The organism is Nocardia sp. NPDC003269, from assembly GCF_042888005.1.
Classification (GTDB): Bacteria; Actinomycetota; Actinomycetes; order Mycobacteriales; family Mycobacteriaceae; genus Nocardia.
Window position 1 is genome coordinate 110,458 of sequence record NZ_JBIAPA010000004.1, and the last position, 54,642, is coordinate 165,099.

General features: G+C 70.2%; 57 protein-coding genes and 1 tRNA gene (2 of these 58 cut by a window edge). 24 read left to right on the plus strand and 34 right to left on the minus strand.

All coding sequences use genetic code 11. From position 1 onward, the window contains the following. Nucleotides 1–107, minus strand: partial view of a zinc ABC transporter substrate-binding protein AztC gene (aztC, locus tag ACFYWJ_RS28725; protein ID WP_355278999.1) — the 5' portion only. 802 nt of this gene lie to the left of the window's left edge; 107 of the gene's 909 nt are visible here — the first part of the coding sequence; the start codon lies at nt 105–107; its stop codon lies beyond the left edge, outside the window. Between the two features lie 227 nt (nt 108–334). Further along, a complete protein-coding gene (aztB, locus tag ACFYWJ_RS28730) occupies nt 335–2,413 on the minus strand; it encodes a zinc ABC transporter permease AztB (RefSeq protein ID WP_355278996.1) in 2,079 nt (692 codons plus the stop codon). Between aztB and aztA the strand changes: the two genes are divergently transcribed. Together aztA and ACFYWJ_RS28740 are read left to right on the plus strand one after the other, a co-directional pair. Further along, complete coding sequence (aztA, locus tag ACFYWJ_RS28735) at nt 2,405–3,079, plus strand: zinc ABC transporter ATP-binding protein AztA (RefSeq protein WP_355278993.1); 675 nt, start codon at nt 2,405–2,407, stop codon at nt 3,077–3,079. The genes aztB and aztA overlap by 9 nt on opposite strands. A gap of 48 nt (nt 3,080–3,127) precedes the next feature. Further along, a complete protein-coding gene (locus tag ACFYWJ_RS28740) occupies nt 3,128–3,484 on the plus strand; it encodes a DUF1801 domain-containing protein (protein ID WP_355278991.1) in 357 nt (118 codons plus the stop codon). Nucleotide 3,485: 1 nt separating this feature from the next. Here ACFYWJ_RS28740 and ACFYWJ_RS28745 read toward each other — a convergent pair whose 3' ends face one another. The 3 genes from ACFYWJ_RS28745 to ACFYWJ_RS28755 form a co-directional block, all read right to left on the minus strand. Continuing rightward, nucleotides 3,486–4,616, minus strand: coding sequence for an NDMA-dependent alcohol dehydrogenase (locus ACFYWJ_RS28745; RefSeq protein WP_355278989.1), 1,131 nt, complete (start codon nt 4,614–4,616; stop codon nt 3,486–3,488). A gap of 105 nt (nt 4,617–4,721) precedes the next feature. Further along, a complete protein-coding gene (locus ACFYWJ_RS28750; protein WP_355278986.1) occupies nt 4,722–5,246 on the minus strand; it encodes a DinB family protein in 525 nt (174 codons plus the stop codon). 70 nt (nt 5,247–5,316) lie between these two features. Further along, on the minus strand, nt 5,317–6,381 hold the full coding sequence (locus tag ACFYWJ_RS28755) for a phosphotransferase family protein (RefSeq protein WP_387163120.1): 1,065 nt from the start codon (nt 6,379–6,381) through the stop codon (nt 5,317–5,319). Nucleotides 6,382–6,430: 49 nt separating this feature from the next. On the opposite strand from ACFYWJ_RS28755, the gene pabB reads away from it, so the two are divergent. Continuing rightward, the gene (gene pabB, locus ACFYWJ_RS28760) at nt 6,431–8,479 is read left to right on the plus strand and encodes an aminodeoxychorismate synthase component I (protein WP_355278983.1); all 2,049 of its coding nucleotides are present in this window, start codon (nt 6,431–6,433) and stop codon (nt 8,477–8,479) included. Here pabB and ACFYWJ_RS28765 read toward each other — a convergent pair. Then, a complete protein-coding gene (locus ACFYWJ_RS28765; RefSeq protein ID WP_355278981.1) occupies nt 8,476–8,964 on the minus strand; it encodes a hypothetical protein in 489 nt (162 codons plus the stop codon). The two genes, pabB and ACFYWJ_RS28765, sit on opposite strands and share 4 nt — an antisense overlap. 146 nt (nt 8,965–9,110) lie before the next feature. Here ACFYWJ_RS28765 and ACFYWJ_RS28770 point away from each other — a divergent pair, with 146 nt between their 5' ends. Beyond that, nucleotides 9,111–10,928 (plus strand): TerD family protein, encoded by a 1,818-nt coding sequence (locus ACFYWJ_RS28770; protein ID WP_355278978.1) that lies wholly within the window; start codon nt 9,111–9,113, stop codon nt 10,926–10,928. Here the strand turns inward: ACFYWJ_RS28770 and ACFYWJ_RS28775 are convergent. Then, nucleotides 10,925–11,215, minus strand: a complete 291-nt coding sequence (locus ACFYWJ_RS28775; RefSeq protein WP_110040221.1) for a hypothetical protein — start codon at nt 11,213–11,215, stop codon at nt 10,925–10,927. The two genes, ACFYWJ_RS28770 and ACFYWJ_RS28775, sit on opposite strands and share 4 nt — an antisense overlap. A gap of 204 nt (nt 11,216–11,419) precedes the next feature. Between ACFYWJ_RS28775 and ACFYWJ_RS28780 the strand changes: the two genes are divergently transcribed. Continuing rightward, nucleotides 11,420–11,692 carry a hypothetical protein gene (locus ACFYWJ_RS28780; RefSeq protein WP_019045974.1) on the plus strand — a complete coding sequence of 91 codons (273 nt, stop codon included), beginning with the start codon at nt 11,420–11,422 and terminating at the stop codon, nt 11,690–11,692. A 166-nt stretch (nt 11,693–11,858) separates the two neighbouring features. On the opposite strand, the gene ACFYWJ_RS28785 is transcribed toward ACFYWJ_RS28780, so the two are convergent. Then, nucleotides 11,859–12,347, minus strand: coding sequence for an FBP domain-containing protein (locus ACFYWJ_RS28785; protein WP_355278975.1), 489 nt, complete (start codon nt 12,345–12,347; stop codon nt 11,859–11,861). Nucleotides 12,348–12,626: 279 nt separating this feature from the next. On the opposite strand from ACFYWJ_RS28785, the gene ACFYWJ_RS28790 reads away from it, so the two are divergent. Next, nucleotides 12,627–13,193, plus strand: a complete 567-nt coding sequence (locus ACFYWJ_RS28790; RefSeq protein ID WP_355278973.1) for a nucleoside deaminase — start codon at nt 12,627–12,629, stop codon at nt 13,191–13,193. A gap of 1 nt (nt 13,194) precedes the next feature. After that, the gene (locus ACFYWJ_RS28795) at nt 13,195–14,157 is read left to right on the plus strand and encodes an antibiotic biosynthesis monooxygenase (protein WP_355278970.1); all 963 of its coding nucleotides are present in this window, start codon (nt 13,195–13,197) and stop codon (nt 14,155–14,157) included. Between the two features lie 13 nt (nt 14,158–14,170). Here the strand turns inward: ACFYWJ_RS28795 and hpnE are convergent, their stop codons facing one another. Next, nucleotides 14,171–15,529, minus strand: a complete 1,359-nt coding sequence (hpnE, locus tag ACFYWJ_RS28800; RefSeq protein ID WP_355278967.1) for a hydroxysqualene dehydroxylase HpnE — start codon at nt 15,527–15,529, stop codon at nt 14,171–14,173. 165 nt (nt 15,530–15,694) lie between these two features. Between hpnE and ACFYWJ_RS28805 the strand changes: the two genes are divergently transcribed. Next, a complete protein-coding gene (locus tag ACFYWJ_RS28805) occupies nt 15,695–16,708 on the plus strand; it encodes a TIGR03617 family F420-dependent LLM class oxidoreductase (protein ID WP_355279269.1) in 1,014 nt (337 codons plus the stop codon). 29 nt (nt 16,709–16,737) lie between these two features. On the opposite strand, the gene ACFYWJ_RS28810 is transcribed toward ACFYWJ_RS28805, so the two are convergent. Next, nucleotides 16,738–17,265 carry a cupin domain-containing protein gene (locus tag ACFYWJ_RS28810; RefSeq protein ID WP_355278964.1) on the minus strand — a complete coding sequence of 176 codons (528 nt, stop codon included), beginning with the start codon at nt 17,263–17,265 and terminating at the stop codon, nt 16,738–16,740. A gap of 216 nt (nt 17,266–17,481) precedes the next feature. On the opposite strand from ACFYWJ_RS28810, the gene ACFYWJ_RS28815 reads away from it, so the two are divergent. Continuing rightward, nucleotides 17,482–18,327: an SDR family oxidoreductase gene (locus tag ACFYWJ_RS28815; RefSeq protein WP_355278962.1), complete on the plus strand. Its 846-nt coding sequence runs from the start codon at nt 17,482–17,484 to the stop codon at nt 18,325–18,327. A 13-nt stretch (nt 18,328–18,340) separates the two neighbouring features. On the opposite strand, the gene ACFYWJ_RS28820 is transcribed toward ACFYWJ_RS28815, so the two are convergent. The 8 genes from ACFYWJ_RS28820 to ACFYWJ_RS28855 form a co-directional block, all read right to left on the minus strand. Continuing rightward, nucleotides 18,341–19,579, minus strand: coding sequence for a VWA domain-containing protein (locus ACFYWJ_RS28820; protein WP_355278960.1), 1,239 nt, complete (start codon nt 19,577–19,579; stop codon nt 18,341–18,343). Between the two features lie 85 nt (nt 19,580–19,664). After that, nucleotides 19,665–20,657: a hypothetical protein gene (locus tag ACFYWJ_RS28825; RefSeq protein WP_355278957.1), complete on the minus strand. Its 993-nt coding sequence runs from the start codon at nt 20,655–20,657 to the stop codon at nt 19,665–19,667. A 64-nt stretch (nt 20,658–20,721) separates the two neighbouring features. Next, nucleotides 20,722–21,342, minus strand: coding sequence for a response regulator transcription factor (locus ACFYWJ_RS28830; RefSeq protein WP_355278954.1), 621 nt, complete (start codon nt 21,340–21,342; stop codon nt 20,722–20,724). Further along, nucleotides 21,339–22,481 (minus strand): histidine kinase, encoded by a 1,143-nt coding sequence (locus ACFYWJ_RS28835; protein ID WP_355278952.1) that lies wholly within the window; start codon nt 22,479–22,481, stop codon nt 21,339–21,341. Before ACFYWJ_RS28835 ends, ACFYWJ_RS28830 begins: the two co-directional genes overlap by 4 nt. After that, complete coding sequence (locus ACFYWJ_RS28840; protein ID WP_355278949.1) at nt 22,478–23,281, minus strand: ABC transporter permease; 804 nt, start codon at nt 23,279–23,281, stop codon at nt 22,478–22,480. Before ACFYWJ_RS28840 ends, ACFYWJ_RS28835 begins: the two co-directional genes overlap by 4 nt. Next, a complete protein-coding gene (locus ACFYWJ_RS28845; RefSeq protein ID WP_355278946.1) occupies nt 23,278–24,219 on the minus strand; it encodes an ABC transporter ATP-binding protein in 942 nt (313 codons plus the stop codon). The genes ACFYWJ_RS28840 and ACFYWJ_RS28845 overlap by 4 nt, the downstream gene beginning before the upstream one ends. A gap of 109 nt (nt 24,220–24,328) precedes the next feature. After that, entirely contained in the window at nt 24,329–24,820 is a 492-nt protein-coding gene (locus tag ACFYWJ_RS28850) for a hypothetical protein (RefSeq protein ID WP_355278944.1), read from the minus strand. An 11-nt stretch (nt 24,821–24,831) separates the two neighbouring features. Then, nucleotides 24,832–25,851, minus strand: coding sequence for an aldo/keto reductase (locus ACFYWJ_RS28855; RefSeq protein WP_355278941.1), 1,020 nt, complete (start codon nt 25,849–25,851; stop codon nt 24,832–24,834). Nucleotides 25,852–25,984: 133 nt separating this feature from the next. Between ACFYWJ_RS28855 and ACFYWJ_RS28860 the strand changes: the two genes are divergently transcribed. The 3 genes from ACFYWJ_RS28860 to ACFYWJ_RS28870 all read left to right on the plus strand — a co-directional run bounded on the left by ACFYWJ_RS28860 (nt 25,985) and on the right by ACFYWJ_RS28870 (nt 28,823). Continuing rightward, on the plus strand, nt 25,985–26,563 hold the full coding sequence (locus ACFYWJ_RS28860; RefSeq protein ID WP_355278939.1) for a TetR/AcrR family transcriptional regulator: 579 nt from the start codon (nt 25,985–25,987) through the stop codon (nt 26,561–26,563). Between the two features lie 51 nt (nt 26,564–26,614). Next, a complete protein-coding gene (locus tag ACFYWJ_RS28865; RefSeq protein ID WP_355278936.1) occupies nt 26,615–27,373 on the plus strand; it encodes an ATP-grasp domain-containing protein in 759 nt (252 codons plus the stop codon). 244 nt (nt 27,374–27,617) lie between these two features. After that, nucleotides 27,618–28,823 carry an FAD-dependent oxidoreductase gene (locus ACFYWJ_RS28870; protein WP_355278934.1) on the plus strand — a complete coding sequence of 402 codons (1,206 nt, stop codon included), beginning with the start codon at nt 27,618–27,620 and terminating at the stop codon, nt 28,821–28,823. 87 nt (nt 28,824–28,910) lie between these two features. Here the strand turns inward: ACFYWJ_RS28870 and ACFYWJ_RS28875 are convergent, their stop codons facing one another. Then, the gene (locus ACFYWJ_RS28875) at nt 28,911–30,620 is read right to left on the minus strand and encodes an ABC transporter ATP-binding protein (RefSeq protein ID WP_355278932.1); all 1,710 of its coding nucleotides are present in this window, start codon (nt 30,618–30,620) and stop codon (nt 28,911–28,913) included. Beyond that, nucleotides 30,617–32,404 (minus strand): ABC transporter ATP-binding protein, encoded by a 1,788-nt coding sequence (locus ACFYWJ_RS28880; protein WP_355278929.1) that lies wholly within the window; start codon nt 32,402–32,404, stop codon nt 30,617–30,619. Before ACFYWJ_RS28880 ends, ACFYWJ_RS28875 begins: the two co-directional genes overlap by 4 nt. A 181-nt stretch (nt 32,405–32,585) precedes the next feature. On the opposite strand from ACFYWJ_RS28880, the gene ACFYWJ_RS28885 reads away from it, so the two are divergent. Then, nucleotides 32,586–33,188, plus strand: coding sequence for a helix-turn-helix domain-containing protein (locus ACFYWJ_RS28885; protein ID WP_355278926.1), 603 nt, complete (start codon nt 32,586–32,588; stop codon nt 33,186–33,188). Here the strand turns inward: ACFYWJ_RS28885 and ACFYWJ_RS28890 are convergent. Further along, entirely contained in the window at nt 33,125–33,994 is an 870-nt protein-coding gene (locus ACFYWJ_RS28890) for an alpha/beta hydrolase (protein WP_355278923.1), read from the minus strand. The genes ACFYWJ_RS28885 and ACFYWJ_RS28890 overlap by 64 nt on opposite strands. Before the next feature lie 86 nt (nt 33,995–34,080). On the opposite strand from ACFYWJ_RS28890, the gene ACFYWJ_RS28895 reads away from it, so the two are divergent. Further along, complete coding sequence (locus tag ACFYWJ_RS28895) at nt 34,081–34,674, plus strand: TetR-like C-terminal domain-containing protein (RefSeq protein WP_355278921.1); 594 nt, start codon at nt 34,081–34,083, stop codon at nt 34,672–34,674. On the opposite strand, the gene ACFYWJ_RS28900 is transcribed toward ACFYWJ_RS28895, so the two are convergent. Then, on the minus strand, nt 34,671–35,531 hold the full coding sequence (locus tag ACFYWJ_RS28900) for an alpha/beta hydrolase (RefSeq protein ID WP_355278918.1): 861 nt from the start codon (nt 35,529–35,531) through the stop codon (nt 34,671–34,673). The genes ACFYWJ_RS28895 and ACFYWJ_RS28900 overlap by 4 nt on opposite strands. Nucleotides 35,532–35,585: 54 nt before the next feature. Beyond that, nucleotides 35,586–35,978 (minus strand): PPOX class F420-dependent oxidoreductase, encoded by a 393-nt coding sequence (locus tag ACFYWJ_RS28905; protein ID WP_355278915.1) that lies wholly within the window; start codon nt 35,976–35,978, stop codon nt 35,586–35,588. 81 nt (nt 35,979–36,059) lie between these two features. Here ACFYWJ_RS28905 and ACFYWJ_RS28910 point away from each other — a divergent pair, with 81 nt between their 5' ends. After that, nucleotides 36,060–36,563: a hypothetical protein gene (locus ACFYWJ_RS28910; protein WP_355278912.1), complete on the plus strand. Its 504-nt coding sequence runs from the start codon at nt 36,060–36,062 to the stop codon at nt 36,561–36,563. Nucleotides 36,564–36,618: 55 nt separating this feature from the next. After that, complete coding sequence (locus ACFYWJ_RS28915; protein ID WP_355278910.1) at nt 36,619–37,170, plus strand: TetR family transcriptional regulator; 552 nt, start codon at nt 36,619–36,621, stop codon at nt 37,168–37,170. Between the two features lie 188 nt (nt 37,171–37,358). On the opposite strand, the gene ACFYWJ_RS28920 is transcribed toward ACFYWJ_RS28915, so the two are convergent. Continuing rightward, a tRNA-Ile gene (locus ACFYWJ_RS28920) sits at nt 37,359–37,432 on the minus strand. 106 nt (nt 37,433–37,538) lie between these two features. Between ACFYWJ_RS28920 and ACFYWJ_RS28925 the strand changes: the two genes are divergently transcribed. Continuing rightward, nucleotides 37,539–37,979, plus strand: a complete 441-nt coding sequence (locus tag ACFYWJ_RS28925) for a nitroreductase family deazaflavin-dependent oxidoreductase (RefSeq protein WP_355279266.1) — start codon at nt 37,539–37,541, stop codon at nt 37,977–37,979. 190 nt (nt 37,980–38,169) lie between these two features. Here ACFYWJ_RS28925 and ACFYWJ_RS28930 read toward each other — a convergent pair whose 3' ends face one another. Both ACFYWJ_RS28930 and ACFYWJ_RS28935 read right to left on the minus strand, forming a co-directional pair. Then, nucleotides 38,170–39,174 carry a zinc-binding dehydrogenase gene (locus ACFYWJ_RS28930; protein WP_355278908.1) on the minus strand — a complete coding sequence of 335 codons (1,005 nt, stop codon included), beginning with the start codon at nt 39,172–39,174 and terminating at the stop codon, nt 38,170–38,172. An 89-nt stretch (nt 39,175–39,263) separates the two neighbouring features. Continuing rightward, nucleotides 39,264–39,641 (minus strand): hypothetical protein, encoded by a 378-nt coding sequence (locus tag ACFYWJ_RS28935; protein ID WP_355278907.1) that lies wholly within the window; start codon nt 39,639–39,641, stop codon nt 39,264–39,266. Between the two features lie 74 nt (nt 39,642–39,715). Here ACFYWJ_RS28935 and ACFYWJ_RS28940 point away from each other — a divergent pair, with 74 nt between their 5' ends. Further along, entirely contained in the window at nt 39,716–40,219 is a 504-nt protein-coding gene (locus ACFYWJ_RS28940) for a hypothetical protein (protein ID WP_355278904.1), read from the plus strand. A gap of 7 nt (nt 40,220–40,226) precedes the next feature. Here the strand turns inward: ACFYWJ_RS28940 and ACFYWJ_RS28945 are convergent, their stop codons facing one another. From ACFYWJ_RS28945 to ACFYWJ_RS28960, 4 genes are all read right to left on the minus strand, one after another. Further along, nucleotides 40,227–41,999: an SDR family oxidoreductase gene (locus tag ACFYWJ_RS28945; protein WP_355278903.1), complete on the minus strand. Its 1,773-nt coding sequence runs from the start codon at nt 41,997–41,999 to the stop codon at nt 40,227–40,229. 32 nt (nt 42,000–42,031) lie between these two features. Continuing rightward, nucleotides 42,032–43,138: a PDR/VanB family oxidoreductase gene (locus tag ACFYWJ_RS28950; RefSeq protein ID WP_355278900.1), complete on the minus strand. Its 1,107-nt coding sequence runs from the start codon at nt 43,136–43,138 to the stop codon at nt 42,032–42,034. Continuing rightward, a complete protein-coding gene (locus ACFYWJ_RS28955; RefSeq protein ID WP_355278897.1) occupies nt 43,135–44,037 on the minus strand; it encodes a metal-dependent hydrolase in 903 nt (300 codons plus the stop codon). Before ACFYWJ_RS28955 ends, ACFYWJ_RS28950 begins: the two co-directional genes overlap by 4 nt. Before the next feature lie 157 nt (nt 44,038–44,194). Beyond that, on the minus strand, nt 44,195–44,881 hold the full coding sequence (locus ACFYWJ_RS28960; protein ID WP_355278895.1) for a rhomboid-like protein: 687 nt from the start codon (nt 44,879–44,881) through the stop codon (nt 44,195–44,197). 91 nt (nt 44,882–44,972) lie between these two features. Here ACFYWJ_RS28960 and ACFYWJ_RS28965 point away from each other — a divergent pair, with 91 nt between their 5' ends. Continuing rightward, nucleotides 44,973–45,725, plus strand: coding sequence for a DUF72 domain-containing protein (locus tag ACFYWJ_RS28965; protein WP_355279263.1), 753 nt, complete (start codon nt 44,973–44,975; stop codon nt 45,723–45,725). 54 nt (nt 45,726–45,779) lie between these two features. Here ACFYWJ_RS28965 and ACFYWJ_RS28970 read toward each other — a convergent pair whose 3' ends face one another. After that, entirely contained in the window at nt 45,780–47,813 is a 2,034-nt protein-coding gene (locus ACFYWJ_RS28970; RefSeq protein WP_355278892.1) for a CocE/NonD family hydrolase, read from the minus strand. Nucleotides 47,814–47,975: 162 nt separating this feature from the next. On the opposite strand from ACFYWJ_RS28970, the gene ACFYWJ_RS28975 reads away from it, so the two are divergent. Next, entirely contained in the window at nt 47,976–48,629 is a 654-nt protein-coding gene (locus tag ACFYWJ_RS28975) for a TetR/AcrR family transcriptional regulator (RefSeq protein WP_355278890.1), read from the plus strand. 7 nt (nt 48,630–48,636) lie between these two features. Here ACFYWJ_RS28975 and ACFYWJ_RS28980 read toward each other — a convergent pair whose 3' ends face one another. Continuing rightward, a complete protein-coding gene (locus ACFYWJ_RS28980; RefSeq protein WP_355278888.1) occupies nt 48,637–49,311 on the minus strand; it encodes a TetR/AcrR family transcriptional regulator C-terminal domain-containing protein in 675 nt (224 codons plus the stop codon). A 116-nt stretch (nt 49,312–49,427) separates the two neighbouring features. Between ACFYWJ_RS28980 and ACFYWJ_RS28985 the strand changes: the two genes are divergently transcribed. Then, entirely contained in the window at nt 49,428–49,946 is a 519-nt protein-coding gene (locus ACFYWJ_RS28985) for a hypothetical protein (RefSeq protein ID WP_355278885.1), read from the plus strand. Nucleotides 49,947–50,046: 100 nt separating this feature from the next. On the opposite strand, the gene ACFYWJ_RS28990 is transcribed toward ACFYWJ_RS28985, so the two are convergent. Next, nucleotides 50,047–50,967 carry an alpha/beta hydrolase gene (locus tag ACFYWJ_RS28990; protein ID WP_355278884.1) on the minus strand — a complete coding sequence of 307 codons (921 nt, stop codon included), beginning with the start codon at nt 50,965–50,967 and terminating at the stop codon, nt 50,047–50,049. A 65-nt stretch (nt 50,968–51,032) separates the two neighbouring features. Next, complete coding sequence (locus ACFYWJ_RS28995) at nt 51,033–51,800, minus strand: ankyrin repeat domain-containing protein (RefSeq protein WP_355278881.1); 768 nt, start codon at nt 51,798–51,800, stop codon at nt 51,033–51,035. Nucleotides 51,801–52,047: 247 nt separating this feature from the next. Between ACFYWJ_RS28995 and ACFYWJ_RS29000 the strand changes: the two genes are divergently transcribed. The 3 genes in view from ACFYWJ_RS29000 to ACFYWJ_RS29010 are tightly spaced (at most 53 nt apart) and all read left to right on the plus strand, a layout consistent with a single transcriptional unit that may run on beyond the window. After that, nucleotides 52,048–52,926: a hypothetical protein gene (locus tag ACFYWJ_RS29000; RefSeq protein WP_355278878.1), complete on the plus strand. Its 879-nt coding sequence runs from the start codon at nt 52,048–52,050 to the stop codon at nt 52,924–52,926. Nucleotides 52,927–52,979: 53 nt separating this feature from the next. Further along, nucleotides 52,980–54,065, plus strand: a complete 1,086-nt coding sequence (locus tag ACFYWJ_RS29005; protein ID WP_355278876.1) for an S-(hydroxymethyl)mycothiol dehydrogenase — start codon at nt 52,980–52,982, stop codon at nt 54,063–54,065. Beyond that, nucleotides 54,062–54,642, plus strand: the 5' portion of a protein-coding gene (locus tag ACFYWJ_RS29010) for an MBL fold metallo-hydrolase (protein WP_355278873.1). It continues 46 nt past the right edge of the window; only the first 581 of its 627 coding nucleotides appear in the window; its start codon is at nt 54,062–54,064; the stop codon falls past the right edge of the window. The genes ACFYWJ_RS29005 and ACFYWJ_RS29010 overlap by 4 nt, the downstream gene beginning before the upstream one ends.

A 54,642-nucleotide genomic window follows, 5' to 3' on the forward strand; every position in this document is an offset into this window, starting at 1 on the left:
AGATCGCCGAGGATATTGGTCGTCACGACGATCCCGGAGCGATCGCTGTCGGCCGAACAGGCGCTGATCAGCGACATCAGCACGGCCACGCTCAGCGCGGAGATCATCGCGGCGGGCCACGACCTCCGCCTGTGTCGGCGACGGCTCCGAGCCGACATCAGGATCCTCGGCCACCGGGAAGGAACGACGTCGCGCGCCGGCGGTGGCGCCGAGTGGGCGAAACCGTCGTTCCTGCCGAAGGCCAAGACGTTGTCGCGGCCCGAGCCGAGACAGCGGTTCGGGCTGCGGTCCACAGCCCGGTAGGGCGCTCCCGCACGTCTGCGTGTTGTCGCGTTCACAGTCCGGTCTCCACGATCAGCGTCGGCACGATATCCAGCGGAAAGTCCCGCGCCACACGAAGGTTGTCGTTGTAGGCGATCTCATGGATGGCACGTGTGCGAATGTCGTTGACGTAGGCGCGATCCGGATCGACGTGGATCGCGGCGGTCTCGACCGGTCCGCCGACGAGGCCGAGACGTGCTGTCTCCGCTCCGGTTACCGGATCGAGGCCGTGCAGGACGCCATCACGGGTGAGGACCAACAGCGACGACCCCTCGCCCGCGGTGTTGACCGCCACCGCGTCGACGATCGGCGTCGAGGTCCAGGTCTTCGCCCTGATGTCGAGCGTCCACACCCCGGTGCGCCCAGCGAGCGCGGTCAGCGTGGTGCTTCCCGGCCGATGGGTGAAGGCGGTCGCGCGCTCGGCGGACGACGCCGGGTACGGAATCTTCTCGCTGACGAAACCGCCATCGCGCTGCGCGACGACGAGAGCGCCGTCGGCACAACCGAAGACGACCCCACGCCTGGTCACCGCCTGCCCGCGCGTCTCAGCGCACGTCACCGGCTGCGCTTCCCCCGCCGCGCCGTCGCGCCCGCGCACCTCCACCCGCCCCGCACGATCGACGACGATCAACCGCTCCGCGTACGGCACCGCCACACCATCGATCTGCCGCGGCTCCCCCACCGTCCCTTCGCCCAGCGCGGCCCGATCGAACAGCATCGTCTCGCCACCCTCCGAAACGACCGCCGTGACAACGGGATCACTGTGGGCCGTGATCGAGCCCGGCTGCGCCGCCGGGAAATCGGTCGACCCGACCATCCGAATCGGTGCGCTGTAGTAGTGCCGATGATCGCCGTGATCGACCGTCCACGCGCCACTGTCCACGATCGTCAGACGGCCGCCGACAGCGAGGAAGCCGAAGCGGCCGTCGCCGGCCAACCGCACGGCAGCGCCATCTGGACTCGGCGAATGCGCCTGCTGGGAAACAGTTTCCGATGCATCGAGAGTGGTCACCTGCTCGGTGAGCAGATCGACGACCCGCACCTCCCCCGTCCCCACATCCGTAACGATCAACCGCGTCTGCGGCTCGGCCATCTCCTCGGCCCCCGCGACGAAACCGTGCGGCGCCTCCTCGACCATCGGCGGCTCCCCCGACCCACACCCGACCAGCGACACGGTAGCGAGCGCGGCCACCGACGCGGCACCGAGCCGACGCGCGCCGAAGCGGTCGCGCAGCGCGGCGAGGATCGCCGACAGGAAGAACGCGCCGACCGCGACGGCGGCGATCGTCGCGCCCGCCGCGGTTTCCGCGTGCCACGAGACGAGCAGGCCGACGGCGGTCGACGCACCGCCGAGCAGCGCCGCGATCACCATCACGACCGGAATCCGGTCCGACCAGTACAGCGCCGCGGCCGGCGGCGCGATGAGCAGGCCGAACACCAGCAGCGTGCCGACGACGTGGAACGACGCGACGATGGCCAGCGTCACCAGTCCGATCAGCGCCACCTGGGCGAGCTTCGGCCGCAGCCCGAGCGTGTGGGCCTTGCGCGGATCGAAGGTCGAGGCGACGAACGCCCGATGCCCCAGCACCGTCACCACGAGCGCGACCACCAGCGCCACACCGAGATACCCCAGATCCCGCGACCGCACCGCGAGCACGTCACCGAACAAGAACCCGGTCAGGTCGACGGCGAACGACTGCGAACGCGACACGATGATCACCCCGGCCGCGAGCATGCCGACGAACAGCAGCCCGATCGCGGTATCGGGCGCGAACCGCTTGCTCCGGCCCAGCGCCGTCACCCCGAAAGCCATGGCGGCGCAACTGATCGCGGCACCGAGCAGCAGATTCCCGCCGAGCAGCGCCGCGACCGCGACGCCGGGCAGCATCCCGTGCGACATCGCGTCGCCGAGAAAGGCCATGCCGCGCACCACGACCCAGGTCCCGGCGAGGGCGCACACGCACGACACGAGCAGCCCACCCCACAGCGCGCGTTGCACGAAGGCCACCTCGAACGGGGCGAACAGCCAATCCATAGCGCGAGACGATATACTGAAAATGATTATCGTTTCAATTGAGGTGAGATGCAGCACACAGAGGACAGCGCGATCACGATCGAGCGCTTGACGGCGGGCTACGGCGCGACGCCGGTGCTCACCGAGGTGTCGGCGACGATTCCGCGCGGACGGGTGACGGCGATCGTCGGCCCCAACGGTTCGGGGAAATCGACCCTGCTCGGGGTCCTGGCGGGCACGGTGCCGATCCAGGCGGGCAGGATGACCCGCGACACCACCCGCCGACCGGCGATCGTGGTGCAGCACACGGCGATTCCACCGACCCTGCCGTTGACCGTGCGCGACACGGTGGCCATGGGACGATGGGCGCGGCGCGGACCGTGGCGCCGCCTCACCCGCGCGGACAAGGCGATCACGCACGCCTGCCTGGAGCGGATGGATCTCACCGCACTGGCGACGCGGCGGCTCGACACCCTCTCGGGTGGACAACGCCAGCGTGCCCTGCTCGCCCAGGCCCTGGCCCAGGAGTCCGATCTGCTGCTACTCGACGAACCGGCGACCGGCCTGGACGCGGACTCGCAGGCCGCGATCGCCCAGGTGCTGACCGAGGTCGGCGCGGCCGGGGTCACCGTCGTGCAGGCCACCCACGATCCGGCCGAGGCGGCCAGGGCCGATCATCTGCTGACGCTGGCCGAGGGGCGGATCGCCGCGGGTCGGCCCGGCGAGGTGGGTGCACGGTCGTAGAATCGCGGGGCATCCGCTCCACCCGCTCGCCGCGCAGCAGGAGGAATCATGGCCGCGACACCGATCTCCGTGGACGCCTATCTGGCCGATCAACCGGACGCCCAGCGCGCCGCGCTCCAGCGGATCCGCGAGACGATTCATCGCGTGCTGCCGGAGACGGGCGAGAAGATCAGTTACGCCATCCCGGCCGTCACCCTCGACGGCCGGGCGTTCATGTCCTTCGCCGGGTGGAAGGAACATGTGAGCGTGTACCCCGTCCCGGACGGGGACGAGGCGTTCGAACGTGCCGTCGCGCCCTACGTCGCGGGCCGTGGCACCCTGAAATTCCCGCTCGGAGAACCGATTCCGTACGACCTGATCGCGCAGGTCGCGGTCCGGCTCGCCGAGCGGGAACGCGCTCGCTGACTTACCAGTCGGCTTCGGTGAAGCGGATGATGCCGCGGATGTTCTTGCCGTCGAGCATGTCCTTGTAGCCCTGGTTGATCTCCTCCAGCGAGTAGCTGCGGGTGACCATGTCGTCCAGGTTGAGCTGGCCCGACTTGTAGAGCGACAGCAGGCGCGGCGCGTCCTGACGGGCGTTGCCGCCGCCGAAGATGCAGCCCTTCACCGTCTTCTGCAGCATGGACAGCAGGAAGCTGTTCATCTTGACGTCGCCGGCGTCCATGCGGCCCATCGAGGTGACGACCAGGGTGCCCGCCTTGCCGGTGAGGATCAGGCCCTCTTCGATGTAGTCGCCGTGCATCTCACCCATGGTGAGGATGACCTTCTCGGCCATCCGGCCCTCGGTGGCGTCGATCATCGGCATGATCGCGGCGGCCATGCTCTCGTAGGTGTGGGTGGCGCCGAACTTCTGCGCCTGCTCGCGCTTCCACGGGTTCGGGTCGATGGCGATGACCTTCGACGCGCCGGAGAGCACCGCGCCCTGCAGCGCGCTCATGCCGACGCCGCCGATGCCGGCGATCACCACGGTCTCGCCCGGCTTCACCTCGGCGACATGGGTCGAGGAGCCGAAGCCGGTCGGCACGCCACAGCCGACGAGGCACGCGACCTCGAACGGGATGGTCGGGTCGATCTTCACGACCGAGGTGTGGTGCACCGTCATGTACGGGGCGAAGGTGCCGAGCAGGCACATCGGGATGACGTTCTCGCCGCGCGCCTGGATGCGGTAGGTGCCGTCCGAGATCGCCTGGCCCATCAGCAGGCCAGCGCCCAGGTCGCACAGCGCCATGTTGCCCGCGACGCAGGCGGGACAGCGGCCGCAGGCCGGGATGAACGACAGGATGACGTGGTCGCCAACGGCCAGGTCACTGGGGCAGTTCGGGCCGAGCTTGGTGATCACACCAGCGCCCTCGTGGCCACCCATCACGGGGTAGCCCGGCATCGGCGTCGCGCCGGTGACGATGTGATGGTCGGAGTGGCACATGCCCGCCGTTTCCATCCGGATCTGCACTTCACCGGCGACGGGATCGCCGACCTCGATCTCCTCCACCGACCATTCCTGATCGATGCCCCACAGGATCGCGCCCTTCGTCTTCATGTCCGGTCGACCTCTCGCCAAGCTTGTGCCACGTTGTGATTGCACTCACCCTAACGAAGAATCGGCCAATTCTGAAACACGTTCTAGAAATTGTCCGAGAAAAATCTATCCGCGCACGTCATGGACATGATGGACGAGGTCGTGGAGGAAGTATCGGGACAGCGAGGTGACCGTGAACAGCGATCCGTCGCTGCGCGCGCCCCGCGCGCCGAGCCGATCCGCCGGCACCGCGGCGAAGGCGGCGGCGACCCGATCGGCGGCGGCCGCGAGTTCGGTCGCCACCACCGCCGGGTCCTGCCGGTCGTAGCGGTCGGCGACGGCGGTGGCGTCCTGGTCCCAGTTCTCGAAGCGCGGCGGCTCGACGCCGTCGTCGGCCAGCATCAGGGCCAGCCGGGCGTCGAAGATCCGGCACACGTCGCGCACGTGGGCGCCGTATTCGAGCACCGACCAGGTCGCGTCGTCCGGACGGACCCGCGCGTCGTCGCGCTCGAGCGCGGCGCCGATCCGCGCGGCGCTGTCGAGGGTCCGCTCGGGCACCGCCGCGTAGGCGGTCGCCTCGGCGTCGAATCCGCAGTCGGGACAGGCGCGTTCGAGGACCCAGGTCCAGTTCTTGGTGTCGGGAACGATCATGTCCCCAGCCTAGGATGTCCGAATCTTGCGATCCATCGATATTCCGCCAACCATCGGCGAGATCCGGGCATCACGCGGTCAGCTGACGGGCCTTCTCGAACAGTTCCAGGGTCACCGCGTGCAGGAAGTCACCGACCGGCTTGGGCGCCTTGCCCGCGAAGGCACGGGCGTGCGTGCCCTCGAGCACGATGCCGAGCTTGAAGCAGGCGAGCACCTCGTACCAGGTCACCGCGCTCAGATCGCGGTCGGAGAACCGGCCGTAATGCTCGATCATCTCCGCGGGCGTCGGCAGGCCGCCGACCGTGCCGAGGGTGCCCATCAGGCCGGCGCCGACGGTGCCGGGCACCGGCCGGGTGGCCAGCTGCCAGCCCAGGTCGAGCAGCGGATCGCCGATGGTCGACATCTCCCAGTCGACCATCGCGGCCACCTGCGGGCCGTCGTAGTCGAACATCATGTTGGCCAGGTGACAGTCGCCGTGCATGATGCCCGGTGTCCAGGTGGCGGGCCGGTTGCGCTCGAGCCAGTCACCGACCTGCTCGACCCCCGGAATCCGCGGACCGGGGTAGCCCTCGTTGGCGGTGTAGGAGTCGAGTTCGCGCAACCAGCGCGGGACCTGGCGTTCCAGGAAGCCCTCGGGCTTGCCGTAGTCGTCCAGGCCGAGCGACTGATAGTCGAGCGCGCCGAGCCGCGCGATCGCCTCGACCGCGGACAGGCCCATCTGCCTGCGGATCTCGGGATCGCTCGCGTGCAGCTCGGGTAGTTCGGTCTGCGGGTTGAAGCCGTGGATCGGCTCCATCAGATAGAAGACCGCACCGATCACGGTCTCGTCGTCGCAGGCGGCGATCACCCGGGGCGAGCGCACCTCGGTGCCGTCGAGCGCGCCGAGCAACCGCGATTCGCGGCGGATCACGTCGTTGCTCTTGGCGCGCAGATGCTTGGGTCCGCGCCGCAGCACGTACTCGCGATCACCACGGCGGAACCGCAACATGATGTTCTGCGTGCCACCACCGATCGCGCTGACCGGGCCGAGCTCGCCGACGGGCAAGCCACGCTCGTCCATCCATCGGCCGATCGCCGCGAAATCCGCGATCGCCGGGTCCACGTCGACCGGTTGCGAAACAGACATGGCGATCATTGTGCCCGAGGCGGGTCGTCCGTGGGCCCGGCGTAGGGTTTCTGCCACGATGCGGACGCTCTTGATCGACAACTACGACTCGTTCACCTACAACCTCTATCAGCTGATCAGCGAGGTCAACGGGAGCGAGCCGATCGTCGTGCGCAATGACGAGGCCGACGGGCTCGCGCTGGCCGATTTCGACAATGTGGTGATCTCGCCCGGCCCCGGCCGTCCCGATCGCGCGCGCGACATGGGGGTGTCGACGGCGGTGATCGCGGAGTCGACCCTGCCGCTGCTCGGTGTCTGCCTCGGGCACCAGGGCATCGTGATCGGCGCGGGCGGCACGGTGGGCCGGGCACCCGAGGCCCGGCACGGCTACCTCGATCGGGTCGCCCACGACGACCGGGATCTGTTCGCCGGGCTGCCGCAGGATTTCACCGTCGTCCGATACCACTCGCTGGCCGCGCGAGAGCCGCTGCCGCCGGTGCTCGAGGTGACCGCGTCGACGAGCGACGGTGTGATCATGGGGGTGCGGCATCGCGAACGGCCGCAGTGGGGTGTGCAGTTCCATCCCGAGTCGGTATCGAGCGAGTTCGGCGCGGCACTGCTGCGCAACTTCGCCGACCTCACCAAGGCGCGCACGCGAGACGGCGCGCCGATCATCGTGCGCGGACCACGCGAAGAGCCGCGCCGGACGGCACCGGAGCGGCGATTCCGGCTGCGGCACAGCGTGATCGAGCGGGCCATCGACACCGAGGCGATCTTCCTGCGCCGCTACGCCGCGTCGCCGACCGCGTTCTGGCTCGACAGCGAACACGTCGAGCCGGGGCTGGACCGGTTCTCCTTCCTCGGCGACGCGTCGGGCCCGCACGCGGAGATCGTCGGCTACCGGGTCGGCGAGGGAGCCGTCACGGTGACGGACGGCGAGGGCGTCCGGTCCGTCCCCGGCACCGTCCTGGACTATCTCGACCGCGAATTGCGGCACCGGCACTGCGACACTCCCGACCTGCCGTTCGATTTCGCGGGCGGGTATGTCGGCTATCTCGGCTACGAGGTGAAGGCCGACTGCGGCGCGAGCGCGGTCCACCGCTCCCCCACCCCGGACGCCCAGTGGATCTTCGCCGACCGGCTGATCGTCGTCGATCACGAAGCGGGCCACACGCATCTGCTCGCGCTGACCGAGCACGACCTCGCCGCGGCGGATCGCTGGCTGGCCGAGACCGCCGCGGCCCTGGCCGATCTGCCGACCTGGGTCAATCCGGCCGACCTGCCCGTGCCCGCCGATCCGGATGCCGTGCAGGCGCATCTGGTGCGCGGTCGCGACCGCTATCTGGCCGATATCGCGGTCTGCCAGGAGCGGCTGCACGCGGGCGAGTCCTACGAGATCTGTCTGACCGACGCCGTGGCGGTCGCCGCGACGCCGGACGACGGGCTCGCCTTCTACCGGCGGTTGCGCCGCTGCAATCCGGCGCCGTACGCGGCGTATCTGCGGTTCGACGGGCTCGATGTCGCCTGTTCGTCGCCGGAGCGATTCCTCAAGATCGACCGCGACCGGGTGGTGGAGAGCAAGCCGATCAAGGGCACCGCGCCGCGCGGGCGGACCGTCGCCGAAGACGAGCATCTGCGACTGTCGCTGGCCGACGATCCGAAGACCAGGGCCGAGAACCTGATGATCGTCGACCTGCTGCGCAATGATCTGGGCCGGGTCTGCGAGGTCGGCTCGGTGCACGTGCCGGAGCTGATGGCCACCGAGACCTATTCCACCCTGCACCAGCTGGTGTCGACGGTGCGCGGGACGCTACGGCCCGAGGCCGGGGTGATCGACTGCCTGCGGGCCTGTTTCCCGGGCGGCTCGATGACCGGCGCGCCGAAGCTGCGCACCATGGAGATCCTCGACGAGCTGGAAACGCAGGCGCGCGGGGTCTATTCGGGCACGATCGGCTTCCTCGGGCTCGGCGGTACCGCCGACCTGAACATCGTCATCCGCACGGCCGTCCGGTACGACGACGAGTGGCGGATCGGCGCGGGCGGCGCGATCGTCCTCGACTCCGACGCCGAGGACGAGTACGCGGAGATGGTGCTCAAGGCCGCCGCGACCTTCCGGGCCCTGCGCTAGCGGCGCTTGCCCTTGCCCTTGCCGGTGTCCGGTGGTGGCTCCTCGCCGGCGCGGCCGGTGATCCGGCCGAGCAACCCGACACCCGGCAGCTTCGCCAGCGCGCCGAAGAGGTCCTCACCCAGCGAGATCATCGCCTCGAGCCGGGGCAGCAGCCGGTCGTAGGTGGCGAAGACCGGGTCGGCCAGCGCCAGGGTGCGGTCGAGCCGGTCGATGGTGCTGTTGAGCCGGTCGACCGCGATCGACAGGTTCTCCACCAGATCCGGCAGCTGCGCGGCCAATTGCGCCGACGCCGGTGGCAGCCGCACCGCCGCGTCGAAGGCATAGCCCGCCGTCTGCTGCGCGGCATCGATGGCCTGCCCCGCCGCCGTCTGCGCGGCTCCCACCGCGGCCTGCGCCGCGGACAGCAGATCGGCCCCCGGCACCTTGCGCCCCTGCGGCTCCGGCGGGGGCTCCGCGGCGCGTCCCCGCTTCTTCGGGTTCGTCATGCCACCACTGTGCCGCACCGAACACCAAGACGCAGGGATGCCCCCACCGTGTCCTGGGACAACGGTGCCTGATCGAAGGGGCCGCGTTTCGAGGGCGCCAGCGCTCCATGAACACTGTCGGTGCGGCGTGGCATCATGCGAGGACCATGGAACTCCGTAAGGGCGCGCACGCGCCGGTCCCGACATCGCTTCTCGCCGTGGTTCTTTCATGGCGGTCGGCGCATGCCGTCGACGCGCACGCGCTGCTGGTCACCGAGTCGGGGCTGGTGCGTGGAGATCGGGATTTCGTGTTCTTCAACGCCCCCCGGCACGCCTCGCAGGCGGTGACGCTGGATCAGGAGCCCGCGCCCGGCACGGCGCGGTTGAGTGTGTCGCTGCCGCGGACCGAGGCGGAGGTGGCGCGCATCGTCGTCAGCGCCTCGCTCGACGAGGGCACCTTCGATCAGCTCACCGAGCTGACGCTCACCGTGCACGCCGCCGACGGGCCGGTGGCCACGTTCGCGCTGGACGCCATCGAGGACGTGCAGGCGATGATGTTCGGCGAGTTCTATCGGCGTGACGGGCAGTGGCGGTTCCGGGCGATCGGGCAGGGCTGGTCCGGTGGGCTGGCCGGGCTGGCCACCGAATTCGGCGTCACCGTGGACGAACCCGGCCGGGGGCAACCGGGCCGGGCCGCCGCGGATCGATCCGGAGTACCCGCGCGGCCCGCTCCGGCGATGTCCGCTCGCGTCGCCGATCGCGCGGAGGTCGCCCTCGGTCCGCACGGTGATGCCTCGGTCGCCGCCGGGTACGCGGACACCGCGACCGACGATCCGGTCGACCCCGCGCTCTCCGGACGCGCCCTGCCGCGCCCGCCCGCGCTCACCCGCCGCGTCATCGACGTCCCGCCACCACCGCCGCCGGATCCGGAACTCGCCGACTGGCATCCCGACCCGCAGGTCCCCGATCAGCTGCGCTGGTGGGACGGCGACGAGTGGACGACCAGCACCCGCACGCACGTGCGGGACAATCGCGCCCGCTGTCCCCGCTGCGACAACCCGCTGCGCCGCAAACTCTTCGGCGGGCACGGCCCGTGCCGGGCGTGCGCGGGCGAGATCGAGGAGTTCCTCACCCACTGGCGCACCCACGCCCGCCGGGTGCTCACCGGCCCCGGCACCCTGTCCGAGGACTGGATCGAGGTGTGGGCGGCCCTGCGCTACCAGCGCATCGACGAAGAACGCGGCCGCGCGGTGCTACGCGAGGCCGGACTGACCCAGGTGGAGCGGATGGTCGCGTTCGCCTTCGCCGACGGCGAGGTCTTCGCCGACGAGCTCGACGCGTTCGAGCACGTGGTCAGCGAGCTGGCCCTGTCGGGCCCGATGGTCGAGGACCTGCGGCGCCGGATGCACCGCGGCCGCACCCTGTCCCGGCTCCGCGCGGGCGAACTGCCCACCATCGATACCCCGGGCCTGCACCTGGATCCCGAGGAACGCGTGCACCTGGATCTGCCCGCCGTGCACATCAGGATGCTCGCGCGCGGCCCGCGCAATACCGAGGGCCGGTTGATCGGCAGCTCCAAGAAGCTGCGTTTCGTCGGCGACGGCACCGGCATCGAGCTGCCGTGGAACCGCGTCGTCTCGGTACATCCCGAGCACGGCACCGTGGTGCTCGCCGCCACCTCGGCGCGCGGCGGCGCCACCTTCGGCGTCACCGATCCCGACTACGTGGCCGCCGCGCTGGAAGGTGCGCTGCGCGTGGCGAAACGCCTGGTCCTGACGCCGGGCCAGCGGGACAGCCGCAGCATCCCGCAGGACGTGAAGGCCCAGGTGTGGCAACGCGACGGTGGTCGCTGCGTCGAGTGCGGCGACGGCCACTACCTGGAGTTCGATCACATCATCCCGCTGAGCCGCGGTGGTGCGACGAGCGCGGCGAACCTGCAGATCCTGTGCCGAGCCTGCAACCGCGCCAAGGGCGCTCGGATCTAGCCGAGAATCGCGTTCATGATGGTGCCACCGCTGGTGGCCACCACGCCGCCGATCATGGCGCCGGCGATCATCTTGGGCGACTCCATGGCGCTGCCGTTCCACTTCTCCCAGGCGAACTTTCCGCCCGCGACGGTGATCGCCAGCACACCCGACAAGATCATGAACCAGGTCAGGTACTGGACCATCTGCATGATCTTGTCCGACAGCGGCGGCGCCTCGGGCGTAGGGTTGCCGACCTGCGCGAACGTCGTGACAGTCTCGGCCATCGACGTCAGAATGATGCTCATAGCCTGCTCCCCTTTTCGCGTGATGCGAACTGCGTTCCAGCACTGCCGTATTCGAACGAGTCCAGGATACGGGCGCGCACCCCCGGCACACCAACAAAACCGATCGGTCCGCTCCGGGTGGGCGGCTGCGGCACCCGATTCGACCGGATAACATCAGCGACAGCAGTGCATCGCCGTTCCCCCGAGTACCGAGTGAGAGCAAACATGATTCTGGCCGCCGTCACCGATACCCTGGCGCAGATCGGCAATCCGACTCCCGAAGCACCCCCGATGTCGGACAAGATCTTGCAGCTGGTGCGTTACTTCACCTGGTTCATCCTGCTGTCGGGCGTCATCGCCATCACCTACGCGGGCGGCAGGTTCGCCTGGGAGAAGTGGACCGGCGGCGGACTCGAGTCGCCGAAGATGATCGCGGGCGCGATGATCGGCGGCGCGGTCGCCACCAGCGCGGGCACGATCATGAACGCCATGCTCTGATCCCCGTCCGCTCGGCGCGGTCCGGACAACTCCGGGCCACCTCGACCGGCAAGGCATCGCGACCCGAGTGCTCTTGTTCGGCAAGAGAACTCGGGTCGTCTGGCGTGCGGGGTCTCGAGTGTCGGCCCATGGCAGCAACCTCCTTACGTGTGGTGGGGCGGGTCGGCTAGGTGTACAGGCGGTCCAGGAAGGCGAACAGGTTCTCGCGGACCCGCTGCGCCTTCTCCTCCGGCGTCAGGTCCTCGCGATATCGGCTGCCCAGCGCCGGCCGCTTCTTGTTGCGGGCATACAGCGAGCAGGCCAGGTCGGTGCAGAGATAGCTGCCGACCGTGTTGCCGCGCCGACCAGACTCACCGGCCTTGTTCGCGGTCATCAGCGAGACGCCGCCGCCGGTGTGGGTGGTCAGGCAGAACGCGCACATCTGCGTCTTGCCCGAGCCACCGGTCTCGTGCCGCAGGGCGACGCTCACCAGTTCGCCGTCGCGCGGGACCGCGAGATAGCAGCGGCCCGGGTACGACGGATCGGTCCAGCCGAGGAAGTCGAGATCGTCCCAGGGACGGTCGTCGAGGTCGCGCGGCACGGACAGCCGTTTGGCGTCGCCCTTCGAGCAGTTGACGAACGACGACCTGATGTCGCGTTCGGTGACGGGTTCCATCGGAATGTCCTTTCGGTGTGGTGGTCACAAACGGTAGACAGGCTAACGATGCCGCTCGTGGTCGACAACCGATTTTCCGCCCCCGACCTGGGCACCGGAACCGCCGCTATTCCGCGCGAACCGGCCCGGAGGTAGATTCGAGAGGCGGCGGATTCGATCGGTCACCGCCGCCATTACGGCACACAGCTGCCGTCGACAGGACACCGGCGATCTTTCCGGATGTCCATGAAAATACGCCCACACTCAGCCGTGGCACCGACACTGCGAGGGACGATTTCGATGACACCCGATGAACTCATGGAAGAGGCATGCAGGCTGGCCAAGGAGTCGGTCGACAACAATTGGGGCGGACCGTTCGGCGCCGTCATCGCGAAGGACGGCGAGATCATCGCACGAGGTCAGAACCGGGTGCTGCTCACCGGCGACGTCACCGCGCACGCCGAGATCGAGACCATCCGGAAGGCGGCCCAGGTCCTCAACGGGGAAGCGCCGTCCATTTCCCGGGAACACCAGAACGAATCGACCCTGACATTGGTCCCGCGCCCGGAGGGATCCGCCGACAAGCTGCCCGAACGCGCGAAAATGTTGATGGGAATGGAGATCTACATCAGCGGCGCGCCCTGCCCCATGTGCATGAGCGCCATTTATTGGGCGCGCCTCGACGCCGTGCATTTCGCGAGCGACCTGGCCGACACCAGCGAGATCGGATTCGACGACGCGTTCCAATACGAGGACTTCACGCGGCCGCTGTCCGAGCGGCGGGTGCGCATCGAACAGTTCCGCCGCGATCTGGGCGCCGTCGCGTACAAGGCGTGGGCCGAGAAGCCCGACAAGCACCCGTACTGACATGCCGGCCGCGAAGGCCGTGCCGCCCGCCGCGGCGACGGTGATCATCACCCAGCGGTTGCGCGCGGGCCGCGAGGCCGAGTTCCGGCGGTGGCAGGCGGCGGTCAACGACGCCGCGGCCGGTTTCCCCGGGTTCCTCGGCGCCGATGTCACCCCGCCGGGCGACACCGGGGCTGAGTGGTCGGTGCTGTACCGGTTCGACGGCATCGACCATCTGAAACGCTGGCTGGACAGCGAGACGCGGCGGGACCTGCTCGCGCGCGGAACCGGGTTCTTCGAGCGGCCGTCGACCCAGCACGTCCTGGTCGACGAGCCGGACGGCGAGGTGGCGACCGTCGTCGTCTCGCATCCCGTGCCCGCCGACCGCGAGGCGGAATTCGTCGCCTGGCAGGCCCGCGTGACCGAAGCCGAGCGGACCTTCCGCGGCTTCCGCGGGTCCGCGTTGCACCGGCCGATTCCCGGCGTGCAGGACGAGTGGACGATCGTCTATTCCTACGCCTCGGTCGAGGATCTCAACGGCTGGCTGGAGTCCCCCGAGCGCAAGGCGCTGCTGGCCGAGGCCCCTGACTTCCGCGACTTCGAGGTCCATCGCATCGCCAACCCCTACGGGTCGTGGTTTCCGCCGACCACCGGGCCCGACGACGGTCCCGCCTCGTGGAAGACGGCCCTGTCGGTGCTGGTCGGCCTGTATCCGACGGTGGTGATCCTCACCCTGGCGATCGATGAGCTCTGGCCGAGCGCCCAGCTGTGGCTGAGTCTGCTGATCGGCAACATCCTGTCGGTCAGTCTGCTGACCTGGGTGGTGATGCCGATCGTCACCCGCGCGCTGGGTTTCTGGATGCGCCCCGGCCCCGACCGCGACCCGCGCACCGACGTGCTCGGCCTGGTCTGCTCGATCGGTTTCCTGACCCTGGCCGCGCTGTTCTTCTATCTGGTGACGAGGGTGTTCTGGACCCTGCCGTGAGTGCGGTCCGGCGCTACCGGTCGAGGAGCGCCGCGACGGCGCGTTCGGCGCTCTGGACGGCGCTTTCCATCGTCGCCGACCAGTCGGTGCGGGTCCAGTCCCCGGCCAGCATGAGGTTCGGGACCGAGGTGCGCTGGTCGGGGCGCAGGTTGTCGGTGCCGAGGACCTGGGAGAAGGTCGCTTTGGGCATCTTCACCACGTGGCCGGTCACGACCTTCGCGTCGGCGGCTTCCGGGTAGTAGCGGCGGATGAGGTCGATCTGCTCGGCGACGATCTGCTCGTTGCTCTTGTGGATCTGCTCGTAGGCGCCGCTGGTGGTCAGGCAGTACAGCCAGGTGCCGTCGGGGGTGCGGCCGTGCATGCGCTGCCGGTCGAAGACCTGATCGATCACCCCGGTGCCGCCGATCAGCGCCTCCATGGCCGACGCGGTCTTCAGCGGCCGGTCGAGATACAGGTTCGTGCTCACGATCGGGGTGACGTTCAGTTTGTCGGCGGCGGCGTAGATTTCGGCATGCTCGGGCAGGTCGTCGAGGAGGCCGCCGATATTGGAGTTCGGGACCGCGCAGATCACGGCGTCGGCCTCGAGCACCGTGCCGTCGGCCAGCTGCACACCGGTCGCCCTGCCCTCGGTGACGACGATCTTGCGGGCCACCGCCCGGTACCGCACGTCCACGCCGTGGCGTTCGAAGATCCGCTCGGCTCCAGCGATGTAGAGGGTGTCCAGGTCCACGGTGGGGTAGCCGATCGTGACGGCCGCCCGGTCCCGCATGCCGATCCGGACCCCGGTGGCAAGCACGTCGGCGAACACCTTCGCCGACTCCCGGTCCACCGGTTCCGCCGCGATCCCGAGCGCGAGCCAATCCCACAGGGCTTCCCTGGCTTTCGCCGGCATGCCGACACGCTGGAACCACTGCGCGGTGGTGAGGTCGGCGAGGTCGCGAGGCTGCCACAGCGCCTGCCGGACCAGCGTCAGCGCGGAGCGCAGCGCACGCAACCGCTCCAGCGGGCCCGCGTCCGGGTGCGCGCCCATCAGCGTACGCACCGCGCCGAAACCCTTGGTGTACAACATGACCGCGCGCCCGCCCGGCCAGCGCAGGCTCCCGGCACCGGGGAACTCCACGTACTGCCGGGTGCCGACGCTGTCCAGATACCGCCACAGGCTGTGATACCCGCTGGCCACCACGTGCTGGCCGTTGTCCGCGAGGTCGTCCACCTCGGCGACGCGCATCGCCTGCGTGCGACCGCCCAGCCGAGCCCGCCGCTCCAGCAATGTCACCTGTTTCCCGGCCTCCGCCAGCCACACCGCGGCGGCCAACCCGGCCAGACCACCCCCGATGACGACGAACCGGCGCGAATCGCGTGCACCCTCCATTGAGACAATGTAATTCAATTGCTCTCTTTATATCGCCAGAACTGAGGTGAAGAGACGACTGCGCGGATCGTCATTGTGGTTGTCACCCGCTGACCGAGACATCCCGCCGGTAGCGCGGACACCGGGCCCACGCGCCACGAGAATGCGGTGATGACGCGAGGACCTCTGCGGGTGGATCTCCAGCTGGACGGCCGCCCGGACAACGCCGCGGCCCGCGCGGCGCAGCTGGTCGCCTGTGGCGCCGACGGCTTGTTCACCTTCGAAGGCCCGCACGATGTCTTCCTGCCGTTGACACTGGCCGCCGGCACCGCCCCGGTCGACCTGATGACCAATGTCGCCATCGCGCTGCCGCGCAGTCCCCTGCACCTGGCCCACGCCGCCTACGATCTACAGCTGCTCAGCCACGGCCGGTTCCGGCTCGGGCTCGGTTCGCAGATCCGTCCGCATATCGAGAAGCGCTACGGCGGAACGTGGTCGCGGCCCGCCGCCCACATGCGCGAGACCGTCCTGGCGGTCAAGGCGATCCTCTCCGCCTGGCAACATCGCACGCCGCTGCGATTCGAAGGGGAATTCACCCGGCACACCCTGATGGCGCCCACCTTCGATCCCGGTCCCAATCCCTATGGGATGCCCGAAGTCTGCCTCGGCGCCCTCGGTCCGATCATGACCAGGGTCGCCGCCGAAGTCGCCGACGGTCTCCTGATCATGCCCTTCAACAGCGCCCGTCATCTGGCCGAACGCACCTGGCCCGCGATCGAGGACGGGCTCGACCGCGCCGGGCGGCAACGCGCCGACCTGGCGGTGTATCCACAGGTGATCGTCGCGATGGGCCGGACCGCCGCCGAGCTGGACGCGGCCTCGGTGGGCGCACGCCGCCTGCTCGCCTTCTACGGATCGACGCCCGCCTATCGCCCGGTGCTCGAGGTGGAGGGCTGGTCCGACCTCCAGCCCGAGCTCAACGCGTTGTCCAAGCGCGGCGCGATCGCGGCCATGACCGATCTGGTCGACGACCGGATGCTCGGCACGCTCGCCGTCCACGGCACACCGGAGCAGTGCGCCGCCGCCATCCGGGCGCGCTTCGGCGGCTTCGCCGACCGGATCTGCTGCTATTTCCCGGGTTACGCCGTCGCCGACGCCCATATCCGCGACCTGATCGCCGCCCTGCGGAACGGCGCGTAGGCTCCGCGGCGACCAGGGCGACTATCCGCTCAGCGCTTGGCGGGCAGCATCACCGCGACCATCGTCACCGGCTTGTCGGTCCGGTTGCTCCAGGCGTGCTTGATCCCGCGATTGATCACGGTGTCGCCCGCGCGCAGCAGGGTCTCGCCGGTCTCGTAGATCGCGTAGATCTCGCCGTCGATGATGGTGGCGATGTCGACGGTCTCGGTGGCGTGCAGACCGACGATCGCGTCGTCCTCGGCCTTGGCATCCTCGCCGTGCAGGTTGCCGATCGACTCCGCGTACACCGCCGGATCGATCTCGGCATCCGGCGGGAAGGTCGCCAGCCGAACCACCACGCCCGCCGCGGGCGGATCCAGTTCGACGTCGGCGGCCAGGGTGTCACCATCGGCCATGGCCGCGGGCAGCGCGTCGACCCGCCAGACGTCGTTCACCGTGAACGCGGGCAGCGCGACCCGCGTCGCGGTGTTCTCGTCGACCGCGATGGTCGACTTGCCGTCCGCGTCGAGCCCCGCGATCACGCGCCGCGCGACCTTGGCCAGATGCTCACCACTCATGACATCACCCTTCGATCCGGTGCCGACCACTCGACCCTCATCTCATAGATAATATATTCAATATCACACTAGATGATCGCGCAAGCACTTGCGAAGAACCGGGTCGTTGGCCCGCCATGTGGCGGGCGATCGGTCGGGAACAACTGGTCGTCGGCGGGTTCTGGCGGGGGATCGATCGCGGAGATAGTTGTCCGCAGACCGAGGCTGGAGGAATCGTTGGGTATCTACGCTGTCACCGGATCAGCGTCCGGAATGGGCAAGGCGGCCGCGGACCGGCTGCGTGCCGCCGGGCACACCGTCATCGGAGTGGACATCAGGGACACGGACACGATCGCCGACTTGTCGACCGCGCAGGGTCGTCGCGACGCCATCGAGCAGGTCTCGGCCGCCGCGGGCGGGAGACTCGACGGGGCGGTCTTGGCTGCGGGAGTGGGCCCGGGACCCGGGCGTGAGAGCGTGATCCCGCGGGTCAACTACCTCGGCGTGGTCGAGCTCCTGCAAGCCTGGCGACCGGCGCTGGCCGCGTCCGGCAACGCCAAGGTGGTGGTTTTCTCCAGTGCCGGTACCACCACCACCCCGCTGGTGCCGCGCCGGACGGTGAAGGCGGTGCGCGCCGGTGACCTGGACAAAGCGGTGCGCAGTGTCCGGCTGCTGGGTCGCCGCGCCGCGCCGCCGGTGATCTACGCGGCGACGAAGATCGCGCTCAGCTGGTGGGTGCGGGAGCAGGCGGTCGGGCCGGAATGGGCAGGCGCGGGTATCCGGCTCAATGCGATCGCCCCCGGCGGGATCCATACCCCGATGCTCGAGCGGCAGCTGGCGAGCCCCGAGGAGGCGAAGCTGCTCGCGGCGTTTCCGGTACCGATCGGAGGCTTCGGCGACGCCGCGCACATCGGCGACTGGGTCGTGTTCATGCTCTCCGACGCCGCCGACTTCCTCGTCGGCAGTGTCGTCTTCGTCGATGGTGGCTCCGACGCCTACTTCCGGCCCGAAGCCTGGCCCAACATGGTGCCGCTGCGCGGTCTTCCGCGGTACATCCACCGCATCCGCGAGTTCGCCCGCTGATATCCGCGGGCCGCTACCGGAGGATGCCCGCGGTGCGGGCGGCGCGGAGCCAGTCGGGGAATTCGCCGAGGAGGCGGCGGTAGAGTTCGGCGTCGTCGACGCGGTCGATGTCGTCGATGGCGAAGAAGCCCGCGTTGTCGACCACGCGGCCGTCGAGTTCGTCGAGGGTGCGCAGGACGCCGAAGTTGGCCTTGCCGAGGCCGATGAACTGCCAGAAGGCGGGCAGGGCCGCGGCTTCGCGCATGAGAGCGGCGATTTCGCGTTTCTTGGCGAAGCCGCCGTCGGTGAAGAACAGGACCAGGGTGGGGGCGGCGCCCGCGGTGAGGGTGTCGATGACGGCGCGCATCACCGGGAGTTCGTCGTTGCGGCCGCCGATGCTGTCGTAGTCGATGCCGTCGTGGGTGCCGGTCAGGTGGAGGTAGGTCTGGGCCCACTGCTCGCCGCCCGCGACGGTGATGTCGGGCAGTTTGGCGAAGGTCAGCGCGTAGAGGTAGGCCTCGAGGGTGCCGTCGTCGTCGAGCTGGGTGGCGACGGGGATCATCCGTTCCACCACGCGGTGCACGGTGCCGCCGCGATACAGCTTCTGCATGCTGCCGGTCTTGTCGATCACCAGCACGACCCGCGCCCTGGTGCCGAACGCGCTCTTGTCGAGGAGGACCTTCGCGACCTCGCGCTTGCGCAAGTCCAGCTTCTCGCGCTTCTCGAACGACAGGGCCGCTTCGCCGGGGACGGTCCGCACCTCGGGCTGGGTCGCCACCGCGGGCTCGTCGTCGACGCTCACCCCGTGATCGGTGACCAGATCGGCGAACCCGCCGGCATACCCCTGCCCGACGGCCCGCACCTTCCACTGCTCACCCCGCCGGTACAGTTCGAGCGCGATCACCACCGACTCCCGGTCGAGCCCGTCGATCACGTACTCGTACAACGGATTCCCCGCGGCGTCGGCCACCGCGGCCACCGGTGCGACGGCACCGCCGAACGTCGTCCCTTCGGCCGCGACGGTGATCACCGCGCGAATCTGCTCGATGTCGGCGGGCACGGCCGCGAACGTCACCGCGAGCGCCGTCCCGTCGAGCCGAACACCTGGCGCCTCGGGCTGGTTGAAGAACACGAAATCGGCGTCGGAGCGCACTTTCCCGGCCCCGGTCACCAGCAGCGCCGACAGATCGGCCGGCACACCGCCCCGCACGGTCAGCACCACCTCCGGCTGCGCCAACCCCGCGTTCTGCCCCTTCACCAGCTCAGCAGCCACTGTCACTCCTCCATCGGCCGTCCTGCCCACACCCTAAGCGCCGCGACGCAGGCGGGCAGCGCGATCCCGCGACCAGATGCCGCTGTCAGCAGCGTTCGTACCGGCGCGCGAAATCTGTCGACTCGGGCGAGACCTCCCGCTCGGATCCGGGACAGCCGCCCACCAGCACACCGAAACCGAGATCGGGACCATCGCGCCGGACGATCTGGTAGTCGACCACGGCACCGAGCCGGGCGAGGTGTGGAAGATGCCATTCGGCGAGCTGCCGCGTCTGTTCGGCGCTGAATTTCTCCGTATCGGGCGGGAACACCATGACTTTCATGGCGCGTCCCGCGGTGTCGGGCGGGTCGATGACCGATATCTCGACGATCGCTCGGGTGGGTGGATCGGTCAGCAGCCGCTCCCACAGATCGAGTTCACTGTCGGAGGGGAAGCGGCGGGGGCGGCTCCCGTAACCCAGACTGGGCTCCAGTGACGAATGCCCGCTGGTCGACCACTTCGCATGATCCGAGGACACCGCCCAAAAGTTTGCTGCCAGTTCGGGAAATCCGGCGATGATCCGGCGCATCGCCGCCGTCGCGCGGTGGGGTTCGGTCGCCGAGCCGGCGCTGACTTCGATGGTGCTGGACCAGCGGATCTTCGCACCGGTCCGGGCCGCCGACAGCCGGGACCAATCGGATACCGCGTTCGCTTCCACGTCCACGTTCCGCCCGAACAGCCAACTTCCGTAGTAGGAGTCCGACCCACGGTCGATATCGAGCAGGGTCGATTCGCCGTGATACTGCGGCGGGAGTTGCTGGGCGGCCATGGTCCGGACGACAGCCGCCGCCTCGGCCGGGGCGGCCTCGTCGTCGAGCCGCACATCGAGCTTGGAGGTGTAGTACGAGTTGTGGCCGTACGGGTGGTAGTCGAACGAGTGTGCCGCGTCGGCCACTCCGGGAAGGTCCTCGACCGCCGACTCGATCGCCCGCGACCAGCGGTCGCGCTCGGCTTGATCCGGCCCCTGCGGAAACAGGGAGCATCCGGTCAGCAGGATCGCCGCCAGCGCCGACACGAGGGCGAGCACAGTGAAACGCACGACATTCATCCTGCCAGCGGCCGGCACGGGTGTCGGGTCGAGCACCGATGACCTTGGGCGCGTACTAGATCCAGCCCTTCTCCCTGGCCTTGAGGGCGGCCTCGTAGCGGTTGGAGACGCCGAGTTTGCTCATCGCCGAGGACAGGTAGTTGCGGGTGGTGCCCGGGGACAGGTGGGCGCGGCGGGCGATGTCGTCGACGGAGGCGCCGTCGGCGGCGAATTCGAGGACGTCGGCCTCGCGCGCGGTGAGGACGGTGTCGCCCGCGCTGATGGCCTCGGCCGCCAGCTCCGGGTCGACATAGCGGCCACCCCGGTGGACGGTGCGGATCACCTCGGCCAGGGTCGCCGCCGAGGTCGTCTTGGGCAGGAAGCCGCGCACCCCGGCGGCGAGCGCGCGTTTGAGATAGCCGGGCCTGCCGTGGCTGGTGACGATCAGCGTGCCCGCGCCCGGGGTGATCCGCTGCAGCTCGACGGCGGTATCGATGCCGTCGATCCCCGGCATCTGCAGGTCGATGACGGCCACCGCCATCGGCTCGTCCGTGTCGGCGCGACGCCGCCACAGGTCGACGAGTTCGGTGCCCGACCCCACGTGCGCGACGACCGTCAGATCGGCCTCGAGCCCGAGCATCGTCGCGAGCGCGGCTCGGATGAGCGTCTCGTCGTCGGCGAGGTAGATCGGAATCACATCGTCTCCCAGTGGATTTCGAGGGTGAACTCGTCGGCGATCGCGTCGACGTCGAGAGTCGCGCCGACGGCGGTGAGCCGCTCGGCCAGGCCGCGCAGCCCGGAGCGCGCGCCGATCGCGGCATGCGGGCGGTCGTTGCGCAGCGACATCCCGGCGCCGCCGAGTGCCAGCGTCGCGGTGGTCGCGGCGGAGTGCTCGACGATATTGGTCGTCCCCTCGCGCACCACCCAGGCCGCCACCTCGTGGAATCGCGGCGGCACGGCGGCCGCGTCGCCTTCGACGACGAGCTCGCAGCCGACCGCCGAGAGCAGCGACCTGGCCCCGGCGACTTCGCCCCGCAGGTCGATATCGCGGTAGCCACGGACCAGCGCGCGCATGGCACCCATCGACTCGACGGCGAGCATCCGCACCGCCTCCATCTCCGACTCCGCGTCGACGTGCTGACCCGACCGGGACAGTGCCACGGCCAGTTCACTTTTCACCGCGATCGCGGAGAATCCCCGCCCGACGACATCGTGCAGATCGCGCGCGAAGCGCAAGCGTTCCTCGGCGACCTGCAACTCGGCTTCGACGAGTTTCGCGCGGTCGAGTTCGTCGATGATGCCCAGTCCCCACACGGTGAGCAGCGTGACCCCGACGGCGAAGAAGCCGGTGCCGAGGAACACCGCCGCGGCCTGCGGCGCGGCTCCCTGCGGGAGCCCGAAGACCAGCGCCGTGGCCAGGGCGAGTCCGATCAGCAGCCACCACCTGTGCCGGACGAACGGCACGATGGCGAACATCGCGAACATCGTCGCGAATCCGCCGGCCGCCCGCGCGGTGTCGACGATCCGCTCGTCGATGGCCAGCAGGGACACCACCGCGCCGATCCCCCACAGCCCGGCCAGCGTGGCCGTGGCCACCGGCAGCAGCCACGGCCGCGCCACGACTCCGCGCCTGGTGGCGAGATCGGGCTGCGCTTCCACCGCCGCGACGGCCGCGATCCCGCCGAGGACGATCACCGGGATCGACAGGCGCGAGGAGGCGGACAGGGCCATCGCGGCCACCACGGTGACGATGGCCGCCTGGAGGGTGAGCCGCGAGTACAACCGGAACTTCGCCGCGCTCGACAGCTCGTGCCACCAGGCGGTCCAGCGCCTCATCCCCGATCGTCCCAGCGGAAGCTCTTGCGGGTCAGCGCGAGTGCCAGGACCGTCCATATCGCCAGTGTCGCAAACGCGGGGCCCGACGCGGTGACGGTCCCGACCGGGCTCAGCACCGGATCGGTCGCCGCGGCCGTGGCCGTCTTGCCGGACGCACCGAGGAACACCAGGTCGGAGACGGCGGCGAACGGCGTCCAGTCGGCGAGCACGGCCAGCCGGTCGGGCAGGACGGTGCGGATCGAGGCGAGCCCGAGCATGGCCAGCAGCATCACCGGCAGCGAGGTGATCTGGGCGGCCTCGGCGTTCTTGGTGACCGCGCTGGTCGCCAGCGCGAGTAGCGCGAACACACCGATCCCGCCGATGAGGGCTGCAATCATCAATACCGGATTGACCGGTGCGGGCGCTCCGCTGCCGTAGACGACGGCGGTGACAGCGACCGCGCACGCCAAGGTCACCAGGACGCCCGGAACCGCCGGCGCGGCCTGGATCTGCCAGTCGGCGGCCTCGCCGGTGCGCAACCGTTTGAGCACGCCCTCGCTGCGGCGGGTCGTCACCATCGACAGCACCGAGTAGTACTGCACGAACACCAATGCCATGAGCGCGAGCATCTCCACGGCCGCCGCGGCCATGGCGGCCGTCGGCGCGGTGTCCTTGCGGGCGATGAAGTAGGTGGCCAGCGGAATCCCGACCGGGAACAGCGTCGCCAGGTAGACGAGAGTCTTGTTGCGCCGGAACTGCAGCCACTCGGCCGCGGCGAGGGCGGCGAGCGGACGGCGGCGGGGCGCGGTGGCGGTGGTCATCGTCGGGCTCCGATCAGTTCGGTGGCGGGCGCGGGGGCGTCGTGGTCGCCCGCGATATCGAGGAAGACCGATTCGAGGGAGGCGGCGCGGGCGTCGAGCCCGGCCAGCCGGACGCCGGCCTCGCGCGCCCAGTCGAGCAGGGCGAACAGGTGTCCCTGCAGGTCGTCGGTGCTGATGGTGACGCGCTCGCGCGCCTCGATCCGCGCGCCGCGCAGGGGCGGCACCGGCAGTCCGGGATGGTCGAAGACGATCCGCGACGGATGACCGTCGACGATCTCGCGCAGGGTCCCGTGCCGCGCCACCGCGCCCTTGTCCATGATCACGATGCGGTCGGCGAGCGACTCGGCCTCGTCGAGGTAATGCGTGGTGAGCACCATCGTCACCCCGGCCGCCTTCAGGTCGGCGAGTAATCGCCAGGTCGCGCGGCGGCTTTCGGGGTCGAGACCGGTCGTCGGCTCGTCCAGGAACAGCAGGCGCGGCTGACCGAGCAGCGCACAGGCCAGGTCGACACGGCGTTGCTCACCGCCCGAGAGCGAGCCGACCCGCACCGTCGCGCGGTCGGCCAGGCCGACCTGGGCGAGCACGGTGTCGACGGTGGTCGGCGTGCTGCACGTCCCGCGCCACATCGCCAGTGTCTCGGCGACGGTGAGCTCGGCGGGCAGTCCCCCGGACTGCAGCATGATCCCGACCCGCGGACGCACCTGATCGCGATGCCGGATCGGGTCGAGGCCGAACACCTCGACCCGGCCCGCCGACGGCGCGGCCAGCCCCTCCAGCATGTCCAGCGTCGAGGTCTTGCCCGCGCCGTTGGTCCCCAGCAGCGCGAACACCTCCCCCTCGACGACGTCCAGATCCACCCCTGCGACGGCTTCGAAGGCCCCCGCACCGCGACCATAGGTGCGGCGCAGCCCACGCGCGGCGATGACGATGTCGTTCATCGTGTGCCCCTTTCTCACACCTTCCACGGTCGTCGACGCGGGCTCTGCCCAGTAGTAAGCGCGATCACCGATCAGCGATGAATCCCGCACGGGCAGCCGATGACAAAAGTCATGCGGGCTCGGCGACCGACGAATTCCGCAGCAGCGCAATCCCGTACACCGCGAACCAGATCGTCCACAGCAGCCAGCCGGACAGGCCGACCAGCCCGAGCGGCCCCTTTTCGTCGATGACCACCGGCGCGAGGGTCGCCGCCGTGAATTGCAGTGCGGCGGCCAGGAATCCGAGCACCGCGTGCCAGCGCGGAACGAGCCCGGCGAGTCGTCCGGCCAGCGTCAGGCCGACGAGCGCCAGGGCCAGAAAGGTGCCGTTGAGCGCGAGCAGCGCATCGTGAAACACCCACAGCGCCCCGGTCTCGGGTGCGAGACCCAGGGCGTAGCGGATCGCGACGATCACCGTGAAAGTGGCGTTCTGCAACAGCAATCCGGCGAAGCCGACGAGCGACCACCCGGTGCCCGCCGCGCGTTCGGCCCGCCGCACCGCCGTCAGCACACCGGCGCCGAACACCACCGCGCAGAACCACGCCAGCGGTGTCGGCGCCATGGCCGCGGAGGTCAGCGGCGGCGCAGGGCGGGGTCGAGGAGCGACGGTGGGGCGTCGTTCTTCTCGGCGGGGGCGAGGTCGGTGCCGGGGGCGACGATGGCATCGATGGCGTCGAGGACATCGGCGGACAGGCGGGTGTCGGCGGCCGCGAGTTGCGCGTGCAGGTGCGCCGGGGTGCGCGGGCCGATGATGGCGCTGGTGACGCCGGGGTGGGCGGTGACGAAACCGAGGGCGAGCTGGATCATGGTCAGCCCGGCCTGGTCGGCGACCTCGGCCAGCTGTTCGACGGCGGCCAGCTTGGCCCGATTGGCCGGGACCGTGGTGTCGAAGCGGTGGGGCATGAACGCCGAACGGCTGGTGGCGATCTCACGATCGGCGCGAATGGCGCCCGAGAGCCAGCCCGAGGCGAGCGGACTCCAGGCCAGCACGCCGAGCCCGTACTCCTGGGTGACCGGCAGGACGTGGGTCTCGATGCCGCGCTGCAGGATCGAATAGCTCGGCTGCTCGGTGACGTAGCGGCCCAGGTGGTGTTCCCGCGCCGCCCACTGCGCCTGCACCACGCGGTAGGCGGGAAACGTCGACGAGCCGAAGTAGCGGATCTTGCCCGCCTGCCGCAGGTCGGTCAGCGCCGACAGCGTCTCCTCGTCGCTCACGCTCGGGTCCCACCGGTGGATCTGAAAGAGGTCGACGTGATCGACCCCGAGTCGGCGCAGGCTGTCGTCGAGCGCGGTGACCAGCCAGCGACGCGAACCGCCGCGATGGTTGCGCTCCTCCCCCATCGGCAGGCTCGCCTTGGTGGCCAGCAGGAGATCGTCGCGACGCCCCGCGACGGCCTTGCCGACCAGTTCCTCCGACTCGCCACGGCCGTAGACATCGGCGGTGTCGACGAGGTTGACCCCACCCTCGACGGCGGCGTCGATCATGGCGGTGACCTCGTCCTGGGTGGACCTGCCCAGCGCGCCGAAGTTCATCGCGCCGAGCACGAGACTGCTGACCTGGACACCGGTGCGACCGAGGCTGCGGTACTGCATGGGTTGCTCCTCCGTGAGCTGTGCGACTTGGTTCAGGGCGCCGGATCTGACATCCTGAACAAACGGAACAGCGTTCCGCTAATCAACATACGGAACATGGTTCCGTTTGCCAACCCTCGGAGGTGACAGCACGGTGGCCGACCACGACAGCGCACCCGCGGCGCCGCGTCAGCGCGCCGATGCCCGGCGCAATCAGCAGACCCTGCTCGACGCGGCGGCGGCGGCTTTCGTCGCCGCGGGCGTCGACGTCCCGGTCCGCGAGATCGCCGCCGCGGCGGGCGTCGGCGTCGGCACGATCTATCGCCACTTCCCCACCCGCGCCGACCTGATCGTCGCCGTCTACCGGCACCAGGTCGACGCCTGCGCCGCGGCGGGCCCCACCCTGCTCGCGACCGACGACTCACCGCACGCCGCGCTCGCCGCGTGGATCGAGCTGTTCGTCGACTTCCTCGTCACCAAACACGGTCTCGCCGAGGCACTCCAGTCCGACGACACCGCCTTCGACACCCTGCACACCTACTTCCTCGACCGGCTGCTCCCCGTCTGCGCCGAGCTGCTCGACGCCGCCGCGGCGGCGGGCGAGATCGGTCCCGGCACCGATCCCTACGAATTCCTGCGCGCCGTCGGCAATCTCTGCATCGGCGCGGGGAACAACCCCCGCTACCAGCCGCGCCGCGTGGTCGCCCTGCTCGTCCGGGGGTTGCGGACCTAGGAATCCGTGATCACCGAGCGAATCATCCTGCGGTGGAGGATGATCGGAAGGATGAGGTTCGATGTCGCGTTTCTGCAATACGCCGGCTCGGGTCCGATGCGGCACGAGGAGCGGCTACTCTCCGAAGGCCTGGCACGGCGCGGCATCCCCGTCCGCTACTACAGCTGGAAGCGGATCCACCACCGGCAGCTGCCACTGGGGCCGACCACCTTCATCGCCGGCGACACCGACGCCATGCACGGCGCCATGCGCCAGCTGCGCATTCCGGTGCCCGAACCCGACGACTACCCCGAGGCGCTGCGCGACTATCTCGGGCGCAGGGTGTGGACATCGACCCTGGGCGAGGTCGAGAGCGCGCTCGACACCGGTACGGCGACACCGGTCTTCGTGAAACCGGCCGACCGCCGCAAGCGCTTCACCGGCACCGTCTGCTACTCCGAACGCGACGCCACCGCGTGGCACAGCACCAGCAGGCGCCGCCGGGTCCGATGTTCGGAGGTGGTGGCCTGGCGCACCGAATACCGCGTCTACGTGATCGACGGCCGCATCGTGACCGTCGACCACTACGACGGCGACCGCGCCGTCACCCTGGACATGGCCGTGGTCGAGTCCGCCGTCGCCGCCTACCACCGGACCGACACCGCGCCGATCGCCTACGGCATCGACTTCGGCGTCCTGGCCGACGGCCGCACCGCCCTGGTCGAAGCGAACGACGGCTATTCCCTCGGCGCCTACGACATCACCGCCGACGACTACACCGAACTCGTCCTCCGCCGCTGGACCGAACTCCTCACCACCTCCGGCGCCTGAGTCCGCATCCGCGCGCCGGAGCTCCTGACCGGAATCGTCTACCTCTCGGCCTGGTGCTGTGTCGAGTTGCCCAGCGCTCCGCTGATCCCACCCAGCTGGCCGCGCTGAAGCAGGGCCTGATGGCCGACGCGACCGACGGTCACACCTCGATGAACTGAACTCTCGGTGACCTGTGTCACGTCCTGTCACAGCGCATGGCCCGGCGGCGTCTCATGCCCGAAGCCCTCGAGTGAAGGAGAGACCGATGAGCGAGAAGATCCAGGTCGTCGTGGTCGGTGGCGGGTACGCGGGTGTGATGGCGGCCAATCGGCTGACCCAGCGCGACGATGTGGCGGTGACGGTGGTCAATCCGCGGGCGCGGTTCGTCGAGCGGATTCGGCTGCATCAGCTGGTGGGCGGGACCGATGACGCGGTGGCCGAGTACGGCGATGTGCTGGCGACCGGGGTGCGGCTGGTGGTCGACACGGTGACCGGGATCGACGCGGCCGGGCGCACCGTCGCGCTGGGCGGCGGCGACACGATCGGCTACGACTACCTGATCTACGCGGTGGGCAGCGGCAGTGCGGCGCCGCGCGTGCCGGGAGCGGGCGAATTCGCCTATCCCATCGCGAGTCTGGAGGAGGCGCAGCGGCTGGGCCCGGTGCTCGACGCCGCGGCGGCGACGGCCGCGGTGACGGTGGTCGGCGCGGGGCCGACCGGGATCGAGACCGCCGCCGAACTGGCGGAACGGGGTCGCGCCGTGACGCTCGTCTGCGGCGACGTGCTCGGCCCGTACCTGCATGCCCGCGGCAGGCGCGCGGTCACCAAGCGGCTGACCGCCCTCGGCGTGACGATCTTGGACGGCCCCGACGCGAAGGTCGTCGAGGTGACCGCGGAGTCCGTGCGGCTCAGCGGCGGTCATGTCCTGCGCAGCGCCGTCACCATCTGGACCGCCGGTTTCGGCGTCCCCGATCTGGCCACCCGCAGCGGCCTGCGCACCGACGCCGTCGGCCGCCTGCTCACCGACGAGACCCTGACCAGCATCGACGACGACCGGATCGTCGCCGCGGGCGATTCGGCGGCACCGTCGAACCTGCCGTTCCGGATGAGCTGCCAGGCCGCGGGCCCACTGGGCGCGCACGCCGCCGACACGATCCTGCGCCGGATCGCCGACGAGCGCCCCGACCCGATCGATCTGGGCTTCGCCGGTCAGTGCATCAGCCTCGGCCGCCACGCGGGCGTCTTCCAGTTCGCCGACAAGGACGACGCCGCCAAGTGGTTCCACCTCGGCGGCCGCCCCGGCGCGAAGGTGAAGGAGTTCGTGTGCGGCCACACCATCAAGCAGCTGGCGACCGAGGCGCGCAAGCCGGGCACGCACACCTGGGCCAAGGGCGACCAGCGCGCGCAACTGCTGCGGGACCGGGCCGACACCGACCCGGCAGGCGCGGCCGCGACCGCCGGGCACCGGTGACCGATCGGCCCCGACGACCGCGGCAGGTCATCGGGGCCACCGGCTCGGGCGCACGCTGCCTAACAGCAGTGAAAAGGACGGCGCTACTCAGGCATTCGGCGTCGCGGTGATGCTCCAGAAGTCGGCGTAGCGGCCACCCAGCTCCAAGAGCTCACGATGGGTGCCCTCCTCGACGATGCGCCCCCGGTCGACGAAGACGACGCGGTCGGCCGTCGCCACGGTCCGCATCCGGTGCGCCACCAGCACGACGGTGCGCCCCGCCATCAACCGCTCGATGCCCTGGTGCACGGCGGCCTCGTTCACGGGGTCGAGGGCGGAGGTGACTTCGTCCAGCAGGACGATGGGCGCGTCCTTCAGCAGCGCGCGGGCGATCGAAACCCGTTGACGCTCACCGCCGGAGAGCAGCGCGCCGCCCTCGCCCACGTCGGCGGACCAGCCGCCGGGCAGTCGCTCGATCACCTCGTCCAGGCCGGCGGCCGTCGCCGCGGCGCGGACCTCGGTGTCGGTGGCGTCGGGGCGGCCGAGCCGGATGTTGTCCTCGATGGTGCCGTCGAAGAGATAGACATGCTGGAAGACGATGGCGATGCGCGACATCAGGGTCGTGGTGTCGATCTCGCGCACGTCGACGCCGCCGATCCGGACGGCGCCCGCGCCCACGTCGTGGAAACGCGCGAGCAGCTGGAGCAGGGTGCTCTTGCCCGCGCCCGAGGGACCGACGATCGCGAACCGCTGTCCCGAGGGCACGGTCAGTGACAGGTCGTCGACGACGGTTCGGTCGCCGTGTGCGAAGCCGACGGCGTCGAACTCGAGGTCGTGCCGGTCCGGTGCGATCGGGTGGTCGGGTTCGGGCAGCGGCGCCAGCTGGAGCAGGTCGTCCAGGCGGGTCAGTTGTGCTCGCGCACTGCGCAATCGGCCACCGATCTCGGCCAGCGACAGCAGCGGTTCGGCGCAGCGGGCCACCAGGACGAGGATCGCCAGCAGTTCGGCCGCGCCGACCTGCCCACCCAGCGCGAGGTAGGCGCCGAGGGCGAGCAGCACGGTGAACACGACCTGCACGGCCAGCGTCAGGCCGACGATGCCGGGCAGGGCCGACAGCGCCGATCGGCGGGCGGCGCGCTGGAGTCCGCGCAGGGCGTCGTCGAGCAGGCCGAAGCGCTCGGTGGAGCGGCCACCGGCGCGCAGCACCGGCTGGGCCTGCAGGTACTCGATGACCCGGCCGGCAGCCTGGTGATCGCGGTCGTGGCGTTCGGCGTCGGCGGCGGCCATCGCCCGGCCCGTCCAGCCCTGGATCGCGGCCACCAGCGGAACGGCGACCAGCGCCGCCAGCCCCAGCTGCCAGTTGAACGCGAGCAGCACGACCACGATCGTCAGCGGCGTCACCACCGCGCCGACGAACGGCGCGAGCAGGTGCGCGATCACGCTCATCGCCTCCAGCACACCGCGACTCGCGAGCACCGACACCTCGCCGACCCGGTCGGGTCCATACCAGCCGAGCGGCAGCCTGGCGAGGTGATCACCGAGCCGGTGATAGGTCCCGCGCAGCAAGGTGGTGCCCGCGCGGAAACCGGCCAGGTCGCTGAGATAGCGCAGGGCGCCGTAGAGGGCGACCGCGATCCCGAACGCGAGCAGCCACGGCTCGGCGCCGTTCGGGTCGTCCCCGAACAATTCTCGGAGCACCGGCACGAGCAGGGCATAGGACAGGCCTTCGAGGACCGCCGTGGCCGTCATCAGCGCGACGGTGCGGCGCACCGGTCCGGCGTACTGATGGCCGAGCACGCGCAACAGGGTCCGGATCATGATGCGTCTCCTCCGTGGGATCGCCGGAACGCGGCAAAGGTGCTGTGGCCCGCCAAGAGCCGCGCGGGCGCGCCGCGCTCGACGATCACGCCGTCTGCCAACACGACGACGGTGTCGGCGTCGGCGATGGTCTCCGGCCGGTGCGCGATGACCAGGATCGTGCGGTTCTTCCGCAGGCTCGACAGCGCTTGCCGCACAGCCTGTTCGGTCCGCGGGTCCGCGAAGGCGGTGGCTTCGTCGAGCACCAGGATCGGGGTGTCGGCCAGCAGGGCGCGGGCCAGGGCGAGGCGTTGCGCCTCACCACCGGACAGCCCGGCCTCCACGCCGAGCACGGTGTCGTATCCGCGCGGGAGTTCGGTGATCCGGTCGTGGATACCGGCCAGCCGCGCCGCGCGGACCACCCGCGCGTGATCGGCGTCCGGCACGGCCAGCGCGATATTGTCGGCCACCGACGCGCGCAGCAGGCGCACGTCCTGGAAGACGAACGACACCTCGCGATAGAGCCGGTCGCTGCCGATCTCGCGCAGGTCGACGCCGCCGAGCGTGATCGCGCCGTGGGTGGGGTCGAAAAATCTCGGAAGCAGCTGCACGAGTGTGGATTTGCCGCTGCCGGACGGTCCGACGAGGGCGGTGACCGTGCCCGGTTCGAGGACCAGGTCGATTCCGCGCAGCACCTCGCGCCCGGCGTCGTAGCCGAACCGGATGCCGCGCAGTTCCACGCGATGCCCGCGGGGCGCGATCGGTTCGACCGGCTCGGGCAGCGGTGCGACGTCGAGGACGTCTTTGATCCGGCCCACCGCGCGGCCCGCCGCTTGCAGATCGTCGAAACCGTGGCCCAGGGCCGCGACCGGGGCGGTGAGCCCGAGGCCGAGCAGCAGGAACGGCAGGAGATCGACGGGTGCCAGCCCGCCCCTCGTGATCAGCCAGGCGCCGCCCACCAGGACGACCAGCAGCACGAACGGCGGCGACAGCGCCAGCTGCATCCCGGCGGCGATCGGCGAGAGCCCGCGCGCCCAGCGCAGGAAGGTGTCGGCGAAATCGTCCACCGCCGAACGGAATCGGCGGTGCGCGCGGTCGCCGCCACCGAATGCCTTGACCTCGGCGATGCCCTGCACGAACTCCACGACCGCATCGGCGATCCGGCTCATCGCCGCGTCGAACTCGGTCTGCTCGCGCTGTCTGGCCGGCGTCACCATGAGCGGGACCAGCGCGATCGCCAGCAGCACCGGGATCAGCGTGATCAGGGTCAGCCGCCAGTCGACGGCTACCAGATAGACCAGCGACACCAGCGGCACCACGAACGCCGACACCAATTCGCCGGGCGCGTGGGCGAGGAACGGATGCACCGCGCTCACATCCTCGCCGACCACCTTGGCCAGTTCGCCGGTGCCGCGCCGGGAGAACCACCCGATCGGCACCCGCCCCAGATGGGCGGCCAGCTGCCGCCGCAACGACAGCTGCACCGCGCCGTCGACGAGGTGCCCGAGCCCGGCGGACGCGGCGGTGAACACCAGCCGGACGAACAGTCCCGCCGTCCCGAGGACGACCACCAGCCACACATGACCGCGATCGATCGGCCCCGACGACAGCAGGGTGCGCCCAAGCTCGACCACGGCCAGCAGCGGGGCCAGGCCCGCGACGGCGCCGATGATCTGCAGGACGATCACGGCCGCGAATCCCCCGAGATGCGGGCGCAGCAGCGCGGCGAGGCTCGGCCCCGTGGGTCCGGCGTCCGGTGGTGCGGCGGAAGTCTCCGCTACCTCGACGAGGTCGGTGGTGGTCATCGGTTTCCCCTTCTCCTCGCGTGACCGCGGCATCGGCACTGGTCGGCGACCTGACGCCGAGCCTCGCGTCGTTCGAGAAAGTCACTGTCTCTAGCAAGTGACTGTAGGTAAGTCGATTCAGACAGTCAATGTCTATAGCGTGTTACTTTCTGTAACGAGTAGCTCTTGCTAATCTGCTCGCATGACCGGACTTCGCGAGCGGTGGCGGCTCAAGGCCATGCACACCATCCAGGAACGCGCCCTGGATCTCTTCGACGAGAAGGGGTTCGGCGCCGTCACGATCGAGGAGATCGCGGCCGCCGCCGAGGTGTCACCGTCGACGGTCTATCGCCTGTTCGGCACGAAGGAAGGCATCATCGTCGCCGACGAGTTCGACACCATGAGCGAGGCGGAGATCGCCGCCATGGTCGACCCCCACGATCCCGTCGAGAGCCTGCTGCGCTCGGTCCGCGCCGACGAATCCGCCCCCGCCGGTGCCGAATCCGCCCCGGCCGACCAGGGCCCGTGGCGCCGGGTCCGCTACCACTTCACCGAGCCCTCGGTCCGGATGGCCGCCTGCGCGTCCGCCGACCGCACCAGCCGGCGACTACTGCCCCTGATCGCGTCGACCGGCAAGTTCACCGACACCCAGGCCCGAGTCGCCACCAATGCCCTGACCTTCGGCTATTTCGCCGCCCTCGAACAGTGGTACCTCGACGGCGGCGAACGGCCCATCGCCGACTACGTCGAGGAGGGCCTGCGCCCCTTGCGCGCGCTCTGGCCGTCCGACGACCGACTCGCCTGAATCCAGAACTCCGCCACCGCCCGGACGAACTCGTCCGGGCGCTCGAGCGGGAGGAGGTAGGCGGCGCCGTCGATGACGGCCGCCGACCCCGACGTCAGGGTCGTCGCGGCGGCCCGCGCCTGCTCGCCCGTCCAGTCGGAATGCTCGCTGCCGGTGAGGAACAGCGTCGGCGCGTGAATCGCGGGCAGGTCCGGGGTGAGGTCGCGGCGCCGCAGCGAGATCGAGACGATCGCGTTGGCCATCGCCCTCCGGTCCGCCGCCCGGAATTCCTCGCCCACCATCGCGACGGCCTCCGGATCGCTCGCCGCCGTGCGCGGCGAGAGCAGGACCTGACTCAGGATGTCGACCAGGAAACGGGCCGGGCCGAGCACACGGTAGAGCGCGAGCAGCAGTCGCGTGCGCTGACGCCCCTTCCACGTGTACGCGCGGACCGGCGTGCCCGCGGTGACGAGCGTGCGCACGAGGTCGGGGTGCCGGGCGGCCAGCAGGATGCCCACGTGACCACCCCAGGCGTTCCCGATCCAGTCGACGGGCCCCTCGATACCGAGCCGCCCGAGCACCTGGCTCGCGGCCTCGGCACACTCCGCCATCGTGTAGCGGCGGCCGGGATCGCCGCTGGCCCCGTGCCCGGGACCGGTCACCAGAACGAGCCGCCGCTCGCGCGCCAGCGCGGGTTCGACCCGCGCCCAGCTGCGGCTGTCGACGAAGAGGCTGTGCCAGAGGACGGCGGTCGGGAGCGTGCCGTCCCGGCCCGTGTCGCGTACGACCAGCGGGCCGACGATTGTCTCGATGATCTGCTCGGACATCGCTGCCATCCCTTCGATTGACAGTGTCAACCTGGGATCAGTATCGTCCCGTGGATTGACACTGTCAACCATGGTGGGAGGTGCTCGTGCCTGCGAAGACGACGCTGCGCGACCGGCTCATCGCGGCCGCGCTCGACCTGCTCCGCGACGAACCCGCGGAGACCTTGAGCATCCGCAAGGTGGCACACACGCTGGGCACCAGCCACCAGGCCCCGTACGTGCATTTCGGCGATCGTCGCCGTTTTCTCGCGGCCGTCGCGGGTGCGGGACTCGCGGACGCCGCGGCCGAAGCGGAAGTCGCCGTCACCGCCGCGGGCGCCGACCCCGAGGACCGGTTACGCGCGCTGGTGCGCTCCTACGTCCACTTCGTCGATACGCGTCCCCACGTGCACGCGCTCGCGTTCGGCCCCCTCGTCGCCATGAACGACGACCCCGTCCTGCAAGCCGCCGCGACCCGCTACTGGACCGTGCTGTCCTCCACCGTCGCCGCCAACCAGCCGGCCGGAGTGGACGACGCCGACGTCGCTCGGCGCACCGCGATGGTCTGGGGAACCGTGCACGGCATCGCCGGGCTGACCGCGGCGGGCAAGATCCCGAGCGGTGTGCCCGCCGATCGAATCACCCTGTTGGACAATGCTGTTCACGCGATGCTGGCGGGCTGGCGCGCCGGAGCACGCTAGTCGAGAACACCCCGGAGGACGCGGGCGAAAGCCTCCGGCTGCCCCGGGTAGCCGGACTCTTCACCGGCGAACCCGCCGTGATGGCTGGGGAACACGACCGGCTTGTCCCCGAGCTGCTCCGCGAGCGCCGAGGAGGTGCGCTCGGTGACCGTGCCCGCCGACTCCTCGCCGTAGCCGAGGACGATCCGGGTGGGTGCCGCGGTGAGCGCAGCGATGTCGGCGCGGTAATCGAGGACCGGCCTCGACCGCTCCGCCAGCAGCGGGTGGTCGCGCGCGCCGTCGTCCTCGACCGGCAGGCCGAACATCGCGGGATCCACGGTGGGCGCGGCGAAATAGTCGTCGGTGAATTCGCCCTGCCAGGACGTCATCGCGATGAAAGTGGCCATGCCGGCGCCGAAGCCCTTCGCCGCGTAGGCGTCGCGATACCCGGCCGCCGCGCGCTGGGCCGCCGCCGCGTCGGGAAGCGCGGACAGCAGCGGCGGTTCGTGCGCGACCAGGGTGCTCACGTCCTCAGGGTGGGCGGCCACGAGCGCGAACGCGACGATGGCTCCCCCACTGCTGGCGAACATCTCGACCGGGCCCGCGCCGAGGGCCTCGATGACGGCATGCACGTCCTCGGCATGCATCGCGGGGACGTTGTCGACCTCACCGTCGGTGCGGACGCTGCGACCGAGTCCGCGCGGGTCGTAGGTGACGACCGTGCGATCGGGGAAATGCGCGGCGAGCGCGGTGAACCCACCGGCGTCCATCGGGAGTCCGGTCATGAGCAGCGGCGGCCGCCCGTCGGCGGTCGGGAGCGGGCCGTGGACGTCGTAGGCGAGAGTCGCGCCGGAGGTTTCGAGCTCGTGTGTCGTCATGCTGGTACCGACGTGTCGGCAGGCGAGAACTCATCGGCAGGTGCCGAACCGTTCCTACTCGTCGAGCCGGATCCGAATGCCCGCCATGCGCTCAGGCCCTCCACGCAGCGCACTGCCCAGCAGCCCGACCCGAGCGGCCAGCCCGTACTTGCGCTTCATCAGGCCGGGGAAGTGCGCGCTCGCGTCCGGCGCCAGCACCTCGGCGAATCCGGGTATCGCGGCGCCGAGCGGCCTGCCGCGCCAGTCGCAGGCTGCGACCGTCACCCGGCCCCCGTTGCGAATCCGCTTCACCTTCCCGGTGTCCGCCGCGCTCCACACCGCCAGCGACCGGCCGTCGCGCATCACCCAGACCGGGGTGGGGACCGCCCGGCCGTCCCGGCGGAACGTGGTGAGGGGCAGATACTTGCCGGCCGCCAACTCGCTCAGCACCGTGTCGATGTGTTCCATGGGGAAAGACTAACCAGTTAGTTATATTCGTGTCGTTGGAGCCGCTCGACGGTGCGCACGAGGCAGTCGGAAGGAACCCGGATGGGGCGATTCGTTTGGACTCTGCTCGCGGGCTTCGTGCTCGGCACCCCCGCGGTCCCGCTCGGCCTCTCGCTCTCCCTGCCCGGCCCGATCACGCTGGTCGCGGTGCTGCTGGGGGCGGCGTGCGGTGTCGTCTTCGCGGTGTTCGTCATGGAACGTGTTCGCCTGCACTGGCAGTCCTGGCGGGCGCGCCGGAATCCGGCTGCGGCATCAGCGGGTTCAGCGAACGGCGCGAGCGTCGGCGGCGCGGCGCCCGCCGATAACGCTCGCCTCTCGGGCGGCGCGGGACGACGGGCACGGCGCGTCCTCGACCGGTACGGCGTCGCAGGCTTCGGTATCGCGGGCCCCGCCCTCTTCGGCACCTGGGGCTCCGCCATGCTCGGCGCCGCGCTGGGCATCCCCCGCTGGCGGCTGATCCGGTGGCTTACGACCGGGATCGCCCTGTGGTGCACCGTGCTGCTGTTCGCCTCGGACGCGGCGTTCGCCGTCTTCGGGATCGGCTGACGCAACGGGGTGCGCAGAGGCAACTAACCAGTTAGTCCGAATTACGATGGCCGATATGTCCCGCGCCGACGCCACCAAGGCCCGCATCCTCCAGGCCGCCACCGACGAGTTCGCCACCTATGGCATCGCCGGAGCCCGGGTGGACCGCATCGCCAAGGCGGCGGCAGCCAACAAGAACCTCATCTACGTCTACTTCTGCAACAAAGAGCAACTCTTCGACGCGGTCCTCGACGCCAACGTCACCCACGGACTCGACTCGGTCCCCTTCACCCCCGACGACCTCCCCGAATACGCGGGACAGATCTTCGACTACTGCCAGCAGCACCCCGAGGTCATCCGCCTCGCCACCTGGCACCGACTGGAGCGCGGCGACCAGGACCCGGCAGGCATGTCGCCTGCGCGCGAGGCCAAGCTGGCCGCACTCGCCGCAGCCCGAAAGAACAGCGGCACAGGCTCCAACTTCTCCCCCACCGCGCTACTGACCTTCGTCCTGAGCCTCGCGCTGGCCTGGACCCCGGGCAACGTCGCGAACATGGCCACCTCCCCGACCGAGAGCACCGCCGACCGCCGCCGCGCGATCGTCGACGCCGTGCGCCACCTGCTGTGAGCACGCCCGGGCAACCCAGCGAAAATGGTTGGCCGACAAAAGTATTCGTCCGCGCCAGCGGCTGCTCGATATCGCCACCGCCGCCCTTACGGGATCTCCGGGCAGGTCGAGAATCCATTGGTGCGGATGCACCGCACTCGATCAACCGGTCGCAGCCCGCCAAGATATTCGCTGGCCAGAGGGGAAAGTGGGGCGGGTGGGGCTCGAACCCACGACCAGCGGATTATGAGTCCGCGGCTCTAACCGACTGAGCTACCGCCCCTGGCCGCGGGTGTCCGCGGGCGAGTCGCATGGTACCCGGTGGGTGCGATGTTGACCACTCGGCGAGCCGGGTGGCGGGGGTCGGCGGGGCGGGCGAGGATGGGGGTATGGCCGATCTTTTCGTGCGGGTACTGCGGGGGCATCAGTGGGTGTACGAGCACAGCGGTGGGCTGGTGGGGCACCGGTTGCTGTTCGGGAATCCGACGCTGTTGCTGCGGACGGTCGGGCGCAAGAGCGGGCAGGCGCGCACCTCGGCGTTGACCTACGCGAAGGACGGGGCGGATTTTCTGGTGACCGCATCGAACGGTGGGTCGCCGCGGCCGCCGGGGTGGCTGGCGAATGTGAAAGCGCGACCGGACTGCGAGATCCAGGTGGGGACCCGCACGATCGCGGTGACAGCGCGGCCTACCTACCCGGACGATCCCGACTACGCCCGGCGTTGGGAACTGGTGAACGCAGTCAACGGCGACCGGTACCGCGGCTATCAGACGAAGACGCGGCGACCGATCGCCGTGGTGGTGTTGAACCCGAGAACCGAACCCAGCTAAGCCTTTTCGGCCTTCTGCCGCTGCACACGTGCCCGCTCCTCGCGGTCGCGACGTTCGATCTTGCCCCCGGGGTTGCTCGCTAGCTTGATCACGCCGACAACCAACAGGAGCACCGCAACTATCACTGCTATAACAATTATTCCCTGCACAGTATGAACTTATAGCGTATTCCGTTGCGGCGCAGACTAAGTTACAATGACGCGCCGATCGTCAAGAGGGTCCGGCCGAGCGCCGATCGGCTCTCGATGACCGCGTGCGCGCGCTCGACTTCCTCGATCGGGAACGTCTGACCGATCACCACCTCCAGCCTGCCTGCGGCGACCTCGGTTTGTGCGCGCCGGGCGATGGAATTCCAGTCGATCTCGCCGGCGACGACATCGAACAAACCGACGACGGTGACCCCGCGGGCGGCGGCCGAATCGGCATCGACGTGAGCGAAATCACCTGCGGCAGACCCGTATCCGAGGAACGATCCGTTGTCCGCCGCGGCGGTCAGCGCCTGGCCGCCGATCGCGCCGCCCGCGCCGTCGAAGACGACATCGGCGCCCCCGCCGGTGATCTCCCGCACCCGCGCCTCCCAGCCGTCGACCGTGTAGTCGACGACCGCGTGCGCGCCGAGCCGCTGGGCGAGGGCGAGTTTGTCGGCACCGCGCGCGGCGGCCACCACCTTGGCGCCCGCCGCCACCGACAGCTGGATGAGCAGGGTGCCGAGTCCGCCGGCGGCCGCGGTGATCAGCACCCATGAATCCGGTGCGACGGCGGCACTGTCGAAGACGGCGAGCGCGGTGCGGCCGTCGTGGGCGAGGGCGACGGCCTGCTGGGTGCTCAGCCCGTCGGCGATCTCCACCAGTGTCTCGGCCTTGGCCAGGGCGTGTTCGGCGTAGCCGCCGGTGGGGACGCCGCCGCCGACCCCGCTCGCCGCGGTCTGGGTGACGACGCGCTTGCCCAGCCAGCCGGGGTCGACCTCGGCGCCCACCGCGGAGACGACGCCGCCGACCGCGCCGCCGGGCACGTACGGCAGGCTCAGCGCGAAGAAGTCGCCGCCCCAGCCGCTGCGCAGTCTGGTGTCGAGGAACATCACGTCGGCGACCTCGACGTCGACGACCACCTCGGCCGGACCCGGCTGCGGCACAGGGACTTCCCGCACCTCGAGCACTTCCGGACCGCCGAATTCCTTGACCTGCACCGCACGCATCGCGCCTCCTTCGTGGTATTCACGGACGCGTCCAGCTTGGAACCTGAAGTCGAGTTCAGGTCAAGGGGTGTGCGAGGTGGATCACACGATCACGAACCGCCGCCGCAACTCGAACCACCACCACCGCAGCTGCTGCTCGACCCGCCGCCACAGCTGCTGCTCGAGCCGCCGCCACAGCTACTGCTGCTCGAGCCGCCACCGCACCCGCTGTTGCTTCCGCCGGAGCACCCGGTCCCAGCACAGCCGCCGCTCGAACCACCGCCACAGCTCGATCCCGAACCGTGCGGCCCCGGCGACCCGTCGAAGAATCCGTAACTCCCCGCCGACCCGGCCAGCCAGCTCTGGTCGACGAACCCCTGGGGCCCGCGCGGCGGGCTCAGCTTGCGCACCAGCACCACGACCGCCGTGACCAGCACCGCGATGCCGACCACCACGAACGCGAGCACGATCAACAGCATGACAACCATGTCTGCAGGCTAACCGCCGGATCGGTCGCCGGCAGCGCCTACGGACGACCACCCAGGGGGCTTACAGTGAATTCGTGGCGCTCTCGTTCCTTCGACGCGGACCGCGACCGATCGACCTCACCGCGGTCGATCGCACGGTCGCCGACCTGCGGTTCCCCGACGCGATCTTCAAGACCTGTCCCTGGCAGCCGCGGGAACTGGTGGAAACCGGTCTGCGCCAATGGTTGCGCTGTTGCGGCGCGGCGATGCGCGACGACCAGGTGATCGGCATGCCCTCGCACGCGGTCGACGAGGCCTGGCACGGCTTCATCCTGTGCACCCAGCAGTACGCGCGATTCTGCGCCGAGGCCTACGGCCGCTTCCTGCACCATTTCCCCGACGGCGCGGGCGACAGCGCGCCCGACCACGGGTCGATGCTCGACCAGCTCGGCCGCACCGTGGTGGCCTGGTCGCTGGTGGCCGGCCCGGACGAGCGGTGCGTGCTGTGGGACCTCGACCGGCAGGTCGGCGTGGAGCAGCCGTGGGGCGTGGACGCCCGGCACGTCGCCGCCGTACAGGAGCGACTGCGCCGGACGTGACCGCGCGTCAGACCAGCTTCATCCGGCGGGCCGCGAAACGCACCGCGCCGGGCGCGAGCCGGTTGATCCGGTACTGCACCCACGATTCCGGCGTCACCGGCACGATGTCGCGGCCGCCGCGCACCGCCTTGACGATCTGCGCCGCGACCTTGTCGGGGGTGTAGCCGCGGCGCTCGTAGAGCTTGTCGAACTTGCGCTGGGTGGCCGCCTCGTCCTCGGCGGAGACACCCGAAATGCGGGTGGTGGCCACGATATTGGTGTGCACGATGCCGGGGCACACGGTCGAGACCGAGATCCCGCGTTCGGCCAGCTCGGCGCGCAGGCAGTCGGAGAACATGAACACCGCCGACTTGCTGGTGGCATAGGCGGCCATGTCACGCTGCGGGCTGTAGGCGGCCATGCTGGACAGGTTCACGATGTGCCCGCCGAGGCCGCGCTCGGCCATCGCCGCGCCGAAGGCCCGGCAGCCGTTGACCACGCCGCCCAGATTGATCCGCAGGACCCGGTCGAATTCCGCGGACGGGGTGTCGAGGAAGCCGCCCGCCTGGCCGACGCCCGCGTTGTTGATCAGGATGTCGGGCACGCCGTGCGCGGCGATCACGTCGGCGGCGTGTTCGCGCACCGCGGCCTCGTCGGAGACGTCCAGCGGATAGGCGTGCGCGACACCGCCTTCGGCGCCGACGAGCTCGGCGGTCTCCTTGGCTGCGTGCTCGTTCACGTCGGAGAGCACCACCTCGGCGCCGAGCCGGGCGAAGGCCAGCGCGGTCTCGCGGCCGATACCACTGCCGCCACCGGTGATCACCACCAGCTTGTGGTCGAATTCCTTCCGGGTGCGGCCCACTTCGGCGCGCGCGAGGCCGCGCGGCACATCGCCGCCGGCGAGCGCGTCGATCAGTTCCGTGGTGGCCGTGGCCAGCAGTTCGGGGTGCGAGAACGGCATCCAGTGCCCGGCGGGCACGTCGCGACGCCACAGGCGCGCGGTCCACTTGCGGGAATCGTCGTAGCCGGCGGGGCGCACGGCCACGTCGCGACCGGCCACGATCAGCTGCACGGGCACCTCGGTGCGGCGCTCGCGCGGGGACAGCATGCGCTGCACGATGTTCGCGCGGTAGATGAGCAGGCCGTCGACCATGTCGCGGCGGAACGTGGGGCCGAGCACGACATTGCCGGGGGCGGTGTCGTTCATCAGCGCGACGGCGCGCTGCCACACCTTCTCGGTGCCGATCGCGGTGAAGGTGGCGCGCGGCAGCACGGGGGTCATGAAGAACGCGGTGTAGGCCGAGGACAGCGCCTGGGTCACCGGCTGCCAGATATTGCGCGGGGTCGGCCGGGAGAGGCGGTCGCGCACCCAGGCGGCCAGGTGGTCGAGGTTCGGGCCCGACACCGAGGTGAACGAGGCGATCCGCTCGGTCGCCTGCGGCTCGCACACGGCCTCCCAGACCTGCACCGAACCCCAGTCGTGGGCGAGCACGTGCACCGGGCGGTCGGGGCTGACCGCGTCGATGACGGTGTAGAAGTCGCGGGAGAGTTCGTCGAGGCGGAAGTCGGCGGTGCGCTGGGTGCGGGTGGACTCGCCGTGGCCGCGGGTGTCGTAGGCGACGACGTGGAAGCGCTGCGCCAGCCGCGGAATCACCTTGTCCCACAGGTGGTGGGTGTCGGGCCAGCCGTGCACGAGCACGACGGTGTCGGCCGCGGGGTCGCCGTATTCGAACACGGCCAGGTCGAACTCGCCGTTGCGGACGGTGCGCCGGTTGGCGGCCTGCGTGGTGTCGACAGACATATCTCTTCGGACTCCTTGTCCTGGAATCGAACTCACAGGTCGAGCACCAATCGCTCACCGTGCGAACGGGATACGCAGGCGAGCATGTCGCCCGCGGCGTGGTCGGCATCGGAGAGGGTGTTCTCCCGATGATCGGGCTCGCCCGCGAGCACCCGGACCACACAGGTGCGGCAGAAACCCTGCCGGCACGAGTAGGGCTGGTCGGGGCGGGTCGCGAGGATGGCGTCGAGGGCGCTGCGGTCGGCGGGGACCTCGATCACCGCGCCGGTGGAGGCGAGTTCGATCTCGAAGGCGGTGCCGTCGACGATCGGCGGTGGCGAGAACCGCTCGAAGTGCAGTTCCACCTCGGGCATGGTGCGCACGGCGGCGACGATCGCCGAGGTCATCGGGGTCGGGCCGCAGGCGTAGACCGCCGTGCCCGCGCCGACCTCGGGCAGCAGGGCGGCCGCGTCGGGCAGGCCGTGCTCGTCGTCGGTGCGCACGATCACGTGCTCGCCGAAGCTCTCCAGTTCCGCCAGGAACGGGATGGTGTCGCGGGAACGCCCGGTGTAGACCATCGTCCACGGCACGCCGAGCCGGTGCGCGAGCCGCGCCATCGGCAGGATCGGGGTGATGCCGATGCCGCCGGCGACGAAGTGCAGGCGCTGGGCGGGCGAGCCGTGGCCGGGGACCGCGAACGGGAAGGCGTTGCGCGGGCCGCGCACCACGAAGCGGCTGCCCACCGGCAGCTCGTCGTGCACCTCGCGCGAACCACCGCCGCCGTCGGGGATGCGGCGCACCGCGATCCGGTAGGCGCGTTCGTCGGCGGGGTCACCGCACAGCGAGTACTGGCGCAGCAGGCCGGAGGGCAGTTCGAGATCCAGGTGCGCGCCCGGGCGCCACGCCGGCAGCACCCGGCCGTCGGGCGCTTCCAGGCGCAGGCTCACCACGTCCTGGTCGTGCGCGACGATCCGGCGCTCGGTGACCACCACCGGGAACCGGCGATCGTCGACGCGCGGACGCGGATCACGGCGATTGACCAGGGCGCTCCAGCGCAGCCGGGCGGTCGCGATGGCGTCGAGCACCCGGGTGCCGGGGTCGTGGCGATGCTTGCCGTAGAGGTCGCCGGGCAGCGCCTGCGGCACGTCGCGCACGGTCACGAGGCCGCCGCCCGCGCCGCGGGCGACTGCGCCAGGTAGGCGACGGCCTGCGCGGTCGAGCCGACGGTCTCCGGGCTGTAGCCGGGCTGGAAGGTCGACAGCGCGCTGATCAGCAGCGACGGGATGCCCGGCAACGCGCCCCGCCACATCGCGCCCAGGATCGAGGTGATCACCCGCGGATACCCGTGGTCGGGCAGCTGCGGATCCTGCTGCACCAGGAACTTCGCGCCACGCACCACCAGCGCGATGAAGATCGGGAACACCAGCATCATCGAGGCGCAGCGGCGCACGTAGCCGACGCCGAAGTACTCGGCGACATCGTGGGCGACGTTGCGGTGCTCGACCTCCTCGGCGCCGTGCCAGCGGAACAGGTCGGCCATGCGCGGGTCGGCGCCGAACTTCTCCAGGTCGGCGTTGATCACCCAGTCGCCGAGCCAGGCGAAGAAGTGCTCGAGGCAGGCGATGAACGCGAGGCGTTCGATCAGCATCTGCCGTCCGGCGCGGTCGTCACCGCCGCGCGGGCCCAGGGTCTTGCGGAACAGGTATTCCATCTGCCGCACGTAGGGGCCGGCGTCGATGCCGTTGGCGGTGAGCACGTCCTGCAGGACCTTCTCGTGGGTCTCCGCGTGCATCGATTCCTGCCCGATGAAGCCGAGCATGTCCTCGCGCAGCTTCTCGTCCTTCACCAGGGCCAGTGCCTCGCGGTAGGTCACGATGAACATGCGCTCACCCTCGGGCAGCAGCATGTTCAGCGCGCTGATCAGGTGTGACGCGTACGGCTCTGCCGACATCCACTGCAGGTCGACATCCGACCAGTCGAAGGTCACGTTGCGAGCGTGCAGGGCGACCTTGCCGGGATCTACCTCCGGTCGCCGTGCGGCCCGGCGAAGTAGCTTCATCGGTACTCCTCGTCCTACCGCGCGTTGCTCGGTCGAGCGCCGGGCGCCACGGTGCGCCGGTCGTGCGGTAAGGAAATGATACATGTACGTAGTATTTGAGGTAACACCTATTTTGCAGCGATTTCCCCGAAATCCGGCCGCGAGCGGGTGCCGACGGTCACCCGGCCGAGGTGCGACGCCGGAACCGGCGCACGAGGACACCCGGGTTCCAGGTGCCGCCGCGTCCCCTCGTGAGCGGGTAGCAGGCGAAGCCGATGGCCGCCGCGCTCGCGTGCCCGACATCGGTGAACGTGCGATTCACGAAGACCGGCGGCAGCACGACCGCGAGCACGCCGACGATGTAGAGCCATCGCCACGGCCTCACCAGCCGATAGGCCAGCACCGCAGCCACACCGGCCAGCGCGTAGCTGACGCCCACGTCGAGGGTGTACATCGCCCGCGCCGGCGCGTCGTCGTTGCGGATCGCCCACAGCAGCACGCCTTCGCTGAGGTAGGTGGCGCCCACATGGGCGACCACGGCCACCGCGAGCCAGCGCAGCGTGCCGAGCCAGCGTTCGGTGTTGGCGTGGAAGAGGGTGAACAGCACCGCGTAGGCGAACCAGCTGCCCCCGCCGGTCCAGAACGCGCTGCCGATCAGCACCCGGACGGGGTCCTCGGCCAGATGGTGCAGATTGGTCGACCGGTGGCCCAGCCACTGGCGCGCCTCGTCGTCCGGCAGTCGCCGGATGATCACCGTGGTCACCGCCAGCGCGGCGAGCCACAGATAGGTGCCCGGCGCGCTGCGCACCCACCGCCACACCGCTACCGCGCCTCGTCGAGCCCGCCCGCTGCCAGCTGCGCTCACCACCCCAGTCTGCCGGATCCGCCCGGGACCACAATGGAAGGCACGACGACCCTTCCCGATCGACCGCGCTAGCGAGAGGCAGGTGGGTGCGGTGATCCGCGTCGGCACCTCCGGCTGGCAGTACCGCGACTGGCGCGGCGTGCTGTACCCGGACGGCCTCCCGACGCGGCGGTGGCTCGAGCGCTACGCCGAGGCGTTCGCCACGGTCGAATCGAACTCCGCGTTCTACCGGCTGCCGAGCCGCGAGACCTTCGCCGCCTGGCGGGACCGCACACCCGCCGACTTCCTGGTCGCGGTGAAGGCGAGCCGCTATCTCACCCACCTCCGGCGGCTGCGCGACCCGGCGGAACCGGTCGCGCGGCTGCTCGACCGCGCGGCGGGACTCGGCGATCGGCTCGGCCCGATCCTGCTGCAACTACCGCCGACCCTGCGCGCGGACGCCGCCCTGCTCGACGACTGCCTTGACTGTTTCCCCGCCACCGCGCGGGTCGCGGTGGAACCACGCCACGACTCCTGGTGGACCGACGAGATCCGGGCCGTGCTCGAATCCCGCGACGCGGCCCTGGCCTGGGCCGATCGCGACTCCCGGCCGGTCACCCCGCGCTGGCGGACCACCGGCTGGGCCTACCTGCGCCTGCACGCCGGACGTGCCTCTCCCCCACCGCATTACGGTCGACGTGCGCTGGCGAGCTGGGTCGATCGTCTGACCGGCACCTGGCCGGACGACGCCGAGATGTTCGTCTACTTCGACAACGACCACGGCGGCGCCGCGGTCGAGGACGCCGTCACCTTCGCCCGCCTCGCCGACGCGGCGGGCGCGCGGGTCACCAGGGTGCCCTGGTAGCGACAGCACAGCACCCCCGCCTCGGCATCGAGACGGGGGTGCGCGCGGCGGACATCACCAGCCGGGATCGGTGTCCAGCGGGACGTTGATCCAGCTCGGGCGAGCGGGGTCGAGTTCGAGGTGCTGGGTGCGCAGGCCGCTCTCGTTCAGCAACGGCCGCAGCGGGATTCCGCTGGGGAAGTTGCTCGCGAACACGTCGATCCGCAGGCGGTGGCCCGGCAGCAGCACGCCGTCGGTGGCGCGGATGCCGATCTCGATCGTGGTCGGCTCGCCGGGGACGACCGGCTGACGGGTGTCCAGGGTGAGGATCGGGTACGGGTCGGTGTAGTCGCCGTTGGGCGAGCGGGTCGACTTGGCGTCGTCGATCGCACGCAGCGAGGCCACCAGCTGACCCTGCGACCAGACCGTCGACCGGCCGTCGGGCGCGACATCGTTCACCGTCACCGTCCAGTACCCGTCGGTCGCGTCGAGCACCGTGTTCAGGTGCGCGGCGATCGCGCCGGAGATCCGGGTCGGCTGGGTGACCGGCGCGGTGGTGAAGGTCAGCGCCGCGCCCTCACTGATCCGCGCGTCCTTGGCGCACACATCCGGCAGCGGGATCAGCCCCGCCGTGCCCTGCGCGGCGTCCCGCGAGCAGATGGTGGTCAGGCTCGGATCGACCGAGACCCGCTGTGCCGCACCGGGCGCGCCGAGGAGGCTGCCGTCGAAGCGGGCGCCCGGCGCCGAGCCGGACGACGCGGGGTCGAGATACATCCGCCGGTACTGCATGCCGGGGCGCGGGAAGGCGACGTCGGTGGTCCACTGCTCGCTGCCCTGCTGCCACAGGGTGACCGGCTCGTAGCGGTCGACGCCGTTGTCGATGCCCTTGAGCCACTTGTCGAACCAGGCGCGCTGCAACGATTCCAGCGGCGCGGGCGCACCGGCCTGGCCGAGACCCGAGCTCACGGTCACGTGGTAGACGTTGCCCATGACGAGCTTCTTCTGCTCAGCAGGAACATCGACGGCGTTGTAGATGCGCGGGGTCGAGTAGGTGAAGATGTCGTGCCAGCCGCCGTAGAGGAAGGTCGGCACCTGCACCTGGTCCGGCTGCCCCACCCAGGCGGTGCGCAGCGGGCTCTCGTCGTCGAGGATGCTGGCCATCTCCGGCGGGATCTGGTCCACGCTCGGCGTGGTCAGGGCCGCGATGAGCACGTTGAAGAAGGTGAACGGATCGCGCACCCGGTCGCCCAGCCAGGTCCAGTCGAACTTGCCGTTCAGGATCGACACCAGGTCCGGCAGCAGTTTCGCGCCGTCGACGGCGAGCAGCCATGGCGGGATGAAGCCGACGCCGAGCGCGCCACCGGGCGCGGCGACGTCGCGGATCAGGTCGCTGCCGGGCACGATCGGGAAGATCGCCTTCAGCGCGGCGGGGTGCCGCTGCGCGGTCTGGAGCTGGTTGATCCCCGAGTAGGAGATGCCGCTCATCCCGATCTTGCCGTTGGACCAGCCCTGCGCCGCGGCCCAGTCGACGACCTCGACGCCGTCGAGCTGCTCGCGTTCGCCGAACACCTGCCAGGTGCCCTGCGAGAAGCCGGTGCCGCGCACGTCGACGACCACCTGGGTGTAGCCGCCGCGGATCAGGTTCCGGTCGACGCCGAAGGTGCGGGCAGCGCCGCCGGGCAGCGCCTTCATCATGTCGCTGAGGCTGCTGAACCCGAAGGCCGAGAAGTCCAGGTTCTGCAGCACCGGCATGAGCACGTCCGACAGGCCGGGCACCGCGAGCGCCGAGTCGGCGACGTTGGACACCAGCTTCGTGTACGGCGTCATGTTGACGATCGTCGGCGTCGGCTCGGTGATCGGCTGACCGTCGGCACCGGCCGGATGATAGACGTTGGCTTTCAATACCGTTCCGTCACTCATCGTGATCGGCACGTCCCATTCGATGAAGACGTTCGGGTATTGCTGCGGGCCGTTGTGGGTGGCGACGAACTGCGCGTCCAGCCCCCCGTTCGCCGGCAACGCCTGGCCGACCGGGGCCGATGCGACGGCGCCCGTGAACACGACGACGGATGCGACCAGCGCGGCCAGTCGCCCTCGATATTTGATCATGCTTCGGTCTCAGCCCTCCACCATCGGGAACCACGACGTTCCCGTACCGGGAAGTAACGTAGCCTGCGTCACGTTCGATCGCAAGAACATGTTCTCGGCCGATTACCCGCAACCACCAACCGCCGCACCGACCCCCGCGGGCCACCTGACAGAATCGATGGCGTGAACGCGCCCGAACTCGATGCCGACGGACGCAGGTACCGCGGCGCCGCACCGGGGCAGCGCCAGCAGGACCGCCGCGCCCGGCTGATCGAGGCGGCCACCGAAGCCTTCGGCACCGACGGCTACCGCAACACCACAGTCACCACGCTCTGCGCCGCGGCCGGTGTCGGGAAGCGCTACTTCTACGAGTCCTTCACCGACAGCGAGGATCTGCTGCTCGAGGTGTATCGCGAGGTCACCGCACGCATGCTGGAGGCGATCCACGTCGGCATCGGCGACGTCGACGCCGATATCGACACCAGGGTGCGCGGGGCGCTCACGGCGTATTTCCAGCTCATCCTCGACGACCCCCGCGTGCCGCGGATCGCCTTCTTCGAGATCCTCGGCGTGAGCCCGACGGTGGACCGCGCCTACCACGATGTGCTCGACGCGCTCGTCGACATCTGTCTGGCGCTGTTGACACCGTATGTGGACCTGGACTCCCATCCCGCGCCGAGCGCGCGGATGGTGGTCCTCGGCCTGGTCGGCGCGATTCTGATCATCGCCCAGAAATGGGTGCTCGACGACTACCGCCAGCCGCTGGCCGATGTCGTCGACAGCGGATTCCTGGTGGTCGGCGCGGTGCTGGCCCGGATCCGCGCCGACGCCGAATAGCGTTGCGCTAGCGCGCCTTCCGCGCACCGATGCCGTCGAGCAGCGCGTTCAGCCCGTACCGGAAGGTGCTGTCGGGGGCGGCGTTGTAGCCGGTGCCCGCCGCGCGGTCGATCCGGGCGTGGAGCCGGGGGAAGGCGGCGGCGATCTCGGTCGCCTCCGTCATCGCCTGCGCCAGTTGCGTTTCCGGGTCGGCGCCACCCTTGCCCAGTCGCCTGCGCAGCGAGACGTTGGCGGCCGGGCCGGTGGCGTTGCCGAGGACGAACAGGAAGAGCGCGGCGACCGCGCGGTCGGCCTCCTCGTCGTCGAACCCGGCCGCCTCGAAGACCGCGAGCGCGTTCTCGTCGTGCCGGGACTTGTTGGGGCCGTAAAGCAGATGACTCGCCTGCGCCTGCACCAGCCAGGGGTGCCTGGCCAGCGTCGCGTTCATGCCGGTGGCCATCGCCTCGGCCGCCGCCCGCCAGTCGGCGGCATCGGGATCAGGGAGCTCGATCTCGCCCCACACCTCGTCGACGGCCAGGCGCACCAGGTTGTCCTTGTTCTTCACGTGCCAGTACATGGCGGTGGCGGCGGAGTCGAGGCGCTGCCCGAGGCTGCGCATGTTCAACCCGTCCAGCCCTTCCTCGTCGAGCAGCTCGATCGCCGCGCCGACGATCTGTTCCCTGGTCAAGGTGTCGCGTGCCATGCGGCCACGATAGGCGCGCCGCCGTCACTTTTACAAAGTTCAAGAATTCTCTTGCACTTAGTTCAAGTCGAGAGCTATGGTTCTTTTACTTAGTTCAAGTCGGATCGGAGCACACCATGAACACCCTCGTCGCCGCCATCGAGATCGCCATCGCCGCCGCCTTCGTGAGCATGCCGATCGTGCGCAACCGCTACGGCAAGGCCGCCATGGCGACCGCGCAGGCCGAGCTGTCCCGCCAGGGCGTGCGCACCACGGCGCTGCACGAGCACGGGATGCGCTTCGACGCCAGCGGCCACGAGAGCGCCGCCCCGCTGAGCGTCGCCGCGATCATGCTCACCGCCGCCGCACTGAACCTGGCCGGCCTCGACATCGCCCGCCCGGTGAACTGGGTGGTGCTCGGGCTGGTGTTCCTGGGCAACTGCGTGATCGTCTACAGCAACCACACCGCGGTCAGCTCGGTGACCGCCGCCTTCGCCCGCACCGGCGACCCCGAACTGGCGCGGATCGACGTGCCCGCGCTGCTCGACCGCGCCGAAGCCGGGTTCCCGGCCTGGACCTGGACGCTCCAGAAGGTCCGCAACACCGTGGTTTTCGGCGGCGCGCTGCTCGGGCTGGCGATCTCGATCCTCGGCTGAACCCACGAAAGCCCCGGCTCCGGCCGGGGCTTCGTCGTGCGTGGGCCGAACACTGCGACCTGCCGCAGAACTCCGCCGTCGTGCCGTCTTCCGAAGCAGGTCAAGCGATCCCGGCGGTGAAGGCGGTGAACCGCTCGGCGATGCGGTCGGGATACTCGCCGTTGATGGCGTGCGACGCGTCGGGCCAGACCTCGACCTGGGCGCCGGGGATCAGGCGCGCGGTGGCGGCGGCCGCGGCGGAGTCGTGCACGATCGAGCGACCGGCGAACAGCGCGAGGACCGGCACCGTGAGCGCGCGCAGCTGGTCCTCGGTGGGGCGTGGGAGCAGGGGCTGGGCGCCGCGGTAGTCCCTCATCCCGGCGGCGATCAGCCTGGCCTCGGGCAGCGAGTCGTCGACCGGAACGCCACCGGAGATCCAGCCGAGCAATCGGTGTCGCACCCCGGCGGGCAGGGCGGGGATGGCGCTGCCCAGCGAGACGACGATCATCTTCCAGCTCAGCGGGGCGAAGGTGTTGGCCGGATCGAGCAGGGTGATCGAGGCGACGCGCTCCGGGCGATGCAGCGCGGTCTGCACGGCCAGGTTCGCGCCGATGCTGACCCCGAGCAGGTGGGCCCGCCGAACACCCAGTCCCACCAGTGTTTCGGCGACCCAGGTCGCCTGATCTGCGCCGTCGGTCAGCGCGCGGGTCTGCCCGCTCGCGCCCGGTTCGCCCACGCTGTCCACCGACCAGACCGTGCGCCGCGCCATCAGGCCGGGCAGGTTGGCGGCCCACATCGGGGTCGAGGCCTGGCGGCCGGCGAGCAGGACCACCGGGATATCGCCGCCGGGGCCGAACCGATAGGCGCGCACCGGGCCGAACGAGGTCGGCACCGCGGCGATGGCGTCCGGCGGCGGGAGTTCCGCCATGCCCGCGCGGTAGGCGGCGGCGAAGTGCTCGAAGCCCGCCTGGTCGGTGAAGTGCCCGACCTTGTCCGTGGGTCGGCCGATCGTGGGATCGAGGAACAATCCGTCGGCGGCCATATCGCCGAGCGTAGCCCGCTGACCTGAACGAATCCCACAGTCGCGGTCGGCACGCCAGCGGCTGGTCAGCGACCCCGCAGCAGGGCGACGATCGCGTCCTGACCCTTGCGCTCGGCGTTCTGCAGCGCGGTGCGGCCCTCGGCGTCGCGAATCCCCGGGTCGGCGCCCGCGTCGAGCAACGCGGTGACGGTCTCCTGGTAGCGCTGCGAGCCGTCGCCGTAGACGATCGCCTCCTGCAGTGCCGTCCATCGCGGGGTATTGACATGGTTCACCGCGACCCCCGCCGCGATCAGCATCCGCACGGTGCTCACGTGCCCGTGCTCGCTCGCCGGGATGAGCGCCGTCCCGCCGTAGCGGTTGACGCTGCGCAGGTCGGCGCCGTGCCGCAGGGCCGGCTCGAGGATCTCGTCGAAGCCCTCGGCACCGGCGTAGAGGTAGGCGGAGTCCTGCAGGTCGTCCTTGGCGTTCACGTCGGCGCCCGCCTCGATCAGCGCCACCGCGGCCGCGCTCGCCCTGTTCTTGGTGGCGGCCACCAGCGGGGTCCGGTCCTGGTCGCCGCGGGTTTCCGGATCGGCGCCGCGGGCGAGCAGGTCACGCACCCGCGCCGCGTCGTTGTTCGCCGCGGCGGCGAACAGTTCGTCGTCGAGGCTGTGGTCGAACTGCCGGGTGGTCGGCGGCACCTCGGCCTGCGCGGGCGCGGCGGCGGTCACCGGGACCGGGGCCGACTGCGGCACGTCCGAGTCGGCGGAGCAGGCGCCGATACCCACCGCGAGCACGGCGAGCGCAAGCACGCTCGCGCGGGTGCCACGGACTGTCGGGCGAGCCGGATTCATGGGTTTCTCCTCTGGTCAGGTCCCTTCCACCGTGCCCATCGAGCCACCGCGCGTCCAGGACGCAGTACCGATCATCGCCATCGACACCGTCTATGACGGATCGCGGTAGCCGCCGGATGAACAGCACAGAACCATCGCCCCCGCTGTATTGCCCTGCGCGGCAGCCGATGTCCAGACTGGGAGCCGGTCGACCACCTGGCCCGTGCACGACGACGGGCGGCGATCATCACGAGCCGAAGGACGAGCGATGCCGTTTCTGCTGATCTCCGGAGTCTTCGTCGCCGAAGGCGCACAGCCCGACGGTGACTCGGTGCGCTTCCGTCCCGACGACCCAACCCTGTGGGACCGGGTGGGCGGCCCGCACCGGGTGAAGCGCAATGCCTCCGGTGCCGCGCAGCTGCGCCTGGACGGCATCGACTCGCTGGAAACGCACTACACGCCCCGCCACGGCACCCGCACCCATCAACCGCTGCCCTTGGCGCGCGCTGCGGCCGCGGAACTGCTCGCCTGGCTCGGCTTCACCGGCGTGGTGCGGGACGCGAACGAGACCGTGACCAGCGCCGATCAGGCCGCGGTGCCCGGGTTCATCCTGACCAGGGGTGCCGATCTGCACGGCCGCTGCGTCGCCTTCGCCGGTCGCGGCGCGTCCCCCGGCAGCGCGGGCACCGAGATGTTCGTCGACGTTGCCCTGTTGCGGCTCACCCTCAACCATCACCAGCTGGCGACCGGCCTGGCCTACCCGACGTTCTATCGCAGCCTGTTCCCCGCCCTGCGCGCCGAATTCGCCGCCGTCGCCACGGCCGCCGCGACGGCGCCCACCCCACTCGGTGTCTGGGCGGCCGACGCCACCACCAGCGGCGCCGCGATCACCACGCCGACGTCGCTGTCCGACGACGTGGTGATGCTGCCGAAGCTGTTCCGCCGCCTCGCCGACTACCTCGCGCTCGGCGACGGCGATCTCTCGCTCGACGGCTTCCCCGCCTTCCTCGCCCAGGCCGCCGACCGCTTCTTCATCCTCTCCACCGGCCACTCCACCACCGGCCTCGACGCGATCACCGTGGTCGACGGCCCGACCGTGCGCCTGACCCACCCGCCGACCGATCTGGTCTTCGACGAGAAGGTGTGATCGGTGGCTGGACCCCGCTAGCGTTGGCGGCGACGTCAACCTAGGAGGTCCGCATGCCCGACACCGTCCGCGGAGTCATCGCCCGCGCGAAGAACGCGCCGGTCGAAACCGTCGACATCGTGATTCCCGATCCGGGGCCGCACGATGTGGTCGTCCGCGTCCAGGCGTGCGGGGTCTGCCACACCGACCTGCACTACCGCGAAGGCGGCATCAACGACGAGTTCCCGTTCCTGCTCGGGCACGAGGCGGCGGGTGTCGTCGAGTCGGTCGGCGCGGCGGTCACCCATGTCGCCGAGGGCGATTTCGTCGTCCTGAACTGGCGCGCGGTCTGCGGCGAATGCCGGGCCTGTCGGCGCGGTCGCCCGTGGTACTGCTTCGACACCCACAACGCCAGCACGCCGATGACGCTCACCGACGGCACCCCGCTCACCCCGGCGCTCGGCGTCGGCGCGTTCGCCGACAAGACCCTGGTGCACGAGAAGCAGTGCACCAAGGTCGATCCCGAGACCGATCCGGCGGTGGCCGGCCTGCTCGGCTGCGGCGTGATGGCGGGTATCGGCGCGGCGGTGAACACCGGCGCGGTCTCGCGCGGCGACAGTGTCGCGGTGATCGGCTGCGGCGGCGTCGGTGACGCCGCCATCGCCGGCGCCTCCCTCGCCGGCGCGGGCACGATCATCGCGATCGACCGCGACCCGCGAAAGCTGGAGTGGGCCAGGGACTTCGGCGCCACCCACACCATCGACGCGAGCAGCACCGACGTGGTCGAGCGGATCAAGGAGCTCACCGACGGTTTCGGCGCCGACGTCGTGATCGACGCTGTCGGCCGTCCCGAGACCTGGAAGCAGGCCTTCTACGGCCGCGACCTCGCGGGCACCGTGGTCCTCGTCGGCGTTCCGACTCCCGACATGACCCTCGACATGCCGCTGATCGACCTGTTCTCGCACGGCGGTTCGCTGAAGTCGTCCTGGTACGGCGACTGCCTGCCCGAACGTGACTTCCCGACGCTCGTCGACCTGCACCGCCAGGGCAGGCTGCCGCTGGATCGCTTCGTCACCGAGCGCATCGGCGTCGACGAGGTCGAGCAGGCGTTCACCGCCATGGGCGAGGGCAAGGTGCTGCGCTCGGTGGTGGTCTGGTGAGTGCCCGCGTCGAGAAGGTCGTCACCTCGGGCACTTTCGCGCTCGACGGCGGTACCTGGGACGTCGACAACAATGTGTGGCTGATCGGCGACGACACCGAGGTGCTGATCGTCGACGCCGCCCACGACGCCGACGCCATCGCCGCGGCGGTCGGCTCCCGGCACGTCACCGCCATCCTGTGCACACACGGCCACAACGACCATGTGACCGTCGCGCCGGAGCTGTCGCGGCGCCTCGACGCCCCGGTGCTGCTGCACCCCGGCGACGAGCCGCTGTGGCGGATGACCCACCCCGACGCCGCCTACCGCTCGCTGGCCGACACCGACCGGATCACGGTGGCCGGCACCGATATCGATGTGCTGCACACCCCCGGCCACTCCCCCGGCTCGGTGTCGCTGCACCTGCCGGAACTGTCGGCGTTGTTCACCGGCGACACCCTGTTCGCGGGCGGACCGGGCGCGACCGGCCGCTCCTTCTCCGATTTCGGCACCATCATCGATTCCATCCGCGACCGCCTGTTCGCCCTCCCGGACGACACCACGGTGCACACCGGCCACGGCCCCGACACCGCCATCGG

Coding starts and splice junctions, on each gene's coding strand:
- ACFYWJ_RS28845 (WP_355278946.1), bottom strand. CDS start 24,219: ATGAACGACATCGTCATCGCCGCGCGTGGGCTGCGCCGCACCTATGGT.
- aztA (WP_355278993.1), top strand. CDS start 2,405: ATGCAGCACACAGAGGACAGCGCGATCACGATCGAGCGCTTGACGGCG.
- ACFYWJ_RS28745 (WP_355278989.1), bottom strand. CDS start 4,616: ATGAAGACGAAGGGCGCGATCCTGTGGGGCATCGATCAGGAATGGTCG.
- ACFYWJ_RS28795 (WP_355278970.1), top strand. CDS start 13,195: ATGCCGGCCGCGAAGGCCGTGCCGCCCGCCGCGGCGACGGTGATCATC.
- ACFYWJ_RS28995 (WP_355278881.1), bottom strand. CDS start 51,800: ATGAATCCGGCTCGCCCGACAGTCCGTGGCACCCGCGCGAGCGTGCTT.
- ACFYWJ_RS28945 (WP_355278903.1), bottom strand. CDS start 41,999: ATGTCTGTCGACACCACGCAGGCCGCCAACCGGCGCACCGTCCGCAAC.
- ACFYWJ_RS28840 (WP_355278949.1), bottom strand. CDS start 23,281: ATGACCACCGCCACCGCGCCCCGCCGCCGTCCGCTCGCCGCCCTCGCC.
- ACFYWJ_RS28990 (WP_355278884.1), bottom strand. CDS start 50,967: ATGGCCGCCGACGGATTGTTCCTCGATCCCACGATCGGCCGACCCACG.
- ACFYWJ_RS28785 (WP_355278975.1), bottom strand. CDS start 12,347: ATGGAACCCGTCACCGAACGCGACATCAGGTCGTCGTTCGTCAACTGC.
- ACFYWJ_RS28955 (WP_355278897.1), bottom strand. CDS start 44,037: ATGAAGCTACTTCGCCGGGCCGCACGGCGACCGGAGGTAGATCCCGGC.
- ACFYWJ_RS28870 (WP_355278934.1), top strand. CDS start 27,618: ATGAGCGAGAAGATCCAGGTCGTCGTGGTCGGTGGCGGGTACGCGGGT.
- ACFYWJ_RS28755 (WP_387163120.1), bottom strand. CDS start 6,381: ATGATCGCCATGTCTGTTTCGCAACCGGTCGACGTGGACCCGGCGATC.
- ACFYWJ_RS28885 (WP_355278926.1), top strand. CDS start 32,586: ATGACCGGACTTCGCGAGCGGTGGCGGCTCAAGGCCATGCACACCATC.
- ACFYWJ_RS29000 (WP_355278878.1), top strand. CDS start 52,048: ATGCCGTTTCTGCTGATCTCCGGAGTCTTCGTCGCCGAAGGCGCACAG.
- ACFYWJ_RS28875 (WP_355278932.1), bottom strand. CDS start 30,620: ATGATCCGGACCCTGTTGCGCGTGCTCGGCCATCAGTACGCCGGACCG.
- ACFYWJ_RS28910 (WP_355278912.1), top strand. CDS start 36,060: ATGGGGCGATTCGTTTGGACTCTGCTCGCGGGCTTCGTGCTCGGCACC.
- ACFYWJ_RS28900 (WP_355278918.1), bottom strand. CDS start 35,531: ATGACGACACACGAGCTCGAAACCTCCGGCGCGACTCTCGCCTACGAC.
- ACFYWJ_RS29005 (WP_355278876.1), top strand. CDS start 52,980: ATGCCCGACACCGTCCGCGGAGTCATCGCCCGCGCGAAGAACGCGCCG.
- ACFYWJ_RS28855 (WP_355278941.1), bottom strand. CDS start 25,851: ATGCAGTACCGCAGCCTCGGTCGCACCGGTGTCCAGGTCAGCAGTCTC.
- hpnE (WP_355278967.1), bottom strand. CDS start 15,529: ATGGAGGGTGCACGCGATTCGCGCCGGTTCGTCGTCATCGGGGGTGGT.
- ACFYWJ_RS28770 (WP_355278978.1), top strand. CDS start 9,111: ATGGAACTCCGTAAGGGCGCGCACGCGCCGGTCCCGACATCGCTTCTC.
- ACFYWJ_RS28935 (WP_355278907.1), bottom strand. CDS start 39,641: ATGGTTGTCATGCTGTTGATCGTGCTCGCGTTCGTGGTGGTCGGCATC.
- ACFYWJ_RS28750 (WP_355278986.1), bottom strand. CDS start 5,246: ATGATCGTTCCCGACACCAAGAACTGGACCTGGGTCCTCGAACGCGCC.
- ACFYWJ_RS28985 (WP_355278885.1), top strand. CDS start 49,428: ATGAACACCCTCGTCGCCGCCATCGAGATCGCCATCGCCGCCGCCTTC.
- ACFYWJ_RS28775 (WP_110040221.1), bottom strand. CDS start 11,215: ATGAGCATCATTCTGACGTCGATGGCCGAGACTGTCACGACGTTCGCG.
- ACFYWJ_RS28905 (WP_355278915.1), bottom strand. CDS start 35,978: ATGGAACACATCGACACGGTGCTGAGCGAGTTGGCGGCCGGCAAGTAT.
- ACFYWJ_RS28890 (WP_355278923.1), bottom strand. CDS start 33,994: ATGTCCGAGCAGATCATCGAGACAATCGTCGGCCCGCTGGTCGTACGC.
- ACFYWJ_RS28850 (WP_355278944.1), bottom strand. CDS start 24,820: ATGGCGCCGACACCGCTGGCGTGGTTCTGCGCGGTGGTGTTCGGCGCC.
- pabB (WP_355278983.1), top strand. CDS start 6,431: ATGCGGACGCTCTTGATCGACAACTACGACTCGTTCACCTACAACCTC.
- ACFYWJ_RS28810 (WP_355278964.1), bottom strand. CDS start 17,265: ATGAGTGGTGAGCATCTGGCCAAGGTCGCGCGGCGCGTGATCGCGGGG.
- ACFYWJ_RS28780 (WP_019045974.1), top strand. CDS start 11,420: ATGATTCTGGCCGCCGTCACCGATACCCTGGCGCAGATCGGCAATCCG.
- ACFYWJ_RS28970 (WP_355278892.1), bottom strand. CDS start 47,813: ATGATCAAATATCGAGGGCGACTGGCCGCGCTGGTCGCATCCGTCGTC.
- ACFYWJ_RS28865 (WP_355278936.1), top strand. CDS start 26,615: ATGAGGTTCGATGTCGCGTTTCTGCAATACGCCGGCTCGGGTCCGATG.
- ACFYWJ_RS28915 (WP_355278910.1), top strand. CDS start 36,619: ATGTCCCGCGCCGACGCCACCAAGGCCCGCATCCTCCAGGCCGCCACC.
- ACFYWJ_RS28765 (WP_355278981.1), bottom strand. CDS start 8,964: ATGACGAACCCGAAGAAGCGGGGACGCGCCGCGGAGCCCCCGCCGGAG.
- ACFYWJ_RS28925 (WP_355279266.1), top strand. CDS start 37,539: ATGGCCGATCTTTTCGTGCGGGTACTGCGGGGGCATCAGTGGGTGTAC.
- ACFYWJ_RS28740 (WP_355278991.1), top strand. CDS start 3,128: ATGGCCGCGACACCGATCTCCGTGGACGCCTATCTGGCCGATCAACCG.
- ACFYWJ_RS28790 (WP_355278973.1), top strand. CDS start 12,627: ATGACACCCGATGAACTCATGGAAGAGGCATGCAGGCTGGCCAAGGAG.
- ACFYWJ_RS28880 (WP_355278929.1), bottom strand. CDS start 32,404: ATGACCACCACCGACCTCGTCGAGGTAGCGGAGACTTCCGCCGCACCA.
- ACFYWJ_RS28835 (WP_355278952.1), bottom strand. CDS start 22,481: ATGAGGCGCTGGACCGCCTGGTGGCACGAGCTGTCGAGCGCGGCGAAG.
- ACFYWJ_RS28980 (WP_355278888.1), bottom strand. CDS start 49,311: ATGGCACGCGACACCTTGACCAGGGAACAGATCGTCGGCGCGGCGATC.
- ACFYWJ_RS28930 (WP_355278908.1), bottom strand. CDS start 39,174: ATGCGTGCGGTGCAGGTCAAGGAATTCGGCGGTCCGGAAGTGCTCGAG.